General features: G+C 64.3%; 42 protein-coding genes and 1 pseudogene (1 of these 43 cut by a window edge). 25 read left to right on the top strand and 18 right to left on the bottom strand.

The window, feature by feature from the left end; genetic code table 11:
• Positions 1-124: 124 nt before the first annotated feature.
• Positions 125-931 (bottom strand): IclR family transcriptional regulator, encoded by an 807-nt coding sequence (locus tag X750_RS138210; protein ID WP_023748648.1) that lies wholly within the window; start codon positions 929-931, stop codon positions 125-127.
• Between the two features lie 228 nt (positions 932-1,159).
• Here X750_RS138210 and X750_RS138215 point away from each other — a divergent pair, with 228 nt between their 5' ends.
• From X750_RS138215 to X750_RS138230, 4 genes are read left to right on the top strand one after another with little or no spacing between them, the layout of a single operon-like run.
• Entirely contained in the window at positions 1,160-2,212 is a 1,053-nt protein-coding gene (locus tag X750_RS138215) for an ABC transporter substrate-binding protein (RefSeq protein ID WP_023748647.1), read from the top strand.
• A 27-nt stretch (positions 2,213-2,239) separates the two neighbouring features.
• Positions 2,240-3,739, top strand: coding sequence for a sugar ABC transporter ATP-binding protein (locus X750_RS138220; RefSeq protein ID WP_023748646.1), 1,500 nt, complete (start codon positions 2,240-2,242; stop codon positions 3,737-3,739).
• Positions 3,736-4,701, top strand: a complete 966-nt coding sequence (locus X750_RS138225; RefSeq protein ID WP_023704489.1) for an ABC transporter permease — start codon at positions 3,736-3,738, stop codon at positions 4,699-4,701. Before X750_RS138220 ends, X750_RS138225 begins: the two co-directional genes overlap by 4 nt.
• The gene (locus X750_RS138230; RefSeq protein ID WP_023748645.1) at positions 4,698-5,669 is read left to right on the top strand and encodes an ABC transporter permease; all 972 of its coding nucleotides are present in this window, start codon (positions 4,698-4,700) and stop codon (positions 5,667-5,669) included. The genes X750_RS138225 and X750_RS138230 overlap by 4 nt, the downstream gene beginning before the upstream one ends.
• Here the strand turns inward: X750_RS138230 and X750_RS138235 are convergent.
• On the bottom strand, positions 5,643-6,584 hold the full coding sequence (locus X750_RS138235) for an amidohydrolase family protein (protein WP_023707958.1): 942 nt from the start codon (positions 6,582-6,584) through the stop codon (positions 5,643-5,645). The genes X750_RS138230 and X750_RS138235 overlap by 27 nt on opposite strands.
• A gap of 71 nt (positions 6,585-6,655) precedes the next feature.
• Here X750_RS138235 and X750_RS138240 point away from each other — a divergent pair, with 71 nt between their 5' ends.
• Genes X750_RS138240 through X750_RS138255 form a run of 4 tightly spaced genes read left to right on the top strand, consistent with a single transcriptional unit; the run spans position 6,656 to position 10,579 of the window.
• On the top strand, positions 6,656-7,981 hold the full coding sequence (locus tag X750_RS138240) for an alanine racemase (protein ID WP_031243566.1): 1,326 nt from the start codon (positions 6,656-6,658) through the stop codon (positions 7,979-7,981).
• A gap of 37 nt (positions 7,982-8,018) precedes the next feature.
• Positions 8,019-8,363 (top strand): RidA family protein, encoded by a 345-nt coding sequence (locus X750_RS138245; RefSeq protein ID WP_023670576.1) that lies wholly within the window; start codon positions 8,019-8,021, stop codon positions 8,361-8,363.
• 2 nt (positions 8,364-8,365) lie between these two features.
• Positions 8,366-9,376: a succinylglutamate desuccinylase/aspartoacylase family protein gene (locus tag X750_RS138250; RefSeq protein ID WP_023748643.1), complete on the top strand. Its 1,011-nt coding sequence runs from the start codon at positions 8,366-8,368 to the stop codon at positions 9,374-9,376.
• 21 nt (positions 9,377-9,397) lie between these two features.
• Complete coding sequence (locus tag X750_RS138255) at positions 9,398-10,579, top strand: hypothetical protein (RefSeq protein WP_031243564.1); 1,182 nt, start codon at positions 9,398-9,400, stop codon at positions 10,577-10,579.
• Between the two features lie 74 nt (positions 10,580-10,653).
• Here X750_RS138255 and X750_RS138260 read toward each other — a convergent pair whose 3' ends face one another.
• From X750_RS138260 to X750_RS138270, 3 genes are read right to left on the bottom strand one after another with little or no spacing between them, the layout of a single operon-like run.
• Entirely contained in the window at positions 10,654-11,505 is an 852-nt protein-coding gene (locus X750_RS138260) for a TIGR01459 family HAD-type hydrolase (protein ID WP_023748641.1), read from the bottom strand.
• Positions 11,502-12,791, bottom strand: coding sequence for an FGGY-family carbohydrate kinase (locus X750_RS138265; RefSeq protein WP_023748640.1), 1,290 nt, complete (start codon positions 12,789-12,791; stop codon positions 11,502-11,504). Before X750_RS138265 ends, X750_RS138260 begins: the two co-directional genes overlap by 4 nt.
• On the bottom strand, positions 12,775-13,818 hold the full coding sequence (locus X750_RS138270) for a class II aldolase/adducin family protein (protein WP_023748639.1): 1,044 nt from the start codon (positions 13,816-13,818) through the stop codon (positions 12,775-12,777). Before X750_RS138270 ends, X750_RS138265 begins: the two co-directional genes overlap by 17 nt.
• A gap of 193 nt (positions 13,819-14,011) precedes the next feature.
• On the opposite strand from X750_RS138270, the gene X750_RS138275 reads away from it, so the two are divergent.
• From X750_RS138275 to X750_RS138305, 7 genes are all read left to right on the top strand, one after another.
• Complete coding sequence (locus X750_RS138275; protein ID WP_023748638.1) at positions 14,012-14,794, top strand: DeoR/GlpR family DNA-binding transcription regulator; 783 nt, start codon at positions 14,012-14,014, stop codon at positions 14,792-14,794.
• Complete coding sequence (locus X750_RS138280; RefSeq protein ID WP_023748637.1) at positions 14,791-16,170, top strand: FGGY-family carbohydrate kinase; 1,380 nt, start codon at positions 14,791-14,793, stop codon at positions 16,168-16,170. Before X750_RS138275 ends, X750_RS138280 begins: the two co-directional genes overlap by 4 nt.
• 44 nt (positions 16,171-16,214) lie before the next feature.
• Positions 16,215-17,711, top strand: a complete 1,497-nt coding sequence (locus X750_RS138285; protein ID WP_050588083.1) for a sugar ABC transporter ATP-binding protein — start codon at positions 16,215-16,217, stop codon at positions 17,709-17,711.
• Entirely contained in the window at positions 17,708-18,700 is a 993-nt protein-coding gene (locus X750_RS138290; protein ID WP_023738261.1) for a ribose ABC transporter permease, read from the top strand. Before X750_RS138285 ends, X750_RS138290 begins: the two co-directional genes overlap by 4 nt.
• A 76-nt stretch (positions 18,701-18,776) precedes the next feature.
• The gene (locus X750_RS138295) at positions 18,777-19,715 is read left to right on the top strand and encodes an ABC transporter substrate-binding protein (RefSeq protein WP_023670567.1); all 939 of its coding nucleotides are present in this window, start codon (positions 18,777-18,779) and stop codon (positions 19,713-19,715) included.
• A 65-nt stretch (positions 19,716-19,780) separates the two neighbouring features.
• Positions 19,781-20,674, top strand: coding sequence for a sugar phosphate isomerase/epimerase (locus tag X750_RS138300; RefSeq protein WP_023748636.1), 894 nt, complete (start codon positions 19,781-19,783; stop codon positions 20,672-20,674).
• Positions 20,675-21,295: 621 nt separating this feature from the next.
• A complete protein-coding gene (locus tag X750_RS138305) occupies positions 21,296-21,538 on the top strand; it encodes a DUF768 domain-containing protein (protein WP_023670565.1) in 243 nt (80 codons plus the stop codon).
• Between the two features lie 33 nt (positions 21,539-21,571).
• Here X750_RS138305 and X750_RS01000000163385 read toward each other — a convergent pair.
• Together X750_RS01000000163385 and xseA are read right to left on the bottom strand one after the other, a co-directional pair.
• Positions 21,572-22,685 (bottom strand): annotated as a pseudogene (locus X750_RS01000000163385) (P1 family peptidase).
• An 8-nt stretch (positions 22,686-22,693) separates the two neighbouring features.
• Positions 22,694-24,367 carry an exodeoxyribonuclease VII large subunit gene (xseA, locus tag X750_RS138310; protein ID WP_023748633.1) on the bottom strand — a complete coding sequence of 558 codons (1,674 nt, stop codon included), beginning with the start codon at positions 24,365-24,367 and terminating at the stop codon, positions 22,694-22,696.
• Positions 24,368-24,458: 91 nt separating this feature from the next.
• On the opposite strand from xseA, the gene X750_RS138315 reads away from it, so the two are divergent.
• Positions 24,459-26,657 carry an EAL domain-containing protein gene (locus tag X750_RS138315; protein ID WP_023748632.1) on the top strand — a complete coding sequence of 733 codons (2,199 nt, stop codon included), beginning with the start codon at positions 24,459-24,461 and terminating at the stop codon, positions 26,655-26,657.
• A 6-nt stretch (positions 26,658-26,663) separates the two neighbouring features.
• On the opposite strand, the gene X750_RS138320 is transcribed toward X750_RS138315, so the two are convergent.
• The gene (locus X750_RS138320; protein ID WP_023748631.1) at positions 26,664-27,620 is read right to left on the bottom strand and encodes a LysR substrate-binding domain-containing protein; all 957 of its coding nucleotides are present in this window, start codon (positions 27,618-27,620) and stop codon (positions 26,664-26,666) included.
• 178 nt (positions 27,621-27,798) lie between these two features.
• Here X750_RS138320 and X750_RS138325 point away from each other — a divergent pair, with 178 nt between their 5' ends.
• On the top strand, positions 27,799-28,089 hold the full coding sequence (locus X750_RS138325) for a DUF1127 domain-containing protein (RefSeq protein ID WP_023670560.1): 291 nt from the start codon (positions 27,799-27,801) through the stop codon (positions 28,087-28,089).
• Between the two features lie 233 nt (positions 28,090-28,322).
• Here the strand turns inward: X750_RS138325 and X750_RS138330 are convergent, their stop codons facing one another.
• From X750_RS138330 to X750_RS138345, 4 genes are all read right to left on the bottom strand, one after another.
• Positions 28,323-29,477: a DUF937 domain-containing protein gene (locus tag X750_RS138330; protein WP_023748630.1), complete on the bottom strand. Its 1,155-nt coding sequence runs from the start codon at positions 29,475-29,477 to the stop codon at positions 28,323-28,325.
• A gap of 90 nt (positions 29,478-29,567) precedes the next feature.
• Complete coding sequence (locus X750_RS138335) at positions 29,568-30,941, bottom strand: glutamate--cysteine ligase (protein WP_023670558.1); 1,374 nt, start codon at positions 30,939-30,941, stop codon at positions 29,568-29,570.
• Positions 30,942-31,055: 114 nt separating this feature from the next.
• Positions 31,056-31,790, bottom strand: a complete 735-nt coding sequence (locus X750_RS138340) for a 16S rRNA (uracil(1498)-N(3))-methyltransferase (RefSeq protein ID WP_023748629.1) — start codon at positions 31,788-31,790, stop codon at positions 31,056-31,058.
• A 31-nt stretch (positions 31,791-31,821) separates the two neighbouring features.
• On the bottom strand, positions 31,822-32,469 hold the full coding sequence (locus X750_RS138345) for a hypothetical protein (RefSeq protein ID WP_023748628.1): 648 nt from the start codon (positions 32,467-32,469) through the stop codon (positions 31,822-31,824).
• A gap of 86 nt (positions 32,470-32,555) precedes the next feature.
• Between X750_RS138345 and X750_RS138350 the strand changes: the two genes are divergently transcribed.
• A complete protein-coding gene (locus X750_RS138350) occupies positions 32,556-33,254 on the top strand; it encodes a type 1 glutamine amidotransferase (RefSeq protein WP_023729095.1) in 699 nt (232 codons plus the stop codon).
• Between the two features lie 276 nt (positions 33,255-33,530).
• Positions 33,531-33,671: a hypothetical protein gene (locus tag X750_RS1000000165170; protein ID WP_006206855.1), complete on the top strand. Its 141-nt coding sequence runs from the start codon at positions 33,531-33,533 to the stop codon at positions 33,669-33,671.
• Here X750_RS1000000165170 and X750_RS138355 read toward each other — a convergent pair.
• Genes X750_RS138355 through X750_RS138365 form a run of 3 tightly spaced genes read right to left on the bottom strand, consistent with a single transcriptional unit; the run spans position 33,668 to position 36,437 of the window.
• A complete protein-coding gene (locus X750_RS138355; protein ID WP_023748627.1) occupies positions 33,668-34,435 on the bottom strand; it encodes a metallophosphoesterase family protein in 768 nt (255 codons plus the stop codon). The two genes, X750_RS1000000165170 and X750_RS138355, sit on opposite strands and share 4 nt — an antisense overlap.
• 55 nt (positions 34,436-34,490) lie before the next feature.
• Positions 34,491-35,627, bottom strand: a complete 1,137-nt coding sequence (locus X750_RS138360; RefSeq protein ID WP_023715638.1) for an alpha-hydroxy acid oxidase — start codon at positions 35,625-35,627, stop codon at positions 34,491-34,493.
• Between the two features lie 12 nt (positions 35,628-35,639).
• A complete protein-coding gene (locus X750_RS138365) occupies positions 35,640-36,437 on the bottom strand; it encodes an FCD domain-containing protein (RefSeq protein WP_023748626.1) in 798 nt (265 codons plus the stop codon).
• 205 nt (positions 36,438-36,642) lie between these two features.
• On the opposite strand from X750_RS138365, the gene X750_RS138370 reads away from it, so the two are divergent.
• From X750_RS138370 to glcF, 4 genes are all read left to right on the top strand, one after another.
• On the top strand, positions 36,643-37,965 hold the full coding sequence (locus tag X750_RS138370; protein ID WP_023686827.1) for a DUF3422 family protein: 1,323 nt from the start codon (positions 36,643-36,645) through the stop codon (positions 37,963-37,965).
• Positions 37,966-38,224: 259 nt separating this feature from the next.
• Complete coding sequence (locus X750_RS138375) at positions 38,225-39,730, top strand: FAD-linked oxidase C-terminal domain-containing protein (RefSeq protein ID WP_023748625.1); 1,506 nt, start codon at positions 38,225-38,227, stop codon at positions 39,728-39,730.
• Between the two features lie 203 nt (positions 39,731-39,933).
• The gene (locus tag X750_RS138380) at positions 39,934-41,145 is read left to right on the top strand and encodes an FAD-binding protein (protein ID WP_023748624.1); all 1,212 of its coding nucleotides are present in this window, start codon (positions 39,934-39,936) and stop codon (positions 41,143-41,145) included.
• A 4-nt stretch (positions 41,146-41,149) separates the two neighbouring features.
• Positions 41,150-42,475 (top strand): glycolate oxidase subunit GlcF, encoded by a 1,326-nt coding sequence (gene glcF / locus X750_RS138385; protein ID WP_023748623.1) that lies wholly within the window; start codon positions 41,150-41,152, stop codon positions 42,473-42,475.
• 4 nt (positions 42,476-42,479) lie between these two features.
• Here glcF and X750_RS138390 read toward each other — a convergent pair whose 3' ends face one another.
• Together X750_RS138390 and X750_RS138395 are read right to left on the bottom strand one after the other, a co-directional pair.
• Complete coding sequence (locus X750_RS138390; RefSeq protein WP_031243560.1) at positions 42,480-43,400, bottom strand: bifunctional 5,10-methylenetetrahydrofolate dehydrogenase/5,10-methenyltetrahydrofolate cyclohydrolase; 921 nt, start codon at positions 43,398-43,400, stop codon at positions 42,480-42,482.
• Positions 43,401-43,671: 271 nt separating this feature from the next.
• A complete protein-coding gene (locus X750_RS138395) occupies positions 43,672-44,415 on the bottom strand; it encodes a L,D-transpeptidase (RefSeq protein WP_023686831.1) in 744 nt (247 codons plus the stop codon).
• Between the two features lie 206 nt (positions 44,416-44,621).
• On the opposite strand from X750_RS138395, the gene X750_RS138400 reads away from it, so the two are divergent.
• Entirely contained in the window at positions 44,622-45,260 is a 639-nt protein-coding gene (locus tag X750_RS138400; RefSeq protein ID WP_023695108.1) for a DNA-3-methyladenine glycosylase I, read from the top strand.
• A gap of 124 nt (positions 45,261-45,384) precedes the next feature.
• Here the strand turns inward: X750_RS138400 and X750_RS0133755 are convergent, their stop codons facing one another.
• Positions 45,385-45,627: a hypothetical protein gene (locus X750_RS0133755; RefSeq protein ID WP_023735722.1), complete on the bottom strand. Its 243-nt coding sequence runs from the start codon at positions 45,625-45,627 to the stop codon at positions 45,385-45,387.
• Between the two features lie 203 nt (positions 45,628-45,830).
• Here X750_RS0133755 and hisS point away from each other — a divergent pair, with 203 nt between their 5' ends.
• Positions 45,831-46,170 carry the 5' portion of a histidine--tRNA ligase gene (gene hisS, locus X750_RS138405; RefSeq protein ID WP_023748620.1) on the top strand. Its footprint extends 1,214 nt past the window's final position, so the window shows 340 of its 1,554 coding nt (coding positions 1-340); it begins with the start codon at positions 45,831-45,833; the stop codon falls past the right edge of the window.

Genomic DNA, 46,170 nt, shown 5'->3' with positions numbered 1-46,170 from the left:
GAAGCTCGCTCTACGCCAAGCCGCATGACCAGTTTCATGATCGCCCATTTTGCAGAACTTGACGCACACAACCGAATCCATGTGCCTTTAAGAGGCTTCAACCAGAGGGCACGACGGCTGATCGTCAGCCTCCCGCCAGAGACAGTCCACGGGCGCGCTCGCGCAGCAAGGCAAGCAGTTCGTCGCGCCGTGGCTCCGGCGTGTCGACGGGTAACACCAGACACAAGGTCCTTTTGATGGCGCCGTGGCCGTCATGGATGGGCGCTGCCATGCACCAGGTGAAGCGGTCCGCCAGAGCGGCGGTCTCGCTGAAACCCTGCCGGTGGGCCAGGGCAACATCGGCAAAGAATTCGGCTGGTGCAATGATGCGGCCGTCGGGAAGCTTGTAGTCGCCAGATGGGATGAAATCCCTCAACTCTTGCTCGTTCATATGGCCGAGGAGCAGCCGTCCGGATGCCGTCCATGGGATCGGCACCTCAACCCCAACATCGCTTGAGATCCGGAACGGGCCCGGCGAATCTCGGCAGTCAAGAACGACGTATTTGTTGCCACGCAGGCCGCATAGCTGGACCGTCTCGCCTGTCTCGGCGGCCAACTTATCCAAGGTCTCGATGATGCGACGGTAATGGGCATTGTGATGTGAGTAGGCCCAGCCGAACAGATGCATGGCGCGTCCGAAATAGACGTAACCTTCACCGCCGACGTTTTCGAGCATTTCGGCGTCGAGTAGGCTGTTGACGATCTCGTAGGTGGTCGAACGCGGCGCGCCGATCATTTTGGCGATGTCGCCGACGCGCATTGGCGCGCGGTGCCGCAGCAACGCCTCGAGCAGCATGATGACGCGGTCAATGCCGCGTCGTCGTTCGCCGTTGCGCGGCTCCGCGCCGGCTTCCTTCCCGATCGCATCGTTAGTGCCGTCGCTCATGACCATCCGCCAAAATCATTTCGGTTCTCGTCTCAAGGCGCTTGAAAGATGTCAAGGCTCGGTCTAGCATCCAATTTGTCCGATATACAGACACATTGTCTGAAATACCAGACAAACTAACGAGCCTGACGCAGACAAATCCCTAGAGGACACACGGTTTCCAAGACCCGGCGACCGACGGGTTCCTCGCCCTTGTTCTGCACGTCGAGGCCACAACCTCTGAAGGGAACAGTCATGATGAAATCACCGTTTTTCGCATCCGCCAGCGCGCTTTGCCTCGGTCTCGTGCTGAGCTTTGGCGTCGCCTCGCAGGCCAATGCCGCCGCCAACTGCATCAAGGGCGACCGCAAGGCGCCGTACACGATCGGCTGGGCCAACATCTATTCCGTGCCGACCTGGATGAAGCAGACCCAAGGCACGATCGAAGCCGAAGTCGAGACCCTGAAGAAGCAGGGACTGGTCGACAAGCTCGTCGTCACCGACGCTCAGGGCGATGCCAACGTCCAGATCCAGCAGATTCAGTCGATGATCGATTCCGATGTCGACGCCATCATCCTGATCGCCGGTTCGTCGACCGCACCGGCACGCGTTCTGGCCGACGCCTGCGCCAAGGGCATCGCCATCATCAACTTCGACAGCCTCGTCGACACCGACAAGGTCACCGCCAAGGTCAACACCGATTCTTCGCAATGGGGCGACCAGGCCGCCAAGTTCCTGATCGACGCCATCGGCGGCAAGGGCAAGATCCTGATCCTCAATGGCCCCGCCGGGGTTTCGGTCAGCGATGACAGGCGCAAAGGCGCCGACGCTGAGCTCAAGGCCCATCCCGACGTGACGGTGCTTGCCGAGACCAACACGCCCTACAACGTCGCGCCGGCACAGGAAGCCGTCACCAGCCTCCTCTTCGCCAACCCCGAGATCGACGGCATCCTGTCGCTCGGCGGCGCTCTGTCGGCAGGCGCCGTGCTGGCCCTCGACAAGCAGGGCCGTGAACAGGTGCCGATCACCGGTGAGAACGCCCGGCAGTTTTTGGAACTCTGGAAAGAAAAGGGCTTGAAGAGCTGGGCGACGATGCAGCCGAACTGGCTCGGCGCCTTCGCAACCTACACTGCCGTCCAGGCGCTGGAAGGCAAGGATGTGCCGGCTTTCGTCAAGATTCCGCTGCCGGTAATCGACAATTCCAACATCGACGAATACCTCGCCCGGGCCAAGGACTTCCCGGCTGACGGCTACATCTTTTCTCCTTACGATGAGGAGCTGTTCAAGAAGCTGCTGGCTCAGAAATAAGCCTGAAGGGTTGTAGCGTTGACAACCATGGCTCCGCTGCTCGCGGCGCGGGGTGTGTCGAAGTCTTTCTTCGGCAACCCCGTCCTGCGCGACGTTTCAATCGCTCTCCATCCGGGCCGCGTGCATGCGCTGCTCGGCGAGAACGGCGCCGGAAAGTCGACCTTGATCAACCTTTTGTCCGGCGCCTTGAGACCGGATGGCGGGACGATCGAGGTCGATGGACGCGCGGTCTCACGCATGACGCCGGCTGTTGCGCGGCAGGCCGGCATCGCCGTCGTCCAGCAGGAACTCAGCCTGACGGCCAGTCTTTCCATCGCCGAAAATATTGGTCTCGGCGCCTATCCCAAACGGTTCGGCCTGATTGACTACCGCGAACTCGCTGCGCGGGCGAGGACCGCATGCGAACTTGTCGGGCTGCACGAGCCGCTGTCGACGCCGGTCGGGCATCTGTCGCTCGGCCGCCGCCAAATGGTGGAGATCGCCAAGGCGCTCTACCGCCGGCCGCGCGTGCTCATTCTCGACGAACCGACATCGTCGCTATCGGCAACCGAAACCAAAATTCTCACCGATCTGCTGCAGCGGTTGCGCGGCGAAGGCATCGCCATTCTCTACATCTCGCACCGACTGAACGAAGTCATGGCGCTGTGCCAGCACGTCACCGTTCTGAAGGACGGCACCTGCACGGCCGACCGCACCCTGGAAGGCACCGACGCCGCCGGGTTGGTTCGGCTGATGGTCGGCCGCGATCCCGGTGATCTTTTTCCGCAATGGCAGCCTTCCAGTTTGCCTGCCGACGCTATCTCTGTCCGAAATCTTTCGGCCGGCCTGATGCGCGACGTCGATCTTGATATCAAAACGGGCGAAGTGCTTGGCATTGGCGGCCTGGTCGGGCAAGGGCAGGAAGATCTGCTGCTCGGTCTCTACGGCGCCATTCCGGCACGGACGGCGTCGGCGACCGTCAACGGCGCCTCCGGCCTGCCCGGCGGCGTGCCTAAAGCCAACGCGCTGGGGCTGGCCTATGTGCCCGCGGATCGCAAGCGCGAGGGCCTGCACCTGGTCCATCCCATCATCACCAACATGATGCTGCCCGCCTTTGCCAGGCTGCCGGCGCTGAAGCTGCGCAGCCGCCGCGCAGAGGGCGAGACGGCCAAAAGCCTTGCCGCCCAACTCGGCATCAAGGGTCACCTCGGCCGGGCGGCGCAGGCTCTATCGGGCGGCAACCAGCAGAAGGTGGCGCTGGCGAAATGGATGCCGCACGACCCGCTGGTGCTTCTGCTCAACGATCCGACGCGCGGCGTCGACGTCGAAACAAAACGTGAGATCTACATGATGCTTCGCAATTTCGCCGCCGCCGGCAAGGCGGTCGTGCTGCTCAGTTCCGACACGCCCGAACTCGTGCACCTTTGCGACCGTGTAGCCATCGTCCGCGAAGGCCGCATCGTCGCCATGCTGGCGCGTGGAGCGCTGAGCGAGGAAGCCATCGTCTCCGCGGCGATGGGCGCCGAACAGCGGAAGGTTGCGGCATGAACACATCTTCCTCCGCCCGGCAGACCGATGCGCTCTACTGGCCGGTGCAGATGCGTCGCAATGTCGGCATGCGCAGCCTGTTTGCCGTCGTCCTGGTGTTTCTCATCGCCTATGGCGTCCTCTTTCCGGGCCTGTTCACGGCGTCCGGCTTCGCCAAATTCACCCAGAGCTGGTTTCCATTGGCGCTGGTCGCCATGGCGCAGGCGATCCTGATGCTCACCGGCGGCATCAGCCTAGCCATCGGCGCGACGGTCAGCTTGGGCGCGGTCATCGCCGCGACGACGATGGCCGGGCCGCTGGGCGTCGCCGGGGGCACTGCCGCAGTGGCGCTGACGGGCCTCGGCATCGGGGCGGCGACCGGCTTCATCGTGGTACGGCTTCGGCTGCCGGCCATCGTGGTGACGCTTGCCGGGTCGTTCATCACCGGCGGCGCCGCACTGCTGATCCTGCCGCGGCCCGGCGGCGCAATCCCGGCGTGGCTGTCCGACCTGCTTGCCGGCAACACACCGGCGGCATTCGTGCTGCTGGTGGTCATCATTCTCCTGTGGAAGCTCTATCTCGCCACGCCGCTTGGCTTGAGCCTCTATGCCGCCGGCGAGAATCCGGTCGGCGCCTATCGCTCCGGCGTGCCGGTCGACGGCGCGCGCATTGCGGCCTATGCGATCAGCGGTCTGCTCTCCACTGGCGCCGGCTTGTTCGTCGCCGCACAGACCGGTTCGGGCGACCCGGTCATCGGCGCCGCCTTTACCCTGAACTCGATTGCCGCTGCGGTGCTCGGCGGCATCGGCTTCCTCGGCGGCCAGGGCACGATGCGCGGCGCGCTTGCCGGCAGCCTGCTGCTCAGCCTGATGATCAGCGTCATGTTCTTCCTCGGCTTCACGCCGGTCGCACAATATGTGGCCCAGGGCCTGATCATCATCGGCGCGGTCGCCATCCCGCAATTCCGCAAGGCACAGCAATGACAGCATGGAATGACAGCGCGGGCGGCAAACGCGCCCTGACGGTCCTGCGCAGCCGGCCGTTTCTCACCGTTGCCATCGTTGCCGCGGTCTGGATCGTGGCGAGCTTCGTTTCGCGCGGCTTCGGCGCTTATGGCCATCTGCGCTATCTGGTGGAGCTCGGCGCCGTCATCGGCCTGGTTGCCGCGGGCCAGACTTTTGTGGTGATCGCCGGCGGCATCGACCTTTCCGTCGCGGCCATCGTCACGGTCAGCGCCGTCAGCCTGCCGCTGCTGTCTTGGCAGGTGGATCCGACCGGCATCACCGCCATTCTTGCCGTTCTGGTGCTGACCACGGCAATCGGCCTGGTCAACGGGCTCGGCGTCGCTTTGCTGCGCGTCCACCCGATGATCATGACATTGGCCATGGCGACATTCTTGCAGGGTCTGTTGATCATCATCGCCGGCGGCAGCGCCGTGACCGCCGAGAACCCGCTGGTCCACTGGCTCGGCAATGGCCGGCCGGCCGGCATTCCCGCTGGCGTATTGTTGTGGGTGGTCGTCTCGGTGATCGTGCTGACCACGATGCATGCGACATCGCTCGGCGCCCGGATTTTCGCCATGGGCGCCAACCCACTTGCCGCGGCATTGTCCGGTGTTCCGGTCACGTCCACGACGCTTGCGGTCTACGGCATCAGCGGCTTCTGCTCGGGACTTGCCGGCGTGCTCGTGTTGGGCATGAACGGACAGGGCTATGTCGGCATCGGCGATCCCTATCTGCTCGCCTCGATTGCCGCCGTGGTCCTCGGTGGCACCTCGATCCTCGGCGGGCTCGGCACCTATGCCGGCACCATCCCCGGCGCCATCCTGCTGGTCACCATCACCGCGCTGATTACCGTCGTCAACGCATCGCCCGGCTGGCGCAGCATCCTGTTCGGCTCGCTGATCCTCGGCCTGCTGCTGCTCTCAGGCCGGGAGCAGGCGCGCCGATGACACATCGTCGAGCCGATAGATGCGCTTTGCGTTGCCGAAGAACAGCGCCGTCTGCTCGTCGGCGGAAAAGTCCGCTGTGATGGTTTTGAAGCCGTCATATATGTCATCGAACGAGGCATGCAGGCCGGCGACCGGAAAGTCGCTGCCGAACATAGCGCGACCGGTGCCGAAACAATCGATGCAATGCAGGACGACGGGCTCCAGACTGTCGAGCGTCCAGTCATGATCGTAGGCGACCAGATCCGATATTTTGATGGCGACGTTGTCGCATTGCGACAGAAGCCGCAGCCCGTCGCGCCACACCTGCATGCCATCGGCGTCGCGGTCGATCGGGCTACCGCAATGGTTGAGCACGAATTGCTGGTTGGGGAGGGCCCTGGCAAGCCGCCCCGCGTCGGCGAGCTGGCGCGGAAACACCATCAGGTCGAAGGCCAGCCGATGCTGGCCAAGCAAGGCAAGCCCGGCGCGCCAGGCCGGATCGTCCATGATGCTGTCACGGGCCGCAAAACGGCGGGCAGGGTCGGGATCCCAGCTCAATATGTCGCGCACGCCGGCGACACGCTCGAACGCGGCTTGCGCTTCGATCAGCGCAGGCGCCTGGCGATCGGCGAGCGGCACGTGAACGACATAGCGGGCGGCGACGCCGCGCGATTTGTCGAGTGCTTCAAGCCAGCGCGTTTCTCCGATGCAGTCGCCACTCGCCCAGCCGGCTTCGACATGGACGGTGGCGACGACATTATGCCCTATGGCATCGCGCGCATAATCCCCGGGCAGATAGTTCCGCCGCAAGGGGCCAAGCTCGCCCAGGCCGCCGCGCTCGCCGGCCGTGGCGGCGAGCCAGGGATGCCGTCCCAGGCTGAGATCCCAAAGATGATGATGGGCGTCGATGATCGGTCCGGCGTAAGGTTCTGGCACGTATCTCTCTCAGGCTGTGACCGGCGATCGATTCTGGCTTCGTTCTGCGACGGTGAAAGGGTTAGCATCGGATGACTGAAAACTCACCGGTTCCAGCCCTTTCGGTGCACGAAAATTTTCAGCTCGACGACCGCATCCGCGGCGTGCCTCCCGGCACAACCGGGCTTGACAGCAGCCTTGTCGCGGCCGAGCACTGGCATCCGGCCGATGGACGCATGGCGCTTCCGGTGCTGACCCTCGACGAGGCGGCCTTCTCCGCCAATCGCGACCTGTTCCTGCGCTATGCGCGCGAACACAATGTTGCGATCGCTCCGCATGCCAAGACGCCGATGGCGCCCGACCTTGCCCGGTCGCTGGTCGAGGCCGGCGCATGGGGCACGACGGTCGCCGACATCAGGCAAGCGACAGTGATGCTGAAGGCCGGCTTGACACGGCTGATCATCGCCAATGAGGTTGGCGGAGCCGGCGGCGCCAACCGGCTGGCCGTGCTTGCTGGTGCCTGGCCGGATGCCGAGCTCTATGTCTTTGCCGACTCGGTCGACGCCGTGAACGCGCTTTCCGAGGCTTGGCGCGCCAATGCGGCACTGCCGCCTTTGCATGTGCTGGTCGAACTTGGTGCGGGCAGGGCGGGCGCCCGCACCACCGCGCAAGCCGAGGCCATCGCCGATGCGATCACGGCTGCCGGCGGGCGGCTGCTGATAGCCGGCGTTGCGACCTATGAAGGGGCGGCGGCGCAACCCGAGCCCGGTCGCACCGATGAGGTGATATCCGGCCTGCTGGCGATGACCGCCGACATGTTCCTGCGGCTGCGTGCCCGCGTCGGCGGCGACGCACCCCTGATCGTCACGGCCGGCGGCTCCGCCTTCTTCGACCAGGCGGTCGCGGCGCTTGCACCCCTCGTTTCCAGCGACGGCAACGCAACGCTGGTGCTGCGCAGCGGCGCCATCTTCTTCCACGACCACGGCACCTATGACCGTTCGCTCGGCGCCCTCGATGCCCGCAAGGGTTTTGCCATAGGCGGCATCAGCGCTTCGGCGCGGCATTCCTTTCGCCCTGCGCTACGCCTGTGGGCCGAAGTGCTGTCGCGGCCGGAGCCGGGCCTTGCCATCTGCGGCATGGGCATGCGCGACGTGTCGTTCGACCAGGGCTTTCCAACGCCGCTCACCGTCTTTCGTGCCCGCAAGCCGCTGCCGATGCCGGCGGCGCGCGCCGAGGTGGTCAAGCTCAACGACCAGCATGCCTTCCTGTCGATTGCGCCGAGCGACGACATCGCCGTCGGCGACGTCGTCGAATTCGGCATCTCGCATCCCTGCACCTGCCTCGACCGTTATCGCGTGATCTTCGGCGTCGACGCGACCGGCCACGTCCGCCACGCTTTTCCCACCTGGTTCGGCTGACCAGATCCCCAAAAAGAGAACCTCGAAAGGATCCGATATGATCAAGTATTTTCAGTCCGGCTCGCGCATGTCGCAGGCAGTCGTCTATGGCGGCCTCGTTCACATAGCCGGCCAGGTGGCCAACGATCGCAAGGCCGGCATCGAAGGCCAGACCAGCGACGTGCTGGCCAAAGTCGAGGCGCTGCTGGTCGAGGCCGGCAGCAGCAAGTCGAAGCTGGTGGCGGTCAACATCTTCCTGCCGCAGATCGGTGATTTCGAGGCCATGAACAGCATCTACGACGCCTGGATCGATCCTGCCCGGCTGCCGGCGCGGGCCTGCGTCGAGGCGCGGCTTGCCGACCCTGATTTACGCATCGAAATCACCGCGGTCGCGGCGGTCTGACCATGCACACCGGCCTCGCCCACACGCTCGAGTTCGACCGCGACGGCAAGACGCTCAGCCATCTCAGCATCCCGTTCTCGATCGATCGCTCGCCCTACTTTCAGGTCAAGGTGCCGATCTGCCTCATCCGCAACGGCGACGGCCCCACACTGCTTTTGATGGCCGGCAATCACGGCGACGAATATGAGGGCGAGCTGTCGCTGGCAAAACTGGTGCGCCGGCTCGATCCGAAGCGCATCAAGGGCCGCATCACCATCATGCCGATGGCCAACGCCCCTGCGGTGATGGCCGCCAAGCGCTGCTCGCCGCTCGACGGCGGCAATCTCAACCGGGCCTTTCCCGGCGATCCCTCGGGAACGCCGACAAGCCGGCTCGCCAATTTCCTTGAGACGGAGCTGTTCCCCCGTCACGACGTCGTCTTCGATATCCATTCGGGCGGCACGTCGATGGAGCATCTGCCGACCGCGCTGGTCGAACGCAACGCCGATCCCGAGCGCCACCGGCGTGGCGTCGAGCTGATGCGCACGCTCGGCATGCCCTACGGCTTTATCGCTGACAACGGCCAGGCCTCGCCAACCTCGATGGGCGCAGCGCGCCGCGCCGGCGCCCTCGGCGTCAGCGGTGAGTTCGGCGGCGGTGGCACCGCAACGGTCGATTCAATGGCGATCACGGCCCGCGCACTCGACCGTCTGATGATAGCAATGGGTGTGGTCGACGCGCCGGTCCTTGGCGCAGGCGAAAAGCCTTCGGCGCCGACAAGGCTGCTGTCCCTGTCCAGGCACAGCCAGGGCCTCTATGCCACCCGCCGCGGCTGGTTCGAGCCCGCCGCCAGGCTCGGCGACAGTGTCACTTCAGGACAATTGGCCGGCTGGTACCACGATCTCGAGCGGCTCGATGTTGCCGAGGAGGCCCTGCATTTCGCCGAAAGCGGCTTGGTGCTGTCGCGCCGGCTGCACACGATGTGTGAGGCGGGCGACTGCCTAATGCAGGTCGCAGAGCCGGTCGACGGCTGAGCCAAAGGCAGAGGATATTCCATGCAGCAACTGTCCATGTGGACCTATCCCTGGGACATCCAGGATCTCGGCCTGGAGACGGTCGAACGTGATCTTGTCGAGCGCGCCGGGCTCAACATGATCAGCCTGGCGACATCCTATCATGCCGGGCGCTTCCTGCAGCCGCGCAGCCCGCGCCGCAAGGCCTATTTCCCTGAGGACGGCACCATCTATTTCAAGCCGACCGCTGCGCGCTGGGGAAGTCTAGCCATCCAGCCCAAGGTGGCTGACGTGATCGCTGAGGGCGGCGACGTGCTCGGTCAGCTTATCCGCAGGCGCGACGCAGGCGGGCTAGGCGTTTCGTGCTGGACGGTCTGCCTGCACAACACCCGCCTGGGCATGCTGCATCCGCAGGCCGTCACCCGCAACGCCTTCGGCGATGCCAACTACTACAATCTCTGCCCGTCCCATCCCGATGCGCGCGCCTATGTCCGCGCGCTGATCGCCGACATCTCGCACAGCTACCGGCCGGACCGGATAGAACTTGAAAGCCCGTCCTTCATGGGCTTTGCCCATGAATACCATCACGAGAAGGACGGTGTCGGGCTGACGCCGGAAGACGATTTTCTTTTGTCTCTGTGCTTCTGTCCGTCCTGCGTCGCCCGTGCGGCAAAAGCCGGCATCGATGCCGAGGCGGCGCGCAAGCTGACCAGGCAATGGATCGTCGAGACCTGCGAGCGTGCGGTGCCTGAGCGGCGCTTTCCCGATTTCCCCGCCTGCGGCCTCGACGCCTTTGCCCCGTGGCCGGAGCTCCATGCCTATCTCTTGTGGCGATTCGAGCCAGTGACCAGCCTGGTCGCCGAACTGCGCGAGGTAGCCGATCCCACGACGCGGGTCGTTATTATCGATCTGAAAGACGGCTGGCTTGGCGGTTGCGATCTGGCAGCGCTGGGCAAGGTCTGCGACGGGGCGATCCTGTGCGCCTACGACATGCAGGCCGGCGATGTCGCCAGCCTGATGGCGGCCGGCCGTGCGGCACTGGGCGCGGACAAATTCCTCGGCGCCGGCTACCGGCTGTTCTATCCGGAAATGGCCCGCCCCGACATCCTCGCGGCCAAGGTGAAGCCGGCGCTGGCGCCCGGTGTGGACGGCGTCAATTTCTACAATTACGGCCTCATTCCAGCCGCGCGGCTCGACTGGATCCGCGCTGTTCGGCAGTCTTGAGCCAGCCGGCCAATGCTCGTGGCCACGAGGCGTTGAGGCCGGATTCGGGCGCGAGCGCTGCCGGGTTAATCAAATCAGCGAAACCTGAAGCCATCCATGGTGTAATCCGGGTAGGCGTCCATCGTGTCTAATAGGTCGAACAGGTCAGGTGTGTCCGCCAATATTCCTGACAGAACCAGCACCGTGGCCACGCCGGCAGCAAGTCCGCCGGCGATGTCGTGTTCGACGCTGTCGCCGACGCAGACCACAGTGCTGCGGTCTGGATTGCCTGCCACCGCTAGCGCAGCGCCGAATATAGTGGGGTAAGGCTTGCCGATACGCGTGACGCTACCACCGAGGTCCTCGTAGAGATCCGCCAGCCGGCCGGCGCCGAAGCGCGGCCCCACTGCCGTTAGCATGATCTTGTCAGGGTTGGTGCAAAAGCATGGCACCTGCCGCACCGCAGCCGGCGCAAGAAGCCGGCGATAGTGCTCAAGATCGTAGCGGTCGCCCTCGCTGGCCGAAATCAGCACCAGCCCGGCATCGTCACCGTCCTTGGTCAATGCGAAGGGCAGACCTTCGATCGCCGAGCGGTCATCGTCGCGGCTTATCAACAGGCATTTCGTGTTTGGCAGTAGCTTTCCGGATACCGCCATGTCGTGGAAGAACTCCCACGCGACCTCGCCGGAAGAAACAAAATGGTCCCAGCTTCCCGGTTCGAAGCCGAGCTTTAGCAGCCGGCTCTCGTTAGGCCCCGCCCGCTTGCCGGAGTTCGAGATCAGCACAATGGTCTTGCCGGCGCGCTTCAGCGCCGACAGTGCTTCCACCGCCCCTGGATAGGGGCTGGCGCCGTCATGGAGCACCCCGAACTGATCGAGCAGGAAAAAATCATAGCGCTCGGCCAGCTGGTTGACGCCGTTGAGGTGTTCGACTGTTTTCGCGCTCATAGAAGCCCCGCCGCGCTTGCGCCCGTCAGCGCCAGCCGCGCCGTGCCGGCGGCGGCTTCGTGCGAAAGCGCCGGCAGGAAATCAACACCAAGTCTGCGCTGCCGGATCGCCGTCCAGGCGGCATTCGCCGCACCGCCGCCGACGCTTCTGACCGACGTCAGCCGCGGCGCGCCGAGCTCTGCGAGCCTGTCATAGCCGAGCGCCTCGATCGCGGCGATACCCTCCAACATGGCTTTCAGATAGTCGGCGTCCTCCACCGGTCGCGGCACAAGACGAGGCGGCAGTGCCGGATCGGCGATCGGAAAGCGTTCGCCTGCAGTGGCAAGAGGATAGTAGTCGAGGCCGGTCTCGGTCATCGGGTCGATCGCCATGCTCAGCTCGACGATGCGCGCCAGAGGGAAATGTTGTGTCAGCACCTTGCCGCCGGAGTTCGATGCGCCGCCCGCCAGCCAGACATCTCCAAGCCGATGGCTGTAGATGCCGAAGCGTGGCGCCGAGATAGGCCGGTCGGACAGGATCTTGACGGTCAACGACGACCCCAGCACGGTGACGCCGTCGCCTATTGCCGCGGCACCTGTCGCCAGGAACGAGGCGCAGCCATCGGTCGTTCCGGCGACGACGGCGATTTCGCGCGGTAAGCCGAACATATCCGCGGCATCCGCGGTTAGCTTGCCGACGACATCGCCCGGCCTGACGACGCCGGGCAGCAACTCCATGCGCATTTCGGTGGCCGCAATCCAGTCCGGCCAGCAGCGGGCCGTGATGTCGTAACCGGTTTTCAAGGCATTGTTCTCGTCGCTGACATCGAAGCGACCGGAGAATTGTCCCGCGATCCAGTCCGCCTGATGCAGCACCGCGGCAACACCGGGCGTGCGCTGGAACCAGAGCGCCTTGGCAAGACCGGACGTTGCCCCAAGTGCGGCACTGGTCGCTGGGGCTTCGCGAGCGATCGCGACCAGAATGGCGTTGTCGGCGACCGTATCGTTGTACATCAACGGCTCGGCCAGCGGCCGCCCGGCGCCGTCGACCGGCAGCAACGTACCTGAAGTGCCGTCAACAGCGATCGATCGGACCGCTGTTCGGTCGATGCCCGAAAGCAGTTCCGCCAGCGCTGCGCCGACCGCTGACCACCACACTGCAGGGTCGCGGGCATTCCGGCCAAACAACTCGAGCGAAACGGCGGAACGCGCGGCAATGGAAAAATCTGGACGCATGGCGACCGCGCGCGCGCCGGACGTGCCGATGTCGATGCCTATGGCAAGCGGCGTGTCAGCGGCTGGCGGCATTGAGTTTCTGGCGATACTTCTCGGCGTCCCAGTTGACCAGTTCATCGTTCTCGGCGGCGGTGAGGTAGTTCAGCCGCGCTGCAATGTCGATGCGTGCCGTCACGTCGGCAAGGCAGCGTTGCATGGCGTCGGCGCCGGCACTGGCGTCGCCGCGCATCAGCACGCCCAGCCCGGGAAACAGGATCGCCACGGGCTTTGCACCGCACCGCTCGATGACGCGCGGCACATCCTCACCGGGCTTTGCCACCACCGACCCCCGACCCAGAAAGATGACGTGATCGGGGTAGAGGCTGCCCCCGGACGCCATGCGGCGGCTTTCGGGATCGATGGCGACCGCGTGCGCCTCGATTTCCGCCGGCAGCCTGTAACCGGTTTTCCCGGCCAGCGCCGCCAATCCCGCAACATCCGGTTCCGCCACTTGGCGCGCCGGCCGCGCCAGAAGCAGCGTGACGCGGCGCAGCAGCACTTCGGCCTCGGCGACGGTATCGGCCGCGACGACCAGCCCGTGATTGGCAAGGATCAGCACGTCGACCTCAGCCTGAAGCCGCTCGGCAATACCCTGGGCAAGCGGCAGGCCTGGACGGAAATAAGGAACATACGCCCATTTGAGACCATCAAGGCGTCTGGCGGCTTCCACCTCGCAATCGGCCTGTACCGCCAGCGAAATGGTCTCGACGCAATGGACATGCAGGACGACGCGCTGCGGCATCAAAGCGTGAACGGTGGTTTCAATCGAAGGGCGCAGGCGCCGGGCGTTGAGCGTCTCGATGGCGAAGATCTGCGGCTGGTCGGCGGCGCTGTCGCGCTGTTCGACAGCCCTGAGCAGCGGCGCCATCGCCACCGGGACCATGATGTCTTCGGAGAGCGCATCCTTCAGCCATGTGCCGGAAGCCTTGATCCACAGCGTGTCGCCGGCTTTCAGCGAGGTGTTGCCGCCGGCGGCCTGGGTCAGGTTTGGATTGCGCCCGATGCTGGCCGAAAGCGCCCGCAAGGCAGCCATTTCCTGCGCATCCGCATAGGTCGCCATGGCGCATTTCCTCTATCAGCTCCGCCAGCCTCGCAGCTTCGGATACCCGTCGTGGGATGTTGATGTGTATCGCAGATGCGAGCGACTTACGTCAATAGTGATCTAATGTCATCAAAGGTTCTTGCAATCGGAAAGATGTTGAGTAAGTTGCGTCAAATGCCGTGGCAAAAACGGCTTCTGGGAGGAAAAACGATTGAGCGACTCCGGCCGCCAGCGTCAGATCGTCGAGTTGCTGCGGGATCGCCCCTTCGCGTCGGTGCGCGAACTGCAGGAGCAGCTCGGCGTGTCGGCGGCGACGGTGCGGCGCGACATCGACAAGATCGACGAGGCCGGTGAAGCACGGAAGGTCTATGGCGGTATCTCGGCGCTCGACGGCGCTTCACAGGCGGGTGTTGCCTATGCCAGGCCCTATGACGAGAACCGCGACCTCGCGGTCGAGGCCAAGCGGCAGATCGCCGCTCTCGCGGCCACGATGGTGCGCGACGGCGATGCGGTCATCGTGCATGGCGGTTCGACCTGCTTCCACCTCGGGGTCAAGCTCGCCGAGCGCAGCATCCGTCTCTATACCAATTCGATGCCGCTCGCGGCCTATCTGAGCGACCACGGCCATTGCAGCCTGACCGTTGCCGGCGGCGATCTGCATCGTGAGCCGGGCATCATCCATTCACCGACCCAGGCGGAGCCGTTCTACGCGTCGAAGTTCTTTCTCGGCGCCCAAGGCCTTGGCCAGGAGGGCGTGCTGGAATCGCACCCGCTGCTGGTCCGCTCCATCGCCGATCTCAGCCTGTGTGCCGACCAGATCGTGGTGCTGGCCGACAGCCGTAAGCTGTCGATCCACGCCCGTAACATCGCGCTGCCCTTGTCGCGCATCGGCACGCTGGTGACCGATGACGGCCTGTCCGACGTCGACGCGCGCATGCTGGAAGGCGCGGGCGTCATGGTGCGCATCGCTTCGGCTTCGGGAGCCATCCAGTGAAGATGGCCGTCCTCGATTTCGGCAAGACCAATTCGAAGCTGTTCGTCTTCGCTCAGGACGGGCGCATCGTCGACGAGCGCCGGACCCGGCCGAACTGGATGCGCAAAGATGGCTTCAGCGTGCTTGATGAGGCAGCACTTCACGATTGGGCGGTTCGCGCCGTAAGCGAGGCCGCCGACATCCATGGCGTAGAGGGCGTGATGGTGTCGGGCCATGGCTGCACCTTTGCCCTGGTCGACGAGGCGGCGCTGACGCATCCGATACTCGATTACGAGCAAGAGCCGCCGGCTGATATTGCCGCGCAAATTGATCGCCTCGTTCCGGATTTCACCGAGACCTTCTCGCCGCGATTGCCGCTCGGCTTCAACTACGGTCGCCACATGCTGTGGCTACAGGCGGTGCAACCCGGTGCATTCACGGCCGCGAAATCGATCCTCGGCTATCCACAATACTGGAGCTGGCGGTTTGGCGGCCGGGCGGTCTCGGAAGTGTCCTATCTCGGCTGCCACTCGCATTTATGGGCGCCGCGCAAGCGCGACTTCAGTTCGCTGGTCGACATCGAGGGCTGGCGCGACCGGATGCCCGCCTTCGAGCGGGCGGGCTCGGTTATCGGCGAGCAACGCCTCGGCGACACGAAGCGGCGGATCGCCATCCACAATGGTGTCCATGACAGCAATGCCGCGCTCCATGCCTATCGCCGGCAGGAGCTTGGCCCGGTCACCGTCGTCTCGACCGGCACCTGGGTCGTCGTGCTTAATCCGGATTGCCTGCTCGACGAGCTCGATGGCCAGCGCGACATGCTGGTCAATGTCGATGTCGACGGCGGCCCTGTGCCGACCATCCGCTTCATGGGCGGGCGCGAATTCGCCACGATCAGCGACGGCTGGCAAGGCGCGATCGCGCCGGCGGCGGTGCAGCGGGTGATCAACGCCGGCAGCATGGCGCTGCCGAGCTTCGCGCCGGGCGGCCCAATGCCCGGCCGCGCCGGCAAATTGGTCGGTCGGATGCCGAGCGCCGAGGAACGCGCAGCCGTGGCGCTGCTCTACGTCGCGCTGATGGTCGACCTCTGCCTCGACCAGATCCATTCGGACAACACCGTGATCGTCGATGGCGGACTGAACGCTGGCGGCCTGCTCGCCGGGCTAGTGGCGCAACTGCGTCCCAGCCAGGCCTTCCTGCAAGGGGCCACACTGGAGGGCAGCGCCACCGGGGCGGCGGCGCTGGCCTTCGAGACCGTCGGCCGCGAATTTGCCGCGGAAGTGCCGGAGCCCGTGCGTGCTGCAAGCTTCACCGGACTTGCCCGATATCGCGACACATGGCGTGGCCTCATCGGCGAGCAGGGCATCCCCCGCGCGGCAGCGGGAGGCGCACGGTGATCGTCGCTGCTCAGGCCGAAGTCACGCGCCAGCCAGTGCTGGAAATGCGGCACATCTCGAAGACGTTCGGGCCAGTCCGCGCCTTGCAGGACGTGTCGCTGACCGTCCATGCCGGCGAAGTCCATGCGCTGATGGGTGAAAACGGTGCCGGCAAGTCGACTTTGATGAAGGTGCTGTCCGGCGCCTATCGGCCTGATGCCGGCGGCGAGATACTGATCGACGGCGTGCCGGTCGCCACCGGCGACCCGATCAAGGCGCGGGCTCACGGCATTGCGGTTATCTATCAGGAACTGTCGCTGGCGCCCAACCTGACGGTCGCGCAGAACATCTTCCTCGGCAATGAGCCGAGGCGTTTCGGCATCGTCGACCGCGACCAGTGCTACCGGCGCAGCAATGAGATCATCAAGCGTCTCGGCGTGTCCTTCTCCGCACGGGCCCAGGTTTCCAGCCTGTCGCTCGGCGAGCGTCAGCTGGTCGAAATCGCCCGCGCGCTTTCGACCAGCGCGCGCATCATCGTCATGGACGAGCCAACCACCTCGCTGACCTCGCGCGAGACCGACCGTCTGTTCGAGGTCATCGCGACGCTGAAGTCGCAAGGCATCGCCATCATCTACATCAGCCACCGCATGGAAGAGGTCTACCAGTTGGCCGACCGTGTCAGCGTGCTGCGCGACAGCGGCTATGTCGGCACGCTCGAGCGCGCCGAGCTGAACGCCTCGCGCCTCGTCTCGATGATGGTTGGCCGCGACCTGTCCGCTTTTTACAGGAAGGATCATCGCCCGCCGGACAACAAGCGCGCGGTCGCCTTGTCGGTGCGCGGCATGGCGGACGGCAATCTCCTGAAGAACTGCTCCTTCGAACTGTATAAGGGCGAGGTGCTGGCTTTGGCTGGCCTTGTCGGCTCGGGCCGCACCGAACTCGCGCGACTGATCTTCGGTGCCGACAGACGCATCGCCGGCACGCTGGAACTCGACGGCAAGCCCGTAACCATCGGCTCGCCAAGCGAGGCACTGAATGCCGGCATCGCCTATCTCACCGAGGACCGTAAGGAGCTCGGCCTCTTTCTCGACATGTCGATCTCCGACAACATCAGCATGGGCGTGCTGGCCAGGGATGCGCGGCCCGGCGGCTTGCGCGATTTCAAAGCCGCCGAGAGACGTGCTGCCACTGCCGTTTCGGATCTCTCCATCCGCACCAGGTCGGTACAGGCCAATGCCGGTTCGCTGTCGGGCGGCAACCAGCAGAAAGTGTTGCTTGCCCGCCTGCTCGAGACCGAGCCGCAAGTGGTCATCCTGGATGAACCGACGCGCGGCGTCGATGTCGGAGCGAAGTCGGAAATCTACCGGCTGATCGACAATCTCGCCAAAAAGGGCATCGCCATCCTGATGATCTCCAGCGAACTGCCGGAGGTGATCGGCGTTGCCGACCGCGTGCTGGTAATGCGCGACGGCACGATTGCCGGCGAGGTTACGGCGTCCAAAGACCAGCCGCTGCGCCAGGAAGCAATCATGGAACTTGCAACGGGAGCGGCTAAGGGATGACCGACAAGGCGACCGAGATCAGTGGCCAGGTTGTCGGCAGGAGCCGGCGGTTGCGCACCGCCTTCGCCGCCCTTGGTATGCTGCCGATCCTGATCCTGCTTGCGGTCGGCTTTCAGTTGATGAACGCGCGCTTCTTCACCCAGACCAATTTGCTGATCGTCATGCAGCAATCGTCGATCAACATTGTGCTGGCAGCGGGCATGACCTTCGTCATCCTGACCGGCGGGATCGACCTGTCCGTCGGCTCGATACTTGCCGCCTCGGCGATGGTGGCGGTGATGGTGTCGCTGGTGCCTGATTGGGGACTGCTGGGCGTGCCGGCGGCCATTCTCGTCGGCCTCGGCTTCGGCGTCATCAACGGGCTGCTGATCGCCTATATCAGACTGCCGCCCTTCATCGTCACGCTGGGGTCGCTGACCGCTGTGCGCGGCGTCGCCCGCCTGCTCGGCCAGGACACCACGGTGTTCAACTCGGACCTGCCGTTCGACTTCATCGGCAACGGTACGCTGTTCGGCGTTCCCTGGCTGGTCATCATCGCCTTGTCGGTCGTGGTGCTGTCCTGGCTGGTGCTCAAGCGCACCGTGCTCGGCACCTGGATCTATGCCGTCGGCGGCAATGCCGAAGCGGCGCGGCTGACCGGCATCAAGGTGCCGCTGGTGCTGCTCTTTGTCTATGGCGTTTCCGGCCTGCTGGCCGGCCTTGGCGGCGCCATGTCAGCGGCCCGGCTCTATGCGGCCAACGGGCTGCAGCTTGGGCAGTCTTACGAACTCGACGCCATTGCCGCGGTCATTCTCGGCGGCACCAGCTTCGTCGGCGGCGTCGGCTCGATCTGGGGTACGCTGATCGGTGGCCTGATCATAGCGGTGCTCTCCAACGGGCTTATCTTGGCCGGTGTCTCGGACATCTGGCAGTACATCATCAAGGGATTGGTCATCATCGTGGCAGTCGCCCTCGACCGCTACAGGCTCCAGGCAGGAGCGAGAACGTGATTGACCTTGGTCGCCGGCGTAAACGACCGGTTTGTGTAACGCACCGTGAGAGGCGCGGGGCAATTGGAGGAAAGCAATGAAGACCATCGCTAAACTGCTCTGCGGCGTCGCACTCGCGGCTGCCGCCATCGCGCCCGCATCGGCCAAGGACCTCAACAAGGTCGGCATCTCGGTCGGCCTGCTCGGCAACCCCTTCTTCGTCGCCACCATCAAGGGCATCGAGGACGCGGCCAAGAAGATCAACCCGAAGGTCGAGGTGACGTCAGTGTCGGCCGACTACGACCTCAACAAGCAGGTCTCTCAGGTCGATTCCTTCATCGCCGCCGGGGTCGACGTGATCATGCTCAATGCGGTCGATGCCAAGGCGATCGGCCCGGCGGTGAAGAAGGCGCAAGCAGCGGGCATCGTCGTTGCCGCCTTCGACGTCTCGGCGCCAGGCGCCGACGTCACCGTCATGACCAACAACGTCAAGGCCGGCGAAGAGGCCTGCCAGTACCTGGTCGACCACACCGGCGGCAAGGGCGACTACGTCATCCTCAACGGCCCGGCGTCGTCGTCGATCCTGGAGCGGGTGAAGGGCTGCAAGGACGTCCTTGCAAAACACCCGGACATCAAGATCCTCTCCGACGACCAGAATGCCGAAGGCTCGCGCGACGGCGGCCTGAAGGTCTTTCAGTCGCTGCTGACCCGCTTCGACAAGATCGATGCGGTGTTTGCCATCAACGATCCGACGGCGATCGGCGCCCAGCTTGCGGCCAAGCAGCTCAATCGCTCGGAGTTCATCTTCACCGCAGTGGATGGAGCGCCCGATATCGAGAAGGAACTCGCTTCCGGCACCTCGATGATCAAGGCCTCGGCTTCGCAGGATCCCTATGTGATGGCTGGCCAGTCGCTGACGATGGCGGCTGAGCTGCTTGCCGGCAAGAAGCCGGCGGAGCCGACCGTGCTGCTCGACCCGAAGCTGATCACGGCCGAGAACCTGAAAGACTACAAGGGCTGGACCGCAGCCCGCTAAGCCTCCCAAGGCCGATGCGGCCGGGGCAACCCGGCCGCATCTCAATTCAGAAACGGGAGACGATCATGTCGCGCAGCGGTATTCATTCCTTCGTCTGGTCGGCGAGTTCGGCGCAAGGCGACCTCGAACGGACGCTGGCCAACACCAAGGAGGCCGGTTTCGACCTGATCGAGTTCTCCTATCTTGACCCGGCCAATGTCGACGTTGGCGGGTTGGCCAGGCGCATCGCCGACCTCAAGCTCGGCGTCGCGATCAGCATCGGCCTGCCGGCCGACGGCGACATTTCGAGTGCCGACAAGGCGGTTGCCGCGCGCGGCGTCAAGATCCTCAACGAGACGATCGCGCTCACCCGCGATCTCGGCGGCCAGAAGATTGGCGGCATCCTCAGTACCAGCCACGGCTTGCAGACGCAGGCGCCGACGCGCGATCAGTGGAACCGCAGCGCGGGGACACTTGCGAAGGTTGCGGAGACGGCCAAGGCCGCCGGCGTCACGCTCAATCTGGAGATCGTCAACCGCTTCGAAAGCAATCTGCTCAACACCGCTTCACAAGGCCTGGCCTTCATCGCGGACACCGGCTCCGACAACATCTTCCTGCACCTCGATACCTTCCACATGAACATCGAGGAGGCCGATGTCGGACTGGCTATCCGCCATGCCGCTGACAAGATCGGTTATGTCCATATCGGCGAGAGCCATCGCGGTTTCCTCGGCACCGGCAATATCGACTTTGCCGCCATCTTCGATGCGCTGACCGCGATCGGCTATAGGGACGACCTCAGCTTTGAATCCTTCTCGTCGAAGATCGTCGACGAGAACCTGTCACGGAAGACCGCGATCTGGCGCAATCTGTGGTCCGACAATATGGAATTGGCCCGGCATGCGCGCGCCTTCATCTCAATCGGTCTGGAGACGGCGCAGCGAAAGGCAGAGCTTGTTGCATCGAGACATCGTCCTTAGCAGGAGCGCGCTGCCAAAGCGCCAATGTTGTCGTTCATCCGGCCCGCGCCTTACGTGCAAGGAATCGACGTCGGAGGCGCTGAGTGTGGCGGAGGCAGTCGAGCGGGGTGACGCTGACGAGAGCTTTCTGATTTTGGCCCACGAAACGCAATAAAATCAACATCTTCATACGCCCTCCGGGGCCATCCAATCTCCATACTGGACGGGGATGACGTTTGACACAGCGCGGCGGAAAGCAGCAGGATGGCTGATAGAGTCGACATCGCATAATGATGTCACTATATAGCGGCGGCTTCGACCGTGTAGCTGTGGCAGTGTACCACGAAGCAGCAGAAAATGTGTTACGCGTTGTGATCCCTATTGTGATACAAATCGGCCGTCGACAGCAGGAAAAGATCGTAAGAACAACAGCATAGAGCCGATGCCGATCCCGGCCAACGCACCACTCTATCAAACAATCAGAACGTGCTCATTGAACCCTTCCCTTCATTCGGCTCTTCGGACCTCCGACAAGATCAACTTGCCGGGCGAAGCCGACTCGGTTGGAATGGCAGCCTGCATCCTTTACCGGGTGCGGACGTTTACGGTTACCAACCGGCATAGCCGCCAGGGAAAAGCAGTATGAGTGAACATGCGATCGAGTTCTTGCGCGGATGGATCGGTGAAAAGGTCCACTGCCAGCACTCGCCGGTAAAGATCGAGAAGCAGGCCGAGACCCTCGCCAAGGAGTGCGCGGCCAAGGCCGCTGAGGTCGGCATTCCGCTGGAAGATATCCAGGAAGAAGTCGGCGACATCCAGGAACTGATCGCATCGCGGCTCGAAGAGGCGGCCGAGGCCGACCAGAGCAACGCGGCCAAGCCGTGACGCAACAGGCCTGGCGCCGCCAGGCCTTGTCCTCTATCCAAATCGATCTTTCAGCCAGGCCTTCGGCAGCGCCGGCACGAAATTGCCGTCGCGTCCGCTCATATCCTCATTGGCGACCATTGCATTGAGGATCGCCTCCTCTACGCCTTGCGCCACCGCATCGAAGAACGGATCGATATCGACGTCCGGGATGTAAGCGGCGTTTGCGGTTCGTCCCGACGGTGCAAGTGCTGCTTGCGGATTGGCGGTGGTGAAGGCCAGAAAAATGTCGCCCGAACTGTGGTAGCCGAAGCCGCCTGTCATGGCGATGCCGAGCGGCACGCGCTTTGCCAGCCGCTTCAGCTGGTGCGGCAGAAATGGCGCATCGGTGGCGACGATGGCGATGATCGAGCCCTTTTCGGCACGCGGCGTGCCTTCGCGCATCGCCGGCTCTACCAGATCGGGCCCGACGCGGGCGCCGCGCAGTGTGAAATTGCGCCGCTTGCCGAAATTCGCCTGCACGAATACGCCGACCGTATGCCTGATGCCCTGCCACTCGACGATGCGCGATGCCGTGCCCGAGCCGGCCTTGAAGCCAAAGGCAATCATGCCGGTGCCGCCGCCGACACTGCCTTCCTCGATCGCTCCACCGGCGGCACCGTCGAGCGCGGCTTCGACATGTTCGAAGCCGACGTGATGACCGTTGATGTCGTTGAGGAAACCATCATAGGTCTCCGCCGCAACCGGCAGGCCCCAGCCGCTGTCGAGCGCCGCCGGCAGCACGCGTTGCATCCAACGCAGCGTGCCGTCGCGGGTGACGCCGCAGGAATGCGTGTTGGTGATCGTGACGGGCAGGTTGAAGGCGCCGACTTCCTCGATAATGTGCGACCAACTCGCCATTGCCGTTCTGGCTGAAGACACCGGCAAACACCGGCGTGGCGAGCTCAGCCAACGGCCGCGGCAGGATGGCGGTGACGCCGGTGCGCACCGGCCCCGTGCCAACCTCGAGCAGACCCTCGCCGGAAATCAGCGTCGCATAGCCGACCGATACGCCGGGCACATCGGTGATGGTGTTGAAGCCGCCCGGCGTGCCCTCGAAGGCAATGCCGAAAGCACGGGCGCGCGGCTTGCCCGCCGGCGTTTGAAGATGCGGGTCATGTCCGGTCATGCGGTCCTCTAAAAAAGCGAGCCCTGATTGCCCGGTTCTTTCGGTTTGCTGGCCGTCGGCTTTGCGGCGGGTTTGCTGGCGGGCGGCGTGGCCGCTGGTTTGGCAACGGCCTGCACCCGCTCGGTGTCGCCGGTCGCGACTGCATTTACGATGCCGTCGGCGAACTCCAGCTGCAGGCCAGCGCCCGGCGCCACATCAACTGCCAGTTTGATCACCGCGCCGTCGGCATCCTTGACCAGCGCGAAGCCGCGGGCCAGCACAGCCTTGTGCGACAGCGTTGCCATCAGCCTCTCGGATTGGACGATGCGGCCGCGCAGTCGCTCCAGCCTGAGCAGTACCGCTTGCGTGCCGCGTCTCGTCAAAGCTGTCAGAAGATCCCTCTGCACGGTTTGCCGCCGTGCCGTTGGCTCGATCGTAATGCGGCCTTGCAGCAAAGCCAGTTGCTGCCTGTGCCGTTGCAGGGATGCTTTTGCGCATTTTGGCAGTTGATCCGCTGCGCGATTGAGTTCCGCGCGCCGGGCTCTCGCCAATGCGCGCAGCGCCCCCTGGGCGCGCAAAAGGTTGCGGTCGTTGGTTCGTCGCGCCTCGGCAATCCGCCGCGACAGCGTTGCCGGAGTGAGCTTCACGGCGAAGAACCGAGCTCGCTTTCTTTCGGTGGAGACCATCAGCCCCCGGCTAAGCCGGCTGGCCGCCTCGTCCAGCCGCCGTCGCGGCAGCGCCAGCAACTGGTCGGGCGAGGGCAGTGCCCGGGCCGCCGCACGTGAAGCCTGCCGCTTGCGTTCGAAATTGCGCAAGGTGGCTGCTTTGAGACGTGCGCCAAGACTGGCTAGTGTCGCTTCGAGGTCCGCTTTCACCGGCACCGCGATCTCCGCCGCACCTGTCGGCGTCGGTGCGCGGATGTCGGCGACGAGGTCGATCAAGGTCCAGTCGGTCTCGTGGCCGACGGCCGAAATCACCGGGATGCGCGAGGCGGCGACGGCGCGCGCCAGCCCTTCATCGTTGAACCCCCAGAGGTCCTCAAGGCTGCCGCCGCCGCGCGCCACGATCAGAAGGTCGGGCTGGGCAATCGCGCCATCCCAGGCCAGCGCGTTGAAGCCGTTGACGGCGGCCGTCACTTCCGCCCCCGCAGTCTCGCCCTGGACTCTTACCGGCCAGACCAGCACATGCAGCGGAAAGCGGTCCTTGATGCGATGGATGATGTCACGGATCACCGATCCGGTCGGCGAGGTGACGACGCCGATGGTGCGCGGCATGAAGGGCAGCCGCCGCTTGCGGCCGGCGTCGAACAGCCCTTCGGCCTGCAGTCGCCGCTTGCGCTCTTCCAAAAGCGCCATCAGCGCCCCGGCGCCCGCCGGCTCGAGATTGTCGATGACGATCTGGTAGTTGGATTTGCCGGGATAGGTGGTGAGTTTGCCGGTGGCGATCACCTCCATCCCCTCTTCGGGGCGGAATTTCAGCCGGCCCATCGTGCCTTTCCAGACCACCGCGTCAAGCCGCGCGCGGTCGTCCTTCAGCGTGAAATAGGCATGGCCGGAAGAGTGGGCCCCGCGATAGCCGGAAATTTCGCCGCGCACCCGCACATGGCCGAAGACATCCTCGACCGTACGCTTCAGCGCGCCGGAAATCTCGCTCACCGTGTATTCGGTGGCATTGGTTCGTGATTCGGATTCTGCGTCGCTCATCGGCCGATTGAGCGGCTGTTGTCGCTCCGCGTCAAGATTCCATAACTTGATCTTAAGCCTGTCCTGATTGACTCTGGGCCAAGGAGGACGCATGAGCGCCCGCAGACAACGCAGCCCGTTGACGTTCCAGGTCACCCTGACGGTGCTGACGCTTGCCGTTTTTGCACTGGCCATCGTTGTCGGCTTCGGCCTTTACGCCACCATGCAGGCCGACCGGGTCTCGCTCGAGCGGGAGAAGGTTTTCCTTGCCAACGGCCTGCAGGACCAGATCGCCGCGGTAAAGCGCGAGCAGGAAAGCGTCGCCGTCTGGGATGATTCCGTTATAAACGCCAAGGCCGGCAACCAGACCTGGATGGCCGAGAATTTCAGCGTCTGGATGTACTCGTATTACGGCCACAACCGGGTCTATGTGCTGGACAACGCCAACCGGCCGGTCCACGCCATGCGCGAAGGCAAGGTCGTGTCGCCTGCCGTCTTTGGCGAGGACGAACCCGCTTTGCGGCCGACCATCGCCAGGTTGCGCCAGATGATGAGCAAGGACGCAAGCCAGGCCGGCGCAAAATTCGTTGCCGACGATCTGGTCTCGCTTGGCGGTCAGCCTGCCATACTCAGCGTCATGCCTCTGGTGCCGAGTTCGGATCGCGTCACCCAGGCATCCGGCAGCGAATATCTGCATGTCTCCATAGAGTTCATCAACGACGCGGTGATCGGCAAGATCGCGCAGAAATATCTGCTGGCGGGGGCGCATCTCCTGCCGATGGCTCAGCCGCTTGGCTCTGCTGCCATTCCGCTTATCGACAAACAGGGTGTCATCCTCGGCTATATTGCCTGGGACCAGGAACGGCCCGGCCTGACGCTGGTGGGCAAGGCCAGCCCGGCCCTGGCTCTGGCCGCGCTGGTTGCGGCGAGCGTGCTCGCCTTTCTGCTCCGGCGTCTGCGCCGTGCGTCATCGGCGCTGCAGACCAGCCAGGCCCAGGCGCAATATCTCGCCTTTCACGACACGCTCACCGGCCTGCCCAACCGGGCACTGTTCGAGGACAGGCTGCGGCGTGCCTTGCTTACCTCCGGCAATGAAAGCAAGGTCGCGCTGCTTTATCTCGATCTAGATCGCTTCAAGCATGTCAACGACACGCTTGGTCACCCGGCAGGCGACGAACTCGTGCGCCAGACGGCGGCCAGGCTTCAGCATACGGTTCGCGACGTCGACACGGTGGCAAGATTGGGTGGCGACGAATTCGCGGTGATCCTGATCGATGTCCGCGACGTCAGGAACGCAGAGGATATTTCCGAGAGGGTGCTGCAGAAACTGCAGGAGCCGTTCAAGCTGATGGACGATCAGGTCTTTATCAGCGCCAGCATCGGCATAGCCTTGTCGACAGGCCCTGATGCCGACGCAGACGATCTGCTGCGCAAGGCCGACATCGCGCTCTACGAAGCCAAGAAGAACGGCCGTGGCCGCTACCAGGTCTTCGCCGGCGACATGGACGACCTTTTGCTGCGCAAGCGCAAGGTCGAGAGCGAGCTGCGCAGCGCGCTGAATGGCGGCACCGGTATCAAGCTCGCCTACCAGCCGGTCTTTGCCAGCGACGGCAAGACCATTGTCGGCGCCGAGGCGCTGATCCGCTGGGCGCATGAGGTCCATGGCGCACTGCCGGCGGCGCAGTTCATCGCCATCGCCGAGGAACGCGGCATGATCGGGCAGCTCGGCGCATGGGCCCTGCTGGAAGCCTGCCGCTTCGCCGTGAAGACCAAACTGCCGTGGCTCGCCGTCAATGTCTCGCCGCTGCAATTGCGCGACGCCGGCTTTGCCGAAGAGGTTGCCTCGATCCTCGCCGAAACCGGACTGGCGCCGGAGCGCCTGCAGCTCGAAATCACCGAAAACGTTCTCCTGGAAAACAACGACACCACCAGAGCGGCTCTGGCAGCCTTGCGCCAGTCGGGCGTCGGCATTGTGCTCGACGATTTCGGCACCGGCTATTCGTCGCTGAGCTATCTGCGCCGCCATGCCATCGACAAGCTCAAGATCGACCGCTCCTTCGTGCGGCTTCTCGACGGCGACGGCAATTCGGGCGCCATCGTCAAGGCGCTGATCGATCTCGCCGGCGCGCTCAAGGTCGAGGTCACCGCCGAGGGCGTAGAGACCGAGGTGCAAAAGGCGCTGCTGGTCGCCATGGGCTGCCAGCAGCTGCAGGGCTACCTCTTGTCGCCGCCGCTGGAGCCGGCGCAATTGGTGGCGCTGCCCGGCCTGTCGTCGGCCAACGCAACGACGGAGGCGGCAGCGTCGGCCTGATCGTTCCTACCAGCCAGGCAGGATCTGGTTCGGCTTGCTCCGCTTCATCTTGGCGAAGGCGAGCGAGGCGAAATCGAAGCTTCCCGTTTCTTCGCCGAGCGGCACGGAAATATTGTCGAGGCTTTCCGAGATGTGTCGGGCCAGAGCGTCGACGATTTCGGGACGCGAGGTCTGGCCGCGCATGATGCCGATGCGGCAGTCGGGCAGGGCGCCAAAACCGTCGGCTTCGCCCAGCACCCGCATGCCGGGCCGCAGCGCGCATTCCGGCAGCACCGAGATCGCCAGTCCCGACAGCACCGCGGCGGTGATGACGGTGGCCGAGAAGCTGGTGAACAGGATTCGATAGTCGCGGCTTTGCCGGTCGAGCACATCGACGGCGGCGCGCCGCCAGATGCAGTTCGGCCGGCCGAAGGCCATCGGCAGCACTTCCTGTTCGTGCGTGGCATGGTTGGCCGAGGTCACCCATAGCAGCGGCTCGCGCCGCACCACTTCCGACTGGCCGCGCGTGTCGTTGTGCGTCACCAGCGCAAGATCGAGATTGCCGCGCCTGATATGCTCGACCAAGCCTGGTGTCGGCTCGCAGATGACGGTCAGCTCGACGCGTGGGTTGGAGCGCGTGAAGCGTGCCATGATTTCGGGCAGGAACCGGTCGGCATAGTCGTCGGGGGTGCCGATGCGGATGGTGCCTTCGAGCCGCTGGTCATCGAAGGCGGCCAGCGTTTCGCGGTTGAGATAGAGCAGGCGGCGCGCGTAGGAGAGCAGCTTGTCGCCTTCCTCAGTCAGCCTGTTGGTGCGGCCGTCCTTTTCGAACAGCGGCTTGCCGATCCGCTCTTCCAGCCGGCGCATCTGCATCGACACCGCCGATTGCGTGCGCAGCACTTCCTCGGCCGCGCGGGTAAAGCTGCCGGTATCGGCAATCGAGATGAAGGTCTGCAACTGGTCGAGATCGAGTGGCGCTTTCATCGGTCCAATCCATCACTAGCGTTGATGCTAAAGATTAGAAACATTCGTTGGATTAATCAATCGGTGCGTGGCAAATTCACATTGTTCACATGAAGGCATGTGAATCGAGACCGGAACGGCCGCTGTCCCCAGTGCCGATCGCCTGGTCTTGTCCAGTTCGAGTCTGAAGGAGACCGACATGACCACGTTTGATTTCGCCACCGAGACCTCGCGCATAACCTCGCGTCCGGCCGTTGCGACGCGCGTGGCCAACACCCTTCTCAATGCCTACCAGGCCTGGAAAAATCGCCGGGCCTTCTATCGCCTCGGCGAGATGTCGGACGCCGAACTCGCCGATATCGGCCTGACGCGCGCGGATCTCCATGTCGCCATCGATGTGCCGTTCGGCGCCGATCCGACCGTGAAGCTGCGTGCGATTGCGAGCGATCGTGCCGATACGATCGAAGATCTCGCCCGCCAGATAGCGTGATATCGGGCGCATTGTTTCGGTTGCCGTGAACCTTTCTCAGGCTCGCTGCGACCAACGAGTATAGCAGGCTCCCCACTCCCTGCCGGTTCCCCGCCGGCCAGCCTGCACACTGGCCCGGTCCTCCTCCAGGACCGGGCTTTTCTTTTAAAGCTCCGTCGTCATCGTGCGGTCTGCGCCGCGTCGCTTCGTTCCTTGCTCCGAAGCCGCGAAGGTCAGCGCCCAACTACCGCCAACTACCGCCGGTTCATGTCCCGCTTGAACTGGTCGAAGATCGTTTCCACGCCCTTCTGATAGTCGTCGCGCTGCTGGGCGCCGGTCTCGAACATCTTGCCGAAAATATCGTCGAACGGATTGCGTGGCCTGCCGCTCGGATTGGCCTGCGGTTGCGGCGCCTGGCGCTCCTGCGGTGCCTGTCGCGGCTGGGGTGCTTGCGGCTGCTGCGGCGCCGGCTGCCCACCGGGCAGGCCGAAGCCGCCACCACCGCCTTGCCGCATCATCTCTTCAAAAATCTTGCCCAGCGGGTTGTCGCCGTAAGGGCTCTGCGTCTGTTGCGGCTGTGTTGGCTGCTGCGGCCGGCCCTGCGGTTGCTGTGCCGCGCCACCGCCGAACATGTCCTGCAGCACCTTGCCCAGCGGATTGTCGCCATAGGGGTTGGGCGCCTGTTGCGGCTGGCTTTGCGGCTGTTGGGCGCCGCCGCCGAACATGTCCTGCAGCACCTTGCCCAGCGGATTGTCGCCATAGGGGTTGGGCGCCTGTTGCGGCTGGCTTTGCGGCTGTTGGGCGCCGCCGCCGAACATGTCCTGCAGCACTTTGCCCAGCGGGTTCTCACCGTAAGGATTGGGTGCTGGCTGCGGCGCAGGCTGTGCCCCGCCGCCCGCCTGCCGCATCATCTGTTCGATGATCTCGCCGAGCGGATTGCTGCCGCCGCCGAAGCCACCGGCGGCCTGCATCTGACCCCCGGTCAACTGGTTTGTCGTCTGCTTGAATAATCCGCCCATCACCATCGAAGCGATGGCCGGCAGCATCTGCTGCAGGATCTGCTGGCTGACGCCGGTCGCCTGCGCGGCCTGGCTGGCCACCGCGCGCGACAGCTCCTTCGAGCCGAACAGATGACCCAGAATGCCATTGCCCTCATTGACGCCTTGCGGTGAGAAAGCCCTGGTCGCGTCCTCGAAGTATTTGGCGTGCTGGCCGCTCGCCATCGCCGTCATGAAGGCGCCTAGCCCATAGGGATCGGCGGTGTTGCGTTGCAGCCCTTGCGAGAAGGCCGGCAGCAGAGCGGCGACAGCCGCCTGCGTCTGCTGCATGGAAAGCCCGTACTGCTGGGCAAGCGCCTGCATGCCGTTGCCGTTCTGCGCCTGCGCCAATATGTCGAACAAGGTAGGCATCGGTTTCTCCTCCCGGAAATCCTCGAGGGAGAACCTAGTTCGTTTCGATGTTCGATTGAAGCGGCTTTTGCCGCTGCTCAAGGCGCGACGCTAATACGCATATTCCATGAACACCGGCTCGATCGAGCCGCCCCAGCGCGTGTGGTAGGCCGACAGCATTTCCTCGGCACTGGTGGTACCGCGCGCCACGACTTCGTCCAGCGTGTTGAGGAACGAGGTCTCGTCATAGCCGTCGCGGTTCTTCCTGCCGCGATTTTTCAGCCCAAGGCGCGAAATGGTCATTACATCGCGGCCGATCTCACGCAGCGTCGTGTTGCGGAACGGCGCGGAAATGCCTTGTTCCGGCACCGCATTGCGCATCGCCAGCGTTTCTTCATACGTCCAGCTCGAAGTCAGCGCCTCGGCGGCGTCGAGCGCGGCCTCGTCATAGAGCAGCCCGACCCAGAAGGCCGGCAGTGCGCAGATGCGGCGCCACGGCCCGCCATCGGCGCCGCGCATTTCGAGGAAGCGCTTCAGCCTGACGTCGGGGAACAGCGTCGACAGATGGTTCGCCCAGTCGCCCATGGTGGGCAGTCCGTCCGGTACTTCATTGCGGGCAACGCCGGCCATGAACTGGCGGAAGGTGATGTGCGTCATGTCGTGATAGTGGCCGTCGCGGATGACGAAATACATCGGCACGTCGAGCGCCCATTCGACATAGTCGGCAAAGCCGAACTCGGGCGAGAAGCAGAATTCGAGCAGCCCCGAGCGTTGGTTGTCGGTGTCGCGCCAGATGTCGCCGCGCCAGCTCTGCAGCCCGTTCGGCCGGCTGTCGGTGAAGGGCGAGTTGGCAAACAGCGCCGTCGACAGTGGCTGCAGCTTCAGCGACACCTGCATCTTGCGGCGCATGTCGGCTTCGCTTTCGAAGTCGAGGTTCACCTGGATGGTGCAGGTGCGATACATCATGTCGAGACCCTTGGTGCCGACCTTGGGCATGTAGCGGGTCATGATTTCGTAGCGCGATTTCGGCATTTTCGGCGTCTCGGCCAGCGACCATTTCGGGCTGCCGCCGAGGCCAAGAAAGCGGATGCCCATCGGCTCGGCGATCTCGCGTACCTGCGCCAGATGCGCATTGCCCTCCCGGCAGGTCTGGTGGATCGTTTCCAGCGGCGCGCCCGACAGCTCGAACTGGCCACCAGGCTCCAGCGAGATCGCGCCCTGTCCGGTCGGCTCGACCAGGCCGATGATGCGGCCGTCATCGATGATCGGGTCCCAGCCGAGCTTTTGCTGCATGCCTTCGAGGATGGCGCGGATGCCGCGCTCGCCGCCATAAGGCACCGGCGCGTTGCCGTCGACATAGAAGGGGAACTTCTCGTGCTCGGTCCCAATGCGCCACTTGTCGCGCGGCTTGTTGCCTTCGGCCAGATGCTCGACCAGTTCGTCGATGCCTTCGATTGGCCGGAAATCGGTTGTGTCGCGCGCCATGGGGCCCCCTCTGCGGCTCTCGGAGCCCGCCGGCGCTAAATGGACGAAATGTCAGCAGCCGATCAAGCGAAAAATCCTGAGCCACAGGTCAACAGGAATTGATCTTTACGCCTCTTACCAGTCTCCGACCGTCGCCTGCATCACCGCAAGCGCCGCTACAGCTGCTGTGTCAGCGCGCAGGATGCGCGGTCCGAGCGGGATGGCAGTGACGAAGGGGAGCGCCCGCAGCATCTTGCGTTCGTCGTCGGAAAAGCCGCCTTCCGGCCCGACCAGCAGCGCCAGCTTCCTCTCCGGCACCGCCTGCAATGCCGGCAGCGGGTTGTTGGTCGAGGCATCCTCGTCGCAGAAGATAAGCCGGCGTTCCTTGTCCCAGCCGGAGAGCAGGCGCTCGAATTTCTCGGCCTCGCGCACTTCCGGCACCGCCAGTATGCCGCATTGCTCGGCCGCCTCGACGACATTGGCGCGCAGCCGGTCGATGGAGGGTTTTGCCACTTGCGTGTGCTGGGTGATCACCGGCTGCAGGACGCCGGCGCCCATCTCGACCGCCTTCTGCACGAGATAGTCTAGCCGGCCCTGTTTCAGCGGCGCGAAGCAATAGATCAGGTCAGGCAGGGGCGGTTGCGGTCTCTGCGAGGCCAGCACCTTCAGCCGCACCGCCCTTTTCGACCTGGTGGCAATCGCCGCCGACCACTCGCCGTCGCGGCCGTTGAACACCAGGATCTCGGCGCCTTCGCCGAGCCGCAGCACATGCGTGAGATAATGGCTCTGCTGCTGGCCGGCATCGAATTCGATGCCTGCCGCGAGGTCGTCCGGCACGAACAGCCGCTGCATCTTGTAATTGGCGCGCATCGCCGAGGAATGGGCGAGGCGGTGCCTGGCGTCAAGTCTCGGCGGAACGATGCCACAGCGGTTCAAAACCGTGCCGCAGCACCGAAACGGTCGTGGCCGGTGTGAGCAGGCGCAGCGACCGGCCGGCAAGGCTGTCGAAGGCCGCCGCATCGCCATAGCCTGCGAACGACCAGGGCAGCGCGTTGCCGCCGCGCAGCGCATAGGCCGAGCCGCCATCCGCGATCATCGCTCCGTCCGGCAATTCGGCAAGCTCTCCCATGGTGACATCAGGTGGCTTGCCGCCGGAAGCCAGCCGCTCCTTGTGCAGCCGCTTGTCCACCATTGGCGCGCGCGGTTCGTTTACACCGAAGACTTTGCCGAAACGCCCGACAAAATCCTTGGCTCGCTCACGCCGGCAATAGAAACAGGGACGGTGCCCGGCGGCCAGCGCCGTCACCTCGTCGAGGAAGAACAACTCGGTCCAGCCGGCCCTGCCGCCCGGCCGGTTCCTGCCCATCGGCTCGCGCCGCACATTGCGGAATTGGCAAACGCAGATGATCCAGGCCGGCAAGGCCCAACGCTTTTTCAGCAGCGTCTTGGTCTCCGGATCGTGGATGATGCCGCGATTGCCGGTGAACAGGCCGCGCTCGGATATGGCATGGATGGCGCCGAACGGATCGACCCGGTTCTGCAGTGGCATAGCTCTCTCCCGAATACGCATCTTGGCTGCAATGCTGGCGACATGATATCGCTCGTCGCGTCATTTCATGTCAGCAGGGTTTTGCGATGCGGGTGCTGGTGGTCCAGAACTACGACAACACCGGCCTTGGCCAGGTTGGTGCCGCGCTCGCCGAAGCCGGCGCCGATCTCGACCTGCGCCGGCCCTACAAGGGCGATGCGCTGCCGGACGACGCGACCGGACACGATGCCATGGTGATGCTGGGCGGCGGTCAGAATGCGCTGGCCGACGATGACTACCCGTATTTCCCGGCGCTGCTCGAACTGACCCGCGATTTCGCCGCCAAGGATCGCTCGGTTCTCGGTATCTGCCTGGGCAGCCAGTTGGTTGCCCGCACTTTCGGCGGTGAGAACCAGATCGGCGGCGCCTCGGAATTCGGCTGGCACAAGGTATCGCTGACGCCGGACGCCAGAACCGATCCGGTGCTTGGCGCACTTCCCCAGGATTTCCCCATCTTCGAATGGCACGACGACACTTTCGCGCTGCCATCAAATGCGGTGCGGCTTGCCGGCAGCGAAATTGCTGAGAACCAGGCGTTCCGTATCGGCCGCGCCGTCTACGGCTTCCAGTTCCATTTCGAGGCCGACCAGCCGATTGTGAGGGACTGGAGCGCATCCTTCGCGCCGCTGATTGCCGATCGCCATCCCGACTGGCAGGATCGCCTCGACAGCGAAATGGCACGCAACGGCCCCGAGGCCGACGCCGCGGGCTTGGCCATTGCCCGCGCCTGGGTGGCGACAATCTGAGCCCAGCCAACGCGCGGCCGTTGCATAATTGGCACGCGGCGGGGAATCTGCCGGGGACAACTTCTTTCGTTCTTGGTTTGTGGCGAACGCTATCCTACAAGGCGCGCGCTTTGCATCGGCAATGCAACCGCGATGAACCTTCTGTGTGATCCGCGCGACACACCGCCGATACAGAATCGACCTACAAGCGCGAAATCGTCGAAACTTTGAGACGAATTCTCGGTTTCAACCCATTGGTAACCGCCTCGTGCCCAGATGCAGGAAGCTCAACTAGAGATGACGTCCGTGAAAGCAGCGCTTCTGTCCTTTGTCATGCTGTCTGCCATCGTTTTGTGCGGTCTCGGCATTTATTCCGCCGATGCAGCCAACAACCATCAGGCCGTCGACGGCTACGGCGTCACCGCCGCGCTTCGCTAAAACGCTTTTCCCTGCACAGTCAGGATACGCTTGTCCGCGCCGTCCACGGCGAGCGCGCTGAGCATGCCTGACTGCCAGGCGAGCGTGTCGACATTGACGCGGTTCGGCATCACCTCCGCCTCCGGCACCGGTGTGTGGCCGTGCACGATCACCTTCGGGTAAAGCCCTGGATGGTTGTGGAAGACGTCGCGTATCCAGACCAGATCCTGCGGGCTCTGGCTCTCCAGCGGCACGTCAGGCCTGACGCCAGCATGGCAGAAGAAGAAATCACCTGATATCAGTGACAATTGCAGCGACCGCAGGAAGTCGACATGGGCTTGCGGTACAGCATTGACCAGTGCCTGGTGTCCCCGCCGTAACGCCTCGGCCTTGCCGAACCAGCTTGCGTGTCCCGCTAGGTCGACGCCATAGGATTGTGCCGTCTGCACGCCGCCATAGCGGATGAACAGCCCTTCCGGGTCAGGCTCGTCGAGAAAATCGAGGAAGCCGATATCGTGGTTGCCGGCGAGCATCAGATGCCGTGGATCGCGTTTCTGTGCCTCGATCAGGAAGTCTATGACGCCCTTGGACTCTGGTCCGCGGTCGACATAGTCGCCGAGCTGGATGACGCGCCAATCGCTGGTCGGCTTGTATTCGAGTTCGCTCTCGATGCGGCGATGCATGGCGGCGAGCAGATCGAGACGGCCATGCACGTCGCCGATCGCATAGAGGCGCATGCCATCGGGCGCGCGCGCGTCGAGGTAGTGGATGCCGGTCTCGATCAAGGCGGCTTCGTCTCCGTGATCCAGCGAGGCTAGGGTCTAATCGGTGAACAAGACCCTATCGCCGCAACTGGTCCTTGCCCATCTCGGTCACCAGCCGTTTGCCGCACAGTGCCAGCGTGATGTCCATCTCCTTGCGGATGATGTCCAGCGCCAGGGTCACGCCTTGCTTGCCCATGGCGCCCAACCCGTACAGGAACGGGCGGCCGATATAGGTGCCCTTAGCGCCGAGGCAAAGCGCCTTCAGCACGTCCTGGCCCGAGCGGATGCCGCCGTCCATATGCACCTCGATCCTGTCGCCGACGGCATCGGCGATCTCCTCCAGCGCCATGATTGACGACGATGCGCCGTCGAGCTGGCGCCCGCCATGGTTGGAAACGATGATGGCGTCGGCGCCGGTCTCGACCGCCATCAGCGCGTCCTCTTTGTCGAGAATACCTTTCAGGATCAGCTTGCCGCCCCAGCGCTCCTTGATCCAGGCGACGTCCTTCCACGACAGGTGCGGGTCGAACTGCTCCGTCGTCCACGATGCCAGCGAAGCGACGTCGCCGACGCCCTTGGCATGGCCGACAATGTTGCGGAAGGTGCGGCGCTTGGTGCCGGCAATGCCCATCAGCCAGCGCGGCCGCATGGCGATGTTGGCAATGTTGGCCAGCGTCATCTTGGGCGGCGCCGACAGCCCGTTGCGGACATCCTTGTGGCGCTGCCCCAGGATCTGCAGGTCGAGCGTCAACACCAGCGCCGAGCATTTTGCAGCCTTCGCCCTGTCGATCAGGTCGAGCACGAAATCCTTGTCGCGAAGCACGTAGAGCTGGAACCAGAACGGCTTCTTCGTCACCGACGCGACATCCTCGATCGAGCAGATGCTCATCGTCGACAGCGTGAACGGCACGCCGAATTCCTCTGCCGCCTGCGCCGCCAGCATCTCGCCATCGGCATGCTGCATGCCGGTCATTCCAGTTGGGGCAAGCGCCACCGGTATCGCCACTTTCTCGCCGATCATGGTCGATTCCAGCGAGCGGTTGCTCATGTCGACCAGCACGCGCTGACGGAATTTTATCTTCTGGAAGTCCTCCTCGTTGGCGCGGTAGGTGCTTTCGGTCCAGGCGCCGGAATCGGCATAGTCGTAGAACATCTTCGGCACCCGCCGGCGCGCCAGGTCCTTGAGATCGGCAATCGTGAGGATGTCGCTCATGGTGGTTCCTCGTTAGCCAGTCGTCTTGAAGCCGTCGTCGGCGTCGGAGCGCTGCTTGAGCCTGAGCCGCGACACGCGCTGCCAGTCGCCGCTGCGTTCGGCCTCGAGCATCGAGCGCTCGACATAGGAGATATGGTCCATCGCCGCTTGGCGGGCAGCTGAGGGATCGCCGGCCTTCACGGCTTTGTAGATCGCGCGGTGCTGGGCCAGCAGCGCCTCGCGCGCTCCGGGCACGCTGAACACCAGAAGCCGGTTCTGGAACACGCCTTCAGACAGCAGCCGGTAGCAGGAGCGCAGCGTGTGCAAGAGGATGATGTTGTGCGCGCATTCGCACACAGCATGGTGGAACTCGACATCGATTTCCGCCTCGTCGTCGAAATCGCCGGTGCGGTGCGCCTCGTCCATGCGCGCCATGATGCGGTCGAGCAGCGCAATGTCATCCGCTGTCGCGCGCCGCGCCGCATATTCGGCCGCAACACCTTCGATCTCGCGGCGGTATTCCAGATAGTCGGTCACCGCCTTGCGGTGCATCGAGATAAGGTCGGTCACCGGCTTGGTGAACAACTGGCCGATGACGTCGGCGACATGGGTGCCGCCGCCGGCCTTGGTGATCAGCAGCCCGCGCCCTTCCAGCGCCTTCAGCGCATCGCGCAGGATCGGCCGCGACACGTCGAACTGGCGCGCCAGCTCGCGCTCGCCCGGCAGCCGGTCGCCGGTGCGCAGCACGCCTTCAAGGATCAGGCTTTCGATCTGCTGCACCACCTCGTCGGCGGTGCGCGAATGCTCGATCCTGGAGAAAATATCGCTCAACGGGGGCCTGGGAAATTGAACCGGCGTCGCGCAAGATAAAGCCAGCGTCGCCAACTGGTCAAATTATTTATCCAATTTGCCCAATCGGGTCGGTCTGCGCGTCGCGCCGGCAGGACCTACGATGCTAGACTTTGGTGTTTACGCGCCTCATGGATTGCCTTTAGAGGACGCCATCACACGAAGGGTCGAGAACAGGGGGACCACCGTGTCGGACGAGACGTCCAACCTCGAATTCCAGCCGCGCGCCCAGGGCAGCGTGATGGGCTTTCCCGCGCATGAGGGACGGCCCGGCGCGATCGGCGAGGTCCATGCCCGGCCGCATCCGCTGATCGAGAAGCCGCGCGTGCTTGTGCAACTCGCCTTCATGACCGAGGGCGGCTCCGGCGTCGACATGGCCGTGCTCTCCGAACTGTCGCGGCGCCTCGGCATCGCGGCGCCCGACCGTCATGCCCGCCACCACGCCATGAAGTGGGGCAAGGGCACGCTGCGCTGGGAGCGGCATACGGAATTCTCGACCTATCTTTGGGAAGGGCCGCTTGCCGAAAGCGGCAGGGCGCAGGAGGATTCTCCTTTCGGCAACGGGTTCTCGCCGCCGGGAACGGTGATCTCAGGCATAAGGCTGGAGATCCGCAAATGGACGCCGGCAAGCGAGAAGCTGATTGCGGCCTTCGACCCGACGAGCCTCTGCTATTCGCTGGTCGAGCGCGGCAATGCGGCCATCGTCACCGATTTCCGCCAGGACGGCGACGGCCTGACCCGCATCCTGGTGCTTGATCGCGGCCTGACGCCGGCGCGGACCGGCGCGCTGTCGCAGCGGCTGATCGACGTCGAGACCTACCGCACGCTTGCCATGCTCGGCCTGCCGCTGGCGCTGACCCTGTCGAGCCGCGCCCGCCGCATCGAAGACCGGTTGGCGCAGACCACGCTGGAAATGAAGGTCACTGAAACCCGCGACAGCCAGACGCTGCTCGCCGACCTGACCGAGCTTGCCGCCGAGCTGGAAGCCGATGCCGCCTCCAGCCTCTATCGCTTCGGCGCCAGCCGCGCCTATGACGGCATCGTTGTCGAGCGGCTGGAGGCGCTGGACGAAGAAGCCGTGCCCGGCTACGACACTTGGGGCGGCTTCCTGCAGCGGCGGGTGGCGCCTGCCATGCGCACCTGCCGTTCGGTCGAGGAGCGCCAGGCCAACCTGTCGCGCAAACTAACCCGCGCCACGACGCTGCTGCGCACGTGGGTTGATGTCGAGGTCGAGAAGCAGAACCGCGATCTGCTGGCGTCGATGAACAACCGCGCCCGGCTGCAACTGCGGTTGCAGCAGACGGTCGAGGGCCTGTCGGTGGCAGCAGTGTCCTACTATGTCGTCGGTCTGATCTCCTACCTTGCCAAGGGCGCCTCGATCTTCGGCCATGCCATTGCGCCCGAAGTCGTCACCGCCGCCTCGGTGCCGGTCGCCATCGTGCTGGTCTGGTGGGGGGTGCGGCGAGTGAGGCGGATGCACTCCGAGCCGGCGAAACATCCGGGGGAGTAGGAGCGCACTTTACCCTCCCCCTTGTGGGGAGGGTCGATCCGCATAGCGGATCGGGGTGGGGGTGCTCGTAAAGAGCTTTCGTCGCGCGGACCCCCACCCCGCTCACTGCGTTCGCGACCCTCCCCACAAGGGGGAGGGTGAATAGCGGCAGATTGCCGCTGCGGAAGGCGGGCAGTACGCTCTTTGCCCGACGCGGTGTTTGCAACATCCGAATGTAATTGGTAAAAGATTTTTACCAGCCAAGCGGAGAACGCCGCCGATGTCCGGCCTTGTCATGCCCAAGCCAGACGACGCCACTATGCGAAGGCGGGCGGAGATCGTCGCCGACATGCGCATCATCGTGCCGGGCGAGGGCGTCGTCGACGCCACCAATGAGATGCGCGCCTTCGAAAGCGACGGCCTCACCGCCTACCGGCAATTGCCGCTGGTCGTGGTGCTGCCGGAAACGGTGGCGCAGGTGTCGCGGGTGCTGAAATACTGCAACGACCGCAACATCCGTGTCGTGCCGCGCGGCTCCGGAACCTCATTGTCGGGCGGCGCGCTGCCGCTCGAGGATGCCGTGCTGCTGGTCATGAGCCGCTTTAACCGCATTCTGGCCATCGACTATCCCGACCGCATCGTCGTCGCTCAGCCAGGCGTTACCAATCTTGGCATCACCATTGCCGTCGAGCAGGAGGGCTTTTACTACGCCCCTGACCCATCCTCCCAGATCGCGTGCTCGATTGGCGGCAATGTCGCGGAAAATTCCGGCGGCGTGCACTGCCTGAAATACGGCCTGACCGCCAACAATGTGCTCGGCATCGAGATGGTGCTGATGAACGGNATGAACGGCGAGGTGGTGCGCCTGGGCGGCAATCATCTGGACTCGGAAGGCTATGATCTCCTCGGCGTCATGACGGGGTCCGAAGGCCTGCTCGGCGTCGTCACCGAGGTCACCGTGCGCATCCTGAAAAAGCCGGAGACGGCCCGCGCTCTGCTGATCGGCTTTCCGACCAGCGAGCAGGGCGGCCAATGCGTCGCCGACATCATCGGCGCCGGCATTATCCCTGGCGGCATGGAGATGATGGACCGGCCGGCGATCCATGCCGCGGAAGATTTCGTCCATGCCGGCTACCCCCTTGATGTCGAGGCGCTGCTGATCGTCGAACTCGACGGGCCGGGCGTCGAGGTCGATCACCTGATCGGTCTCGTCGAAGCGATCGCCTATAGGAACGGCTCCACCACCTGTCGCATCTCGCAATCCGAACAGGAGCGGCTGAGTTTCTGGGCCGGCCGCAAGGCGGCCTTCCCGGCGGTCGGCCGCATCTCGCCCGACTATTACTGCATGGATGGCACCATCCCGCGCAAGGAATTGCCGCGTGTGCTCGCCGGCATGCGCGAACTGTCGGGAAAATACGGCCTTGGCGTCGCCAATGTCTTCCACGCCGGCGACGGCAATCTGCATCCGCTGATCCTCTACGACGCCAACGTGCCGGGCGAACTCGACAAGGCGGAAAGTTTTGGCGCCGACATCTTGCGGCTCTGCGTCAAGGTCGGCGGCGTCTTGACCGGCGAGCACGGCGTCGGCGTCGAGAAGCGCGACTTGATGCCTGAAATGTTCGACCAGATCGACCTCGATCAGCAAATGCGCGTCAAATGCGCCTTCGACCCCAATCATTTGCTCAACCCCGGCAAGGTGTTTCCACAACTGCGCCGCTGCGCGGAGCTTGGGCGCATGCACGTGCATCGCGGCCAGGTGGCGTTTCCGGACATTCCGAGGTTTTGAGTGGCTAAGTTGGCGCGTGAACACCCCCCTCTGTCCTGCCGGACATCTCCCCCTCAAGGGGAGAGATTGGCAGCTTGCGCGCCTTACCCTTCCTTCAAGGTCGGAGATTGGCGAAATCGGACGCGACTTCCGATCTCCCCCCTTGAGGGGGAGATGTCCGGCAGGACAGAGGGGGGCGCGAAGGAACTCGACCCATCTTCGCCATGACGACCTTCACTCCCACCACATCGGCCGAGACCCTCTCCATCGTCCAATGGGCGGCGGCGGAAGAGACACCTTTGGAAACCATCGGCCACGGCTCCAAGCGCGGCATCGGCCGGCCACACCAGAGCGAACACACGCTCGATCTTTCGAAGCTCACCGGCGTCACCCTCTACGAGCCGGCCGAGCTGGTGCTGTCGGCCAAGGCTGGCACGCCGCTTTCCGAGATCGAAAACCTGCTCGCCGAAAACGGCCAGCAACTTGCTTTCGAGCCGATGGACTACGGCCCATTGTTCGGCGGTATCAAGGGAAGAGGCACGATCGGCGGCGTGCTTGCCGCCAACCTGTCCGGCCCGCGCCGGCTGAAGGCGGGCGCCGCGCGCGACCATATCCTTGGCATCAACGCGGTTGCCGGTCGTGGTGAAGCGTTCAAATCAGGCGGCCGCGTCGTCAAGAATGTTACCGGCTACGATCTGTCGAAGCTGATGGCCAACAGCTGGGGCACGCTGGCTGTATTCACCGATGTCACCTTCAAGGTGCTGCCGGCGGCCGAGATCGAGGTGACGCTTGCCGTGCGCGGCTTGCTCGACGATGCGGCGGCTGCCGCCATGGCGCTGGCGCTAGGCTCCAGCGCCGAAGTGTCGAGCGCCGCCCATCTGCCCGAGCGCACCGCCGCGCGCGTTGCCGGCGGCAGTCTCGGGGCCGACGCCGCAACGCTGCTGCGCGTCGAAGGCTTCGGCCCTTCGGTCGCCTACCGCATCGAGGCACTGAAAACCCTGCTCAAAAATGCGGGCCCGCTGCAGGAGATTGCAGGCGAGGCCTCGCATTCCCTCTGGCGTGACATAAGGGACTGCACGCCATTCGCCGACCGTAGCGAAAAGCCGGTCTGGCGCGTCTCCATGGCGCCGTCTCAGGCCCATCAGATGGTGCTGACGCTGCGCATGCAGATCGGTGTCAGCGCCTTCTACGACTGGCAGGGCGGGCTGGTCTGGCTGCGCATGGAGGAGGGCGATCCCGAGGCCGCCCTGCTGCGCGGGCTGATCAGAAAGCTTGGCGGCGGCCACGCCACGCTGGTGCGCGCCACCCCTTCGCATCGCGCCGCCGTGCCGGTGTTCGAGCCACAGGCGCCGCATCTGGCCGCCCTGTCGGCTAGGCTCAAGGCCGAGTTCGATCCCAAGGCCATCCTCAATCCCGGCCGCATGGCCCAGGGCTAACGCGATGCAGACCAATTTCTCCCTTGCCCAGCTCGCCGATCCGCATGTCGCGGAATCGGAGAAGATCCTGCGCAAATGCGTGCATTGCGGCTTCTGCACCGCCACCTGCCCGACCTATGTCACACTCGGCAACGAGCTGGATTCACCGCGCGGGCGCATCTACCTGATCAAGGATATGCTGGAGAACGGCCGTCCCGCCGACAAGGAGATCGTCACCCATATCGACCGCTGCCTGTCCTGCCTCGCCTGCATGACGACCTGCCCGTCGGGCGTCAACTACATGCATCTGGTCGACCATGCCCGCGCCCATATCGAGGAGACTTACAGGCGGCCGCTGCTCGACCGGCTGACCCGCGCCCTGCTGGCCCTAGTGCTGCCTTACCCCGCGCGCTTTCGCGCCGCGCTGAAGCTGGCGAGATTGGGCAAGCCGTTCATCGGCCTGTTCGAAAAGGTCCCAGCCTTGAAGCCGCTCGGTGCTATGCTGAAGTTGGCGCCGGCCTCGATCCCGGCGGCCTCGCCGATGGCCTCTCCCGGCGTCCATGCCGGGCAGGGGACGAAGAAAGGCCGCGTCGCCATCCTCACCGGCTGCGCCCAATCGGTGCTCGATCCCGCCATCAACGAGACGACGATTGCATTGCTGACCAGGCTCGGCATCGAGGTCGTGGTGCCTGAGGGCGAGGCCTGCTGCGGCGCGCTGGTCCATCATATGGGCCGCGAGGCAGCCGCACTAGCCTCGGCGAAGCAGAATGTCGATGCCTGGACACGCGCCATCGACCAGGGTGGGCTCGATGCCATCGTCATCACCGCGTCCGGCTGCGGCACCACCATCAAGGACTATGGCTTCATGCTGCGCCTCGATCCGGCCTATGCCGACAAGGCTGCAAAGGTCTCGGCGCTGGCCAGGGACATCACCGAATATCTCTCAAGCCTCGACCTGCCGGAGCCGGTGCGCAAGCCCGGCACGGTCGTTGCCTACCACTCCGCCTGTTCGATGCAGCACGGCCAGAAGATCACCCGCCAGCCGAAGGAGTTGCTCGCCAGGGCCGGCTTCGTCGTGCGCGAGCCGCGCGAGGGCCATCTGTGCTGCGGCTCGGCCGGCACCTACAACATCCTGCAGCCGGAGATTTCGGAGAAGCTGCGCGACCGAAAGGTGAAAAACATCGAGGCCACCGGCGCGGAGATCGTTGCCACAGGCAATATCGGCTGCATCACCCAGATCGCTTCGGCTGCAAAGCTGCCGGTGGTGCACACGATCAAGCTGCTCGACTGGGCCTATGGTGGTCCGAAGCCGGAGGGCGTCTCCGAAGGAAACCTGGTCGCCGCCGAGTAAGCAGCTATTCCGCTGCCAGCCGGTCCACCACGCCATACGTCGCCTGGTAGCGCGCGCGCTGGCGGCTGAGCGCGACCATTGTGTTGCGCAAGAGGATCGCCACAGTGATCGGGCCGACGCCGCCCGGCACCGGCGTGATCCAGGACGCGACTTCCTTCACGCTCTCGGTGTCGACGTCGCCGACGATGCGGCTCGTGCCGTCCGGGCCGATCTCGGAATTGATGCCGATGTCGATGACGGCCGCACCGGGCTTCACCATGTCGGCCTTGATCAGCCGCGGCTTGCCGACGGCGACGAACAGCGCATCGGCGCGGCGCGCATGTGCCGCCACCGAGCGCGTCATGTGATGGCACACCGTCACCGTTGCGCCTTCGCTCATCAGCAGGAAGGCAATCGGCTTGCCGACGATCTCGGAATGGCCGACGACGACGACTTCGAGCCCCTTGAGGTCGAGGCCGGTTTCCTTGAGCAGCTCGACCGAGGCCGCAGCCGTGCAAGGCGCGAGGTCGAGCTGATTGTAGACGATATTGCCGATCGACGCCGGATGCATGCCCTCGACGTCCTTCAGTGGATGCACCGCCGCTTGCAGCGTCTTGATCGGGATATCCGCCGGCACCGGCCGCTGGATGATGATGCCGGTGACGCGCGGGTTGGCGTTCAGGCCGTGGATCGCCGCCTCGAGTTCGCCGGCGCTGATGTCGGCGGGGAACCGCCGCTCCTCGAAACCGATGCCGGCAAGGGCGGCCTTGGCGCGCTGGTTGCGCACATAGACATCGACGGCAGCGGTATCGCCGACGGTGATCGACACCAGCTTGGGCGGAAAACCTTCGGCGGTGGCGATGGCGGCATCCTCGCGCACGGATGCCATGATGCGCTGGGCGACCGGGCCGCCCCGGAGATAGCGGCTATCGTCTGGCGGAGACATGGCTGGACCTTTGCAGCGGAGTATGGCGCAGGGGAGTTTGGCCGTCCCTATAGCAGGGGAGATGCGGCAAGGCAGCGTGAAAGCGAACCGTCATCCCCCTGGCGCGACGTTCTGGCGCAGCCTGGCTCAGCTATAGCCGCAAAGAGAAAGGGCAGCACGGTTTCCCGGGCTGCCCTTTCCTGACTGGCCGCATCCCCACACGGCCCGTCCCCCGTAAACTCTTCCCGATCCTGAAGGTCTAACCTTCTGGACCAGATGATTCGGTAGCCGACTATATCACGACCACGGTCGTTCCAACATTGACCCTCTCGTAAAGGTCAACCACGTCCTCGTTGCGCATGCGGATACAGCCGGAAGACACCGAGCCGCCGATGGTCCAAGGCTGGTTGGTGCCGTGGATGCGGTATTCCGTCGTGCCGAGATAGAGCGCGCGGGCGCCAAGCGGGTTTTCCTCGCCGCCGGCCAGATAGGTCGGGAGGTAGCGGCCCTTGGCGGCCTCGCGCTTGATCATCTCCGCTGGCGGGCGCCAGTCCGGCCAGACGCGCTTGTTGGTGATCTTGTGCGTGCCAGACCATTCGAAGCCAGGCTTGCCGGTGCCGACGCCATAGCGCCGCGCCTTGCCGTTCTTCTCGACCAGGAACAGGAAGTTCTGCGTCGTATCGATGACGATCGTGCCCGGCTTCTGCGGGCCGTCATAGGCGACTTCCTGCGGCAGGTAGAGCGGATTGATCTGCGGCCGCATCACCACGCGCTTGGCCGGCGCCTGCACGGAAGCAGTGCGCACCCGATCGGGTCGCGCCGGCTGCGCATAGCGAAGTCGCGGCTGCTGGACCACCTGTCGGCTCTGCCGCACGATGCCGGGCGCCCGGCCAAGCTGCAGCACCCAGGGTGCGGAAAGGTCGGGGCTCACCATCACCGGCGGCCTGTCGGCATAGCGGTCGTTGGCGGCAGACGAGGTGACGCCGGCGGCCAGAATGGCCACGGCGCCGAGCACGGAACGCAAAAAGATCTTCATCGGAACGCACCTTGATGTCGAACGGACGGAGGCGGAACTTGCCCCCGGTTGCGCGATCCTTGGCGCGAAGCGGCAACCGAAACATGAATCGGAATGCGTAAAATGCCGCTTTGTCAGTAAACCTTTTGGTGTGGTTACCGCCGGGTTCAGGAATCTGGTAAAGCCGCGGTAAATGCAGCGAAAGCGCGTTAACGGATGGATCGGCCATGGCGCAAGACAACACCGGACTGCTTACCGGCTCCGACGGGATCACGCGCTGCTTCTGGCACGGCAATCTGCCGGACTATCTGCACTACCACGACCATGAATGGGGCCGGCCGGTCGCCGACGACCGCAGGCTGTTCGAAAAAATCTGCTTGGAAGGCTTTCAGTCCGGCCTGTCCTGGCTGACCATTCTGCGCAAGCGCGAGAATTTCCGCGAGGCCTTCGCCGGTTTCGACTTCGACAAGGTCGCCGCCTTCACCGACGAGGATGTCGAGCGCCTGGTCGCCAATGCCGGCATCATCCGTCACCGCGGCAAGATCGTCTCGACCATCAACAACGCCAAACGGGCGTGCGAAATGGTCGACGAGTTCGGTTCGCTGGCCGCCTGGTTCTGGAAGTTCGAGCCGGGGCCGGAGGAGCGGCCGGCGGTGGTGGACATGGCGCATCTACGCGCCAACCCGACGACAGGGGTCTCGATCAGGATTTCGAAGGAGTTGAAAAAGCGCGGCTGGAGCTTTGTCGGACCGACGACGGTCTATGCCTTCATGCAAGCGATGGGTCTGGTCAACGACCATCTCGAGGGGTGTGTTTGCCGGGAGCAGGTGGAGAAGGAACGCAAGGCCTTTAAGAGGCCGAAGTAGGGCGTCCCCCGACCTCCCCCTTGTGGGGAGGTCGCGCCGAAGGCGCGGGTGGGGGTATCTTGGCGCCGCACCCCCACCCCGACGCTACGCGTCGACCCTCCCCACAAGGGGGAGGGTAAGGAACTCACGTCCCGCTGGCGCCAGTCAGGAACAATCCCGCCACAATCGCCGCCAGTGCCGCAAAGGCCGGATAAATCACCAGCAATCCGGTCATCAGCGCCTCGCGCATGGTGGAACCCTTGCGCTCGTCGGCGGTGACCTCAAACGGACCGAGGCTCGCCGTCACCGGCGCACGGTTCTCGGCCGGCCGCAGCCGGACTTCATGCAAGCCGTCGTCTCTGATGTCGAACTTGTGTGCGGCAGTCATGGCCCAACCCTTTGTTTCGGCGCGCTTATCGGCTCTGATTGTGTCGGCACGATGCCGCGCCGATGGCGGAATTGTTTCCTTTTTGGTGCGGTTTGTTTCGTGGGACAAGGAAAAAGCGCAAACCCTTGCCGCACAAAGCCGCTTCGGTTAGGACACGCCCACTCCAAACAAGTCATCGATTACTAAGCGAAAAGACCCATCCCATGGCCGACAAATCGGAAAAGACGAAAGCGCGGCTGCCGCGCGGCTTTGCCGACCGCAGCGCTGAAGACATCCGCGCCGTCGAGAAGATGATGGCCACGATCCGTTCGGTCTATGAGCTCTACGGTTTCGAGCCGGCCGACCAGCCGCTGATCGAGTACACCGATGCGCTCGGCAAATTCCTGCCCGACCAGGACCGGCCGAACGAAGGCGTTTTCTCGTTCCAGGACGATGATGAGCAGTGGCTGTCGCTGCGCTATGATTTGACTGCGCCGACGGCGCGTTACGTCGCCGAGAATTTTGAGAAGCTGCCGAAACCCTATCGCAGCTACCGCTCCGGCT

The sequence above is a fragment of the Mesorhizobium sp. LNJC391B00 genome (assembly GCF_000502535.1).
GTDB lineage: Bacteria > Pseudomonadota > Alphaproteobacteria > Rhizobiales > Rhizobiaceae > Mesorhizobium.
This window is presented reverse-complemented; position numbering and strand designations above follow the sequence as displayed.

What these genes read in the sequence shown, in the direction of transcription:
- X750_RS138225 (WP_023704489.1), top strand. Translation starts at nt 3,736, where the DNA reads ATGAACACATCTTCCTCCGCCCGGCAGACCGATGCGCTCTACTGGCCG.
- X750_RS138315 (WP_023748632.1), top strand. Translation starts at nt 24,459, where the DNA reads ATGAGCGCCCGCAGACAACGCAGCCCGTTGACGTTCCAGGTCACCCTG.
- X750_RS138250 (WP_023748643.1), top strand. Translation starts at nt 8,366, where the DNA reads ATGCACACCGGCCTCGCCCACACGCTCGAGTTCGACCGCGACGGCAAG.
- X750_RS138215 (WP_023748647.1), top strand. Translation starts at nt 1,160, where the DNA reads ATGATGAAATCACCGTTTTTCGCATCCGCCAGCGCGCTTTGCCTCGGT.
- X750_RS138270 (WP_023748639.1), bottom strand. Translation starts at nt 13,818, where the DNA reads ATGGCGACCTATGCGGATGCGCAGGAAATGGCTGCCTTGCGGGCGCTT.
- glcF (WP_023748623.1), top strand. Translation starts at nt 41,150, where the DNA reads ATGCAGACCAATTTCTCCCTTGCCCAGCTCGCCGATCCGCATGTCGCG.
- X750_RS138305 (WP_023670565.1), top strand. Translation starts at nt 21,296, where the DNA reads ATGAGTGAACATGCGATCGAGTTCTTGCGCGGATGGATCGGTGAAAAG.
- X750_RS138345 (WP_023748628.1), bottom strand. Translation starts at nt 32,469, where the DNA reads ATGCCACTGCAGAACCGGGTCGATCCGTTCGGCGCCATCCATGCCATA.
- X750_RS138240 (WP_031243566.1), top strand. Translation starts at nt 6,656, where the DNA reads ATGACTGAAAACTCACCGGTTCCAGCCCTTTCGGTGCACGAAAATTTT.
- X750_RS138360 (WP_023715638.1), bottom strand. Translation starts at nt 35,627, where the DNA reads ATGAGCGACATCCTCACGATTGCCGATCTCAAGGACCTGGCGCGCCGG.
- X750_RS138260 (WP_023748641.1), bottom strand. Translation starts at nt 11,505, where the DNA reads ATGAGCGCGAAAACAGTCGAACACCTCAACGGCGTCAACCAGCTGGCC.
- X750_RS0133755 (WP_023735722.1), bottom strand. Translation starts at nt 45,627, where the DNA reads ATGACTGCCGCACACAAGTTCGACATCAGAGACGACGGCTTGCATGAA.
- X750_RS138330 (WP_023748630.1), bottom strand. Translation starts at nt 29,477, where the DNA reads ATGCCTACCTTGTTCGACATATTGGCGCAGGCGCAGAACGGCAACGGC.
- X750_RS138255 (WP_031243564.1), top strand. Translation starts at nt 9,398, where the DNA reads ATGCAGCAACTGTCCATGTGGACCTATCCCTGGGACATCCAGGATCTC.
- X750_RS1000000165170 (WP_006206855.1), top strand. Translation starts at nt 33,531, where the DNA reads ATGACGTCCGTGAAAGCAGCGCTTCTGTCCTTTGTCATGCTGTCTGCC.
- X750_RS138400 (WP_023695108.1), top strand. Translation starts at nt 44,622, where the DNA reads ATGGCGCAAGACAACACCGGACTGCTTACCGGCTCCGACGGGATCACG.
- X750_RS138380 (WP_023748624.1), top strand. Translation starts at nt 39,934, where the DNA reads ATGACGACCTTCACTCCCACCACATCGGCCGAGACCCTCTCCATCGTC.
- X750_RS138230 (WP_023748645.1), top strand. Translation starts at nt 4,698, where the DNA reads ATGACAGCATGGAATGACAGCGCGGGCGGCAAACGCGCCCTGACGGTC.
- X750_RS138285 (WP_050588083.1), top strand. Translation starts at nt 16,215, where the DNA reads ATGCGGCACATCTCGAAGACGTTCGGGCCAGTCCGCGCCTTGCAGGAC.
- X750_RS138320 (WP_023748631.1), bottom strand. Translation starts at nt 27,620, where the DNA reads ATGAAAGCGCCACTCGATCTCGACCAGTTGCAGACCTTCATCTCGATT.
- X750_RS138395 (WP_023686831.1), bottom strand. Translation starts at nt 44,415, where the DNA reads ATGAAGATCTTTTTGCGTTCCGTGCTCGGCGCCGTGGCCATTCTGGCC.
- X750_RS138350 (WP_023729095.1), top strand. Translation starts at nt 32,556, where the DNA reads ATGCGGGTGCTGGTGGTCCAGAACTACGACAACACCGGCCTTGGCCAG.
- X750_RS138300 (WP_023748636.1), top strand. Translation starts at nt 19,781, where the DNA reads ATGTCGCGCAGCGGTATTCATTCCTTCGTCTGGTCGGCGAGTTCGGCG.
- X750_RS138245 (WP_023670576.1), top strand. Translation starts at nt 8,019, where the DNA reads ATGATCAAGTATTTTCAGTCCGGCTCGCGCATGTCGCAGGCAGTCGTC.
- X750_RS138265 (WP_023748640.1), bottom strand. Translation starts at nt 12,791, where the DNA reads ATGCCGCCAGCCGCTGACACGCCGCTTGCCATAGGCATCGACATCGGC.
- X750_RS138220 (WP_023748646.1), top strand. Translation starts at nt 2,240, where the DNA reads ATGGCTCCGCTGCTCGCGGCGCGGGGTGTGTCGAAGTCTTTCTTCGGC.
- X750_RS138390 (WP_031243560.1), bottom strand. Translation starts at nt 43,400, where the DNA reads ATGTCTCCGCCAGACGATAGCCGCTATCTCCGGGGCGGCCCGGTCGCC.
- X750_RS138325 (WP_023670560.1), top strand. Translation starts at nt 27,799, where the DNA reads ATGACCACGTTTGATTTCGCCACCGAGACCTCGCGCATAACCTCGCGT.
- X750_RS138295 (WP_023670567.1), top strand. Translation starts at nt 18,777, where the DNA reads ATGAAGACCATCGCTAAACTGCTCTGCGGCGTCGCACTCGCGGCTGCC.
- xseA (WP_023748633.1), bottom strand. Translation starts at nt 24,367, where the DNA reads ATGAGCGACGCAGAATCCGAATCACGAACCAATGCCACCGAATACACG.
- X750_RS138340 (WP_023748629.1), bottom strand. Translation starts at nt 31,790, where the DNA reads ATGCGCGCCAATTACAAGATGCAGCGGCTGTTCGTGCCGGACGACCTC.
- X750_RS138290 (WP_023738261.1), top strand. Translation starts at nt 17,708, where the DNA reads ATGACCGACAAGGCGACCGAGATCAGTGGCCAGGTTGTCGGCAGGAGC.
- X750_RS138335 (WP_023670558.1), bottom strand. Translation starts at nt 30,941, where the DNA reads ATGGCGCGCGACACAACCGATTTCCGGCCAATCGAAGGCATCGACGAA.
- X750_RS138210 (WP_023748648.1), bottom strand. Translation starts at nt 931, where the DNA reads ATGGTCATGAGCGACGGCACTAACGATGCGATCGGGAAGGAAGCCGGC.